We start from the raw sequence: 55,625 nt of genomic DNA, 5'->3' as shown, positions 1-55,625 counted from the left end.
AAATTGCTGCTATCCAGAAGGAAATCGAAGAGTCGACGGCTCTGGAACTGCCCATGCTGGAAAAGAACCTCGTTATCCTGTCGACCATCGCTTCGGTAGCTACCCTGATCGGTCTGCTCGGTACGGTATTCGGTATGATTAACGCCTTCTCGGCTCTTGCTAACGCCGGTGCTCCTGACGCAGTAGGTCTGGCCAACGGTATTTCGGAAGCTCTGATCAACACGGCTCTGGGTATCTTGACCTCGGCTCTGGCCATCATTGCCTACAACTTCTTCACCAGCAAGATTGACGAGCTGACCTACAGCATCGACGAAGCTGGTTTCAGCATTATCCAGACGTTTGCTTCGCAGCACGGCGAAAAAGAAACTTATACTGCTTAGTCTGCGGTTTACGCACTAAAGCAGCGTTTCTAAACGTTTCTGAATAAAGCTCTCTAACCACGCTCGCAATGCCAAAAGTAAAACCGCATAGAACGTCCCCGTCGTTGGATATGACTCCGATGGTGGACTTGGCATTCCTGCTGGTGACCTTCTTCATGCTCACCACCAAGTTTGCTCCTGAGGAAGCTGTAGTGGTGGATACGCCTTCATCTACTTCCGAAATTCGCCTACCCGAAAGCCACGTTATTACCATTTCGGTGGACAAGGACAAGCGGGTATTTTTCGGGATGGATGATGCCAAACCCAAGCTGGACCTGTTGACCCGGGTAGGTGCTAAGTACGGAGTAAGCTTTTCGGCTGCTCAGGCAAAGACCTTCTCCAACCTGTCGAGCTTTGGCGTACCGGTACAACAGCTTCCCGACTTCCTGAGCCGCGACAACGAGCAGCGCAAAGCCATTAGGCAGCCCGGCATTCCTGCCGACTCCCTGAACAACCAGTTTATCGACTGGGTGGTAGAAGCGCAGGCCGCTAGCCGCAAGGAGTTCGGTAAGCCTGCTTACATCGCTATCAAAGGCGACGGTAACGCAGACGTACCAACCGTGAAGAAAGTCATCCAACTGCTGCAGGATAAGAACATCAACCGTTTCAACCTGATTACTGACTTGGAGTCCAAGCCGGTAGCCGGGAAATAACCGACGCAGAGAAATGGCAGAAATACAACAACAAGCCGACTCCGGTAAAGGAGGTAAGAAGCGGGCTAAGAAAATGTCGACCAAAATCGACATGACACCGATGGTGGACTTAGCCTTCCTGCTCCTCACCTTCTTCATGCTGACGACGACCTTCAGCAAGCCGACCGTGATGCAGCTCAACATGCCCGTGAAGCCGAAGGACAATGATGATCCATCTGTGATCAAAGCTTCGAATGCTTTTACGGTCCTGTTGGGTGAGAACAACAAGATCTATTATTATGATGGCTTGTTGGATGGCACCGTGAAGCCTGAGCTGGTAGCTTCGAGCTACGACGCCAACGGTATCCGCAAAACCTTGCTGCAGCGCCGTCAGGCCAACCCAGAAGTAGTTGTGCTGATCAAGCCCGTTGACAAGTCCAATTACAAGAACATGGTTGACATCCTCGACGAGATGAACATTACCGACCAGAAGAAATACGCTCTGGTTGACATCTCGAAGGCCGACGAAGACCTGATTAAAACTTCTGGACTATGATGGATAACACGCAATTGGCTCAAGCGTCTTTCAACGACATCGTCTTTGAGGGCCGTAATAAAGCCTACGGAGCTTACGTGCTCCGGCGGTTGTACAACAAGCACGTTACCCGAGCTCTTCTCATTGCCGTTGCCCTCTTGGCTCTGATGGTAAGCTTCCCGCTCATTGCGCGGATGTTTGCCAAAGACGAGGTGGTAAAGGACGACAAGATGCTCAAGGTAAATGAGCTGATGGAGGCCCCCCCTTGGATGACACCAAGCCGCCGCCACCGCCACCACCACCCGAGGCACCACCACCACCCCCACCTAAGCTTTCTACCATTAAGTTCACTCCCCCGTTGTTAAAAAGGACGAGGAAGTAGTGAAGGAAGAAAAGATTCCAGATCAGGAAGAACTGGAAGACAAGGTAATTGCTACCGAAACGGTAAAGGGTAACACCGACAACCCCGCTGACCTTACTGGTCTGGGTGAGGAAACCAACAAGGTAGTAGAAGAGGTAGTAGAGAATAAGGTCTACACATATGTAGAACAGATGCCTACTCCTCCCGGTGGTATGGAAGGTTTGCTCTCTTACCTAGGCAAAACCATTAAGTACCCTGCTTTGGCCCTACGCAACCAGGTTGAAGGCAAAGTGTTCATCAGCTTCGTGGTAGGCCCAACGGGTGGTATCACGGATGTGAAAGTAACCAAAGGCATCGGTGCCGGCTGCGACGAAGAAGCAGTTCGCGTTATCAAGGCCATGCCTGCCTGGACGCCTGGTAAGCAGAACGGTCGTCCGGTAAGTGTTTCGTACACGGTTCCGGTAACCTTCGCTATCAAGTAGTACAACTCGTTTCAGCCTCGGCTGCAAACAACAAGAAAAGCCCGGATTGAGCAGCTGCTCAGTTCGGGCTTTTTCGTGTAAAAAGAATTCGGCTTACCGCATACTTTTCTGATACTATACTCCGTTTTACAATTGAAAGCCAGGAAGATGAAGAAAGCCCCGTGAGACAAATGGCTTGGGTAATGCGTGCCTGTGACTACCGTTTCACCTTAAGCCCATATGTCCCATGAACACCACCAACCTGCACACCGCCTCATTCGATGAAATCATCTTTGAGGGCCGCAACAAAGCGTATGGCGCCTTCGTCCTGCGTCAGCTTTACAGCCGTCACCTAGCCCGGGCTCTGGCCATCACTGTAAGTTTGACTTTGCTTCTGGTTAGCGTCACGCTGGTTATGGAGCGGCTTTTCCCTACGGTTTTACCCAAGGTTAACGTAGTGCCAGATAAGCTTACAATTCTCACCGATGTTGTACTTCCTCCTCAGCAGAAAACTATTGAAACACCCAAGCCGGTCATAGCCCGTCCCCAGCCCGTAGTGGTTACCCCCCCGCCGATGTGGCTCCCAAAGTGGTCAAGGACGAATTGCTTACTAAACCCATACCAACGACTGATCCTATTGTAGGTAATGACAACACCCTGACTGATACCAAACCCGGTGATGATATTGTTAGCACCGGCCCAGGCACGAGTGTACCTGGTACAGACTCGGGTACTACCACTGCTCCCCACCGGCTAAGCCCTTTGTGCACGTAGAAGTAATGCCGGAGTTTGCCGGAGGAATCAATGCTTTGCGGCAGTACATGCAGCGCAACCTGCGTTATCCTAAGCAGGCTTTGACTAATGCGGTTTCGGGCAAGGTGTTCGTCTCCTTCACCGTGCAGGCTGACGGCTCGATTTCTGATGTGCAGGTAATGAAAGGACTTGGCTACGGCACCGATGAAGAAGCAACTCGTGTAGTAAGCAGCATGCCAGCCTGGACGCCTGGACGGCAAAACAGCCGCCCGGTAGCAGTGCGCTACACGTTGCCAATCACCTTTCAGTACCAATAGAGAAATGCTAAAACCAGAACACCTTATGGCCTAATTGTCAAGGTGTTAGTCAACTCATCATTCTATATATAGCCAAAAATCAACCGGTATACGTTATACCGGTTGATTTTTGGCTTTTTTTGCAAACCGCTACCTTGCTTTACGAGGGAAGCTTGCGGGTTGAGCGAACGAGAGCGTGGTAGTTTTACGTTCTAAGCACAGAACCCCTTTTTTGACCATCTATGTTTGATCGTCCCACTACCGAAGAACGCCTCAACAGTAGCTCCTCCCGGGGCTGGTGCCGTACTTCACGCTGGTGATGGCCCTTGTGTATACCGGTCTCGGTATTATGATGTGGCTTCCCCAGGCCAATGTGTTTACGCTACCCACCACTACCCGCCGCATTCTGGGCGCGGTATTCATCTTTTACGGAATCATTAGATTTGTCCGCACCTACCGCCAGCATTTCCAAAGCAACAGAAACCACAATGCGCGCTAAATCACATTCAGCCGGCTTCTCCCTACTGCTGAGCGGCCTTTTATTGGCTGGCTGTAATCAGTACCAGGGCCCGACGGAGGATACTTCCGATACGCCAACCAGCGGTGCTTTAAGCATCAGCGTCGACGAAACGTTTGCGCCCATTCTGCAGTCCCAGGTTGACACGTTTCAGAAACTATATCCGGCAGCAAGGATTACGGCTTCTTACAAGCCCGAGGCTGAGGCCATGCAGGATCTGATGAACAACAAAGTGCGCGTGGCCGTTGTCACCCGTCAGCTGAATGCCGAGGAACAGGCCGAATTTGAGCGCCTCAAAATTGTACCGCGTATTGCCCGCCTGGCTACCGATGGCCTTGCCATTGTGGTGCACCCCAGCAATGCCGACTCGCTGCTGACGGTGGCCAAGCTACAGGAGATTTTCACTGGTAAGCTGCAGCAGTGGTCCCAGGTGAGTGGCAGGAAAGGTCTGGGTGAAATCAACGTGGTGTTTGATACTAACCACTCCAGCACTACGCGCTTTGTGCAGGATTCCTTGATTAAGGGTGCTCCGCTCACCAAGCGGGTTTTTGCTGCCAAATCGAACCCGGCCCTGCTAGATTACGTTGCTAGTCATCCCAATGCTATTGGGATAATTGGTGTTAACTGGATCAGTGACCGGGATGACGCATCGGTACAGGGCTTTTTGAAGAAAGTGCGGATTGTGGGCGTAAGTGCCAAACCCAGCCCACAAAGTATCGATGACTACCAGCAGCCTTACCAGGCGTATCTGGCTTTAAAAACGTATCCACTGCGCCGGGAGGTGTATTTGATTAGCCGGGAAGCCCGCGCTGGGCTTGGCACCGGTTTTGCATCCTTTGCCGCAGGCAACAAAGGTCAGTTGATTGTCCTCAAATCGGGGCTGGTACCAGCAACGGGCCAGATGCGTATCATTGATACCAACAAACGCTAGCCTTCCTCTTTTGTCTTTCCATTAAAAACGCTTTCCACCAAATCTTTTGCTCATGAACTTCAAGCCCTGGAAGCTCTCGCTCCTCGCTGCCTTGTCTGTTTCCGGCTCCGCCGCCTTTGCCCAAACGACTCCCCAGAAATCGATTGAACTCGGCCGTTACAACGAAGCCCGTGCGGCTTTGCTCCGGCAGGGTGCCTCGAATGAAACCTCTTTTGAGCTGGGTCGTCTGTACCAGATGCGCGACATGCCCGACTCGGCTGCCTATTACTTCAACCGCATTTCGCTGAACCCCAAAGATGCTACGACCATGGTAGCTGCTGGCCGGGCAGCTTTGGCTCAAGGCAAGGCTGCTGAAGCTCAGATTCAGTTTGATAACGCAGTGAAGGCTACCAAAGGCAAAGATGCCAAGGTCCTCACCATGATTGCTCAGGCGTATGCTGAGTCTGACGTAAAAGACGTGTCGAAAGGCTTGTCGTACGTGGAGGCAGCTCACAAAGCCAACAAGCTCAAGGATGAGCCAGCGCTGATGATTGCGCGTGGCGACATTTACCTGAAGCAGGAAAACGGTGGTGGCGAAGCTATGAACAGCTACGACCGTGCTGTGATGGCCGATGCTAACAACGTACTGGCTTATTATCGCAAAGGTCAGTTGAACGTTCGTTCGCGCAACTACAACGAAGCCCGTGACGCGTTCCAGAAGGCCATTGCCCTGGATGCTAACTACGCTCCTGCTTACAACGCCCTGGCTGAAACCTACTTCTACGCTGGCAAGTACGACGAGGCTTTGTCGAACTTCCAGAAGTACACTAGCCTGGCTGAAAAGTCTTCCGACACGGATGCCAAGTATGCTTCGTTCCTGTTCCTGACCAAGAAGTACCCAGAAGCACTGGTTGAAATCCAGAAAGTACTGGCCCGGGAGCCCAACAACGTGACCATGAATCGTCTGCAGGCTTATTCGTTGTACGAAGTAGGCAAAAATGACGAGGCTATTGCGGCCATGGACAAGTACATGAAAATTACCCCTGCTGAGAAAATCATTAAGGAGGACAACGTGTACTATGCCAAGATGCTGGCCAAAGGTGGCAAAGGTGAGCAGGGCATTGCCATGCTGCAGAAAGCCATTGCTGCTGATCCTACCAACACGGATCTGCAAAATGACTTAGCCACCGCTTATCTGGGTGCTAAGAACTACCCAATGGCCATTTCGACCTATAAGGCCAAAATGAAGGGCCAGGGTGGTCTGACGGATCAGGTACTGCTGGCTCGGGCCTACAGCCTGAACAAGCAGTACGCACAAGCTGACAGCCTATACGGCCTAGTACTGACGGCTCGTCCAACGTACGCTCCCGGCTACTTGATGCGTGCCCAGGCCAACTACGGCATGGACCCGGATTCCAAGCAAGGCTTGGCTAAGCCCTACTATGAGAAATATGTAGAAGTGGCCAAAGCTGACCCAGCCAAGTACAAGGACGGCTTGGTAGAGGCAAACAGCTACCTGGGCTACTACTACTACCAGAAAGGCGACAAGACTGCTGCTCTGCCCTATTACCAGCAGGTACTGGCTCTGGACCCCAGCAACCAGAATGCTAAGTCTGTAGTTGACAGCATGACGCGCCCTAAGACGGCCACGAAAGCGCCCGTTAAGAAAAAGTAAGCACTAAGCTTATTACTAAAAAAGCCTGCCTCGTATATGAGGCAGGCTTTTTTTATGGTTAAGTATTGCCTTATGCGTGCTGGGCAGCATACTGCTCCCACTTTTCCAAAGCAGCTACAAAATCAGCGGGCAGCTCAGCCTCAAACTGCATAGTGTCGCCGGTAACTGGGTGCACAAAGCCTAGAGACTTTGCGTGAAGTGCCTGCCGGGGCATTACGGCAAATGTCGACTCAACAAAAGACTTGTAAGAACCAGTGCGCTGCCCGTACAGCACTTTGTCGCCGCCGTAGGTAGCATCCGAGAACAAGGGGTGGCCGATATGCTTCATATGAGCCCGAATCTGATGCGTACGGCCGGTTTCTAGGTTGCACTGCAGCAAAGCCACGTGGCGAAACGTCTTAAGCACTTTATAGTGCGTTACAGCGTGCTTTCCCTGGTCACCCTCGGGATATACTGCCTGCACCTTCCGGTCCTTTAGGCTGCGCCCAATATGGCCTGTAATCGTGCCTTGCGCTTCTTTAGGAATGCCCCACACCAGCGCCAAATAAGTGCGCTCAATGGTATGGTGAAAAAACTGCTGGGACAAGTGCGTCATAGCCCACTCCGTTTTGCCGATAACCAGTAGTCCAGAAGTGTCTTTATCGATGCGGTGAACCAGACCGGGCCGAATTTCACCGTTACGCCCAGTCGGCAGGTTGCTGAGGTGGTAGGCCAAGCCGTTGACCAGTGTTCCATTCCAGTTGCCAAAGGCAGGATGTACAACTAAGCCTGCCGGCTTATTCACAAGAAGCAAGGACTCATCCTCGTAGCGGATGTCGAGGTCCATGGGCTCGGGCACCACTTTTACATCACGCGGCGGCTCGGGCAGCGTGATGGTAATCACATCGAGCGGCTTAATCCGGTAGTTGGACTTAACTACCTTGTCATTCACTTGCACGGCTTCGGCCCGAATGGCGTTCTGAATCTTGGTGCGCGACGCATTCGAGAGGCGGTTCATCAGGAACTTGTCGAGGCGCAGCAGTTCTTGCCCCGGTCGACGCGAATTCGGTGGTGTTCGTAAAGCTCATCTCCTTCCTCGTTCTCGTCATCAGGCAAGTCGGGGTCGGGCAATAAAGAGTCGGACAGGGCAGTCATGTGGGGCTCTTAAGAAATAATGGAAACAAGAAAGCCGGAGCGCAACGCTCCGGCTTTCGGCTTCGAAAAAGCGAGTGACCTTACTTCTTCGATTTAGTTTTGGTTTTGGTAGGCGTGCTAACCGGTGTGGCGGCTGGCGTAGTAGCCGGAGCAGCTTTGGCAGCGGGGGCAGCACCGGGCGTAACACCCATTTTCTTCAGTACGAGGTCCGAAATGTCACCTTCCTTAGGGCCGTGCAGCAACACTGGGCTGGCACCATCGGAGTTCAGCACGTAAGTATAGCCATTCTCGTCAGCGACGGCGTCAATGGTCTTTTGCAGCTTGTCCAGGGCAGGCTTCAGTAGGGTCTGCTGCTTCTGCTGCAGGCTCTGGTCGGCGCTGCGCTGAAACTCCTGGATGGAGTTCTGCAGGCCAGTCAACTCTTTCTCTTTATCGGCACGAACTACTTCAGTCATCGTTGAAGCACCCTTCTGGTAAGCTTCAGCCTTGGCCTGGTAGTCGGCGTACTTGCTTTTCAGCTGGGCTTCGAGCTGGGAGCTGTAAGCTTTCAAATCTGATTCAATCTGCCGGCTCTCCGGCATCTGGCTCAGAACGTATTCTACGCTGGTATAACCAATTTTCAGAGGGCTTGCGCCAGGGCCGAGGTGGCCGTGCTGAACGTGAGAACGGCTACAGCTAGGGCAAGACGGATTTTGTTCATGATGTTCATTAAGGGGAAACTTTCAGAAAGTTAGGTTGCAAGGGCAAAGTTAATTTTTTCGGCTAGCCGGCCGCGTATTTGTTGCCTTGGTAGGCTGGCGGGTCTTGGTGGCGGGGGCTGCACCGGCATCTGTGTCGGTGGCAGTTTCGTCGCCAGCGGGTGTTTTCGGAGTCGTCACAGTGCGGACGGCACCTTTTTGGCCCGGCTGGTTCCGGTCTTCAGATGCTAAACCCAATTCTTCCATCACAAATTCCGTGTAGTCATGCGTTGGGTTGGTATACAGCATCGTCAGGTCGCCGGCTTTGTCGAAAATGATGGCCAGCTGCTTTTTCTTGGCTACTTTCTCAATGGCTTCGAACACCTGATCCTGCACGGGCTTGGTGAGCTCCTGGCGTTTTTTGAACAGTTGACCCTCGTACCCGAAAATCTTGTTCTGGTAGGCCTTTACATCCTGCTCCTTCTTCAGAATCTCGTCCTGACGCTTCTTCTTCATGGGCTCGGTCAGGAGCACTTCTTCCGCTTGGTAGTTGCGGTACAATTTATCCAGGTCCTTCTTCTGGCTCTCGATATCCTTCTGCCAGTTGGCCGATAATGTATTCAGTTCCTGCTGCGCCTGGGAATAGGCCGGCATCTTGCCCATAATGAACTCAGAGTCAACGTAGCCAAATTTCTGGGCCAGTGCGGCCGGAGCCGTCAGTAGCAGAAGGGCGCCCAACAGCAGGGAATGGAGCTTTTTCATGTCAAGTAGATAGTTGTGTAGCGGCGGGGCAGACCGCCAAACAATTAGCGAATCTGCTGACCAATGATGAAGTGGAAATGGCCTTTGTCCTGAAGCGCCTGCCCGGAGGAGTACCGGGGAACCGCGTCGAAACCATAGCCGTAGTCGAAACCAAGCAAACCAAATGCCGACATGAAAATCCGGGCGCCAACGCCAACCGAGCGGTAAAGCTTGTAGGGGTTGTAGTCCTTGTAGGCTTCGAAGGCATTACCAGCCTCGGCGAAGCTGAGAATGTACACCGTAGCCGCCGGGTTCAGCGACACTGGATAACGCATTTCCAGTACGTATTTATTGTAAGCAACACCGCCGCTGGAGTTAGGGTTCTGAATAGCGTTGGCGTCGTTCGGGTCATCATACCCGCGCAGGCCTACGTATTCGGTACCCACCAGGAAATTGGACGAGCCACCATAACCCAGGCCCGAACCGCCCAGCTTGAACCGCTCGAAGGGACCAATTGGCCGGCTGGAGTTGTAAGTACCGATAAAGCCAAAGTGGGCCCGGGTATTCAGTACCAGCTTGCCGACGATGGGCGTAAACCACGAGGCATCGAACATCCACTTGTGGAATTCAACCCACTCGTTCACACTCGGGTGCGAACCTTTAAAAATAGAATATGGTGGGGTCAGGTTTACGCTCAGCGCCAGCGACGAGCCCCGACGCGTATAAGTCGGGTTGTCGATGCTGTTGCGCGACAAGGTCGTGTTGAAAGTAATGTTGGTAGCGTTGCCGGTACCGTTAGCAAATCCCTGGATATAGGGGTAGTTCTTCAGCTTGTACTGGCTTACCGACAGCGAATTGCTCAACGTGAAGTAGTCATCCGGCACGCGCAGACGACGGCCCAGGCCCAGCGAGGCGCTGTTCACCTTAATGGACTGGTCATTATTGGCATCCAGGCTGGTGCCCACGCGCTGAATACTCTTGTTCAGGCTAAAGGACAGCGAGTTTGGCTTGCGGCCACCCAGCCAAGGCTCGGTGAAGGAGAACGAATAGGCCTGGTACTGCAAACCGTTGGCCTGCACGTTCAGAGCCAGGCGCTGGCCGTCGCCGGCCGGAACTGGCGTCCAGTTGCGTAGGCTGCTGGCTTTGCGCAACGAGAAGTTGTTGAACACAAGGCCTACGGTACCAATGAAGCCGGCGTAACCGCCCCAGCCGCCCGAGAGGGTAATCTGGTCGGATGGCTTCTCCACCACGGTGTAGTTGATGTCCACGGTGCCTTCGGCCTGGTTGGGCACGGGGTTCAGACCAATCTTTTCCGGGTCGAAGTAACCCAGGGTAGCAATCTGGCGCTGGGAGCGAATCAGCAGTTCCCGGTTAAACTTGTCGCCGGGCAGGGTCTGCAGTTCCCGGCGCAGTACATGGTCACTGGTTTTAGTGTTGCCGGCAATATTAACCTCCTTGATTCGGGCCTGCACACCTTCGCTGATGCGCATTTCAATATCGATAGAGTCGCCTTCCACCTTGGTTTCGACAGGCTCAATCTGGAAGAACAGATAGCCGTCGTTCATATAAAGCGAGGTGATGTCCTGGCCCGTCGGGTTATAGTTCAGGCGCTTGTCCAGCGTTTCTTTACTGTACACGCTTCCCTCCTTGATACCCAGAACTGAGGCCAGTGTCTTGTTATCGTAGAGGTAGTTGCCGCTCCAAGTGATGTTGCGGAAGTAGTACTTCGGCCCTTCATCCATCTTGATGCGCAGCGCGAGGCCTTCCTCGGTGCGTATCAGCGTGTCCGATACAATGGCGGCATCACGGTAGCCCTGGGAGTTATAGAACTCCAACAGCTTTTCCTTGTCGGCATCGTACTCGGACTTCTGAAACTTGCCAGAAGTCAGAAACTTATAGGACTTGCGCTCCTTGGTCTTCTTCAGCTTGCCTTTGAGCTTCTTGTCCGAAAAAGCTTCGTTGCCTTCGAAAGCAATATCCTTGATGCGAATCTTGCTGCCCTTGTCCACACTGATATTCAGCACCACGCTATTCGACAGGCTCGAATCGGGCGTCTGTGTGATAGTGGCCTTAGCATCCAGGAAGCCCTTGTTGGTGTAGAACTTCCGCACCTGGGACTTAGTATTGTTGAGCAAGGCGTCCGTGACTACTTTGCCTCGGATCAGCTTGATCTTGTTTTTCAGATCATCAGCCTGGCCCTTGCTGATACCGGTAAACTCAAACTTTGACAAGCGGGGCCGCTCCTTCAAGTTGAAGTCCAAGTAAATCTTGTTGCCCTCGATGCGCGCAATTGAAACGCTTACATCACCCAGAATGCCCTGGTCCCAAAGGCGGCGGATGGCTTTGCCTATTTCTTCGCCGGGCACCGTCACCGGGTCACCGATTTTCAAACCCGTTAGGCCAATAAGCGTATTGGTATCTAGATAAGAAGCCCCACTGACGGTAATTCCGCCGAGTTCGTAGCGTTGGGGCTCCCCGCTAACGGCCGTAGAGACTTGGGCCCACGCCTCGGGCGCGGAAGCCGCTCCATTCAGAGCCAGCACCGTTAGCAGCAGTAAAAATTTATTCTGGAAAGAAATCATTCGAAAAACTTACGAAACGGTTAGCTGCTCACTGGTTTTGCCAAAGCGCCGCTCCCGGCGCTGGTAGGCTTGGATGGCGTCGTAGAGGTGTTCGCGCCGAAAATCCGGCCACAGTACCTCCGTAATGTAGAGTTCGGTGTAGGCGAGCTGCCACAACAGGAAATTACTGATGCGTTGCTCCCCACTGGTCCGGATCAACAGCTCCGGGTCGGGCATGCCCGCCGTGGCGAGGTAGCCGGTTATGGTCTGCTCGGTTATTTGTTCGGGCTGCACTGCACCCCGGACCACATCCGCCGCCAACTGCTTGGCTGCCTGGGTCAGGTCCCAGCGGCCACTGTAGCTCAGCGCCAACACCAGCGTCATGCGGGTTCCGCCTTTGGTAAGTTCCTTCGACTCGCGCAGTTCCCGCTGACAGGACTCGGGCAAGCTAGAAACGTCTCCAATTGACTCAAGCCGGATGCTGTTCTTGAGAAGCGTAGGCGTTTCCTGCCGAATGGTGTGAACCAGCAGCTGCATCAGGGCCATTACCTCATGCTTAGGTCGGGCCCAGTTTTCGGTAGAAAAGGCATAGAGCGTCAGGTACTGAACACCTAATTCAGCGGCACCTTCAACCGTTTCCCGAACCGCCGTAATAGCGCTTTGGTGCCCGAAAATGCGGAGCCCACCTTTTTTTTTGGCCCAACGGCCGTTGCCGTCCATGATGACAGCAACGTGGGCAGGAATATTCTGAGTGTCTAGTTCGGACCGGGCGGCCATCAGTACTTTTTGCGTAAAGAGGCTGCAAGTTACGCAAATGGTTGCATTAAGCCCCCGCCCATCCGACTTCTAGCGCAGCAACTTAGGATTCGCCTTGTAGGAATCGGGGCAATTAATTTTATAGAAGGTATAAGAAATGCTCAAGCCGTTATAGAAATACCAGTCTTGGTCGTGCGTATTCACCAGCAAAGGGTTTTGCGTACCCAGGTGGTCCAGTTCGTCGGTGAAGGCTTTGCGAGCACCGGCTTCTAAGCCCAGGTTCCAGCGCGGCGACAAGGCCAACTTGAAGCCAATGCCTGCGGGAATGGCTACGCCCAGCGTGCCCCCTCTTTTTCCAGCTGCTCCAGACCAGCATTGCTGATTGTCCGGGTGCGGGCCAGAAAACCTGCTACGCCCACAAAAACATAGGGCGTGAAGTGTATTTTCTCCTTGCGGTTACGGTAATCGAAAAAGTTGTATTCCACGGCCGCCGCTGCTTCCAGAATATTCCCTTTTACGTTGGTTTGCCGGTAAGCGGGTAGCGGAGCCACGTTGCCATTAACGCCCTGCACGTTGGCATCATCGGCCCGCACCAAGCCCCAAAGAAAGCTACCGCGCAGCGTGATTGGCGCTGATATATCCTTGCGGTAGAAAATATTGGCGGCCGGGCGGTTGTTATTAAACTTATAAGCCGGGGCAAGCTCCCCTTGTACACCATGCCCCGATGCCAATACCAAGTTCACTCGTATTCTGAGCAGCGGCGGAGAAAGCAAAAAAAACACTCCCTGCTTGCACAAAGCAAACAAGGAGTGTTTTGAAGGGATTCGAATGCGTCATTAGACTAGCTGTGAGTTTGAATCGACAGCCAGCCTAAGCAGGCTATCGGAATTTGGGGCTTTTAACGCGCGGGGCGAGAATGTAGTTTACGTTAAGACCCGTAACGATGTACCAGTCTTTTTCATTGCCCTTACCGCGCATTTCGCCGGGAGCATTGAAGTTCGTGTAAGGCGTGTTAGCCGTGATGTCGTCCGTGCGGGTGATGCCGCCACCGAAGTACTTGGCTTCAGCGCTGCCCAGCGTGTTCTGATCCACATAGTTGCCGCTTACATCGTCCAAGTAGTCGGTGAAGGTCTTGCGCCAGCCGATTTCGAGGCCAATATCAAAGCTTTTGTTGACTTTGTAACGAACACCACCACCAAAAGGAATCGAAAGGCCGGTCAGACTGTAGTCAACACCTTCCGTGCGCAGGGGCTGCAGGTTCACATACGAGCCTTCCGAAACACCAGCGGTGTTACCGCCGCGCACCAGACCTTTGGGGTTGTGGTGGAACACACCGATACCAGCGAATACGTAGGGAACGAAGTCCGGACGCTTGATATAGTTGTTACGGTTGGCAATCAGGTCGAACACACCCACAGCCGACAGTTCGAGGATGTCGTTGCGGAAGTTCATGTTGCGGTGGTAGCGGAAACGAGCGTCCGGATCAGTCTTGTCGGCAGCTTTCTCGTCATCGCCGGTGATACGGCCGTAGGCGAAGGCAACCCGCGCCGAAATCCGGGGGGCAAAGCGGTGCGTGAAGTTTACGCCGATGTTAGGGCGAGTTGCAGCAAAACGCAAGCTAGGAATGCTGGCTTTCGGCACGATGTCACCGAAGTAGTTCATCGCATTGATGCTTACGCCGACAGAGTTGTACTGCTTCCGCTTACTAAACTGTTGCGCACTCGCCTCTGTGGCGACCAGCGAAACCACTAGCAGCAGAGCCAAGATGTTGGTGAAGAGTTGCTTCATATTGAGCGAGATTAAGGATATGCGAAGAAGGTGAGCGTCGTTAAATCCGTATGGACACGAGTTCAGTTGATGACAAAAGTAGAGGTTGCCGGGAACTTAAAAAAGAAATACAAGAAAAAGTCAATGTATTAGAGCAAGATACCGGCCGGGTTCCGCTTGTCCAGACCCCAGTTCAACTTACTGCGCAACGTAGTCAGAAAGTTAACATGGTTGAGCTTGACAAGACGGACCGCAAAGTTTTCGCGACGGACCGCAATCTGAATACCCGCGTCGACGGCTACCGAGCGCGAATCGAGGGACAGCAGAAAGTTATTGCTGCGACCCTCAATCTCGAAGGAAATCACGCTACGGTCGGAGACGATGAGCGGACGGACATTCAGATTGTGCGGACATACGGGAGCAATGATAAAATTGTTGGTCTGAGGCAACATTACTGGTCCGCCGCAACTCAGGGAGTAGCCGGTGGAGCCGGTGGGCGTAGCAACAATCAGGCCGTCGGCCCAATACGAGTTCAGATACTCGCCGTCGATATACGTGTGCACCACAATCATGGAGGACGTATCGCGCTTCAGAATCGAAAACTCGTTGAGGCCGAAGTTAATACCATCAAAAACTTCCGGATCAGTTTCCACCCGAATCAGGCTGCGTTCCTCCACCACAAAGTGGCCTTTGAACAGAGCATCGATGGCCTGGGCGATGCGCTCTACGGTGATGGTGGCCAAAAAGCCCAGCCGGCCGGTGTTGATACCTAAAATTGGAATCTGCAGGGCGCCCACGTAGGTTACCGTATCCAATAGAGTACCATCGCCGCCGATGCTGAAAACAAATTGCACGTCGCGCAGGGAGTCGCCGCGCCGGAACGTGCCGATGCTTTCCGGCAGGCGCAGGCGGTTATCGAGGTAGGTACGGAAGGACTCCACGATGATTACTTCAGTGCCCCGCGCAACGAGGTCGTCGAGCAGAGCCTGCAGAAACGGCACCGTCTCCTCATCGAAGGGTTTGCCGAGAATCGCGATTTTCATAACAGAAACTTAACCGGCGGCCGGCGGCCAGCCAGGGCTAGATGGGAAATTCGGTACGCAGAAAAAACCCGCCTTGCCCGAGGGCATTGCGGGTATACTCCAGGGTTATAACCCGGTCGTAATACGTGACCAGGTGCAAACCGATGCCTACGGCCGCCTGCAGCCGGTTGGGCAGCCGGCTGCCACGCTCGGCACCCCGGCTGGCCACGTAACCGGCGTCGGCAAATGTATTTAAATATAGCACCAGGGGAATGCTGTTGATTTTGGGGTTATTGATGCCGCCTAGTTTAAGGCGCCCCGCATCCAGGAGCCGGTACGAAATGCCCTGCTGCACCAAGCCGTAGTGTCGCCCGTCGACGACGTACTGATCGTAGCCGCGCACCAACTCCGAATAGCCTAAGGCCCGATTGTCGACGTAGGCAATTCGCTCCCCAACCCGCACCTGCCCTTGCAGGCCAATATTGTAGTAGAAATCATGACCTAGGTCCACATATTTGGCTACCTGAGCCCGGAGCGTGGTGATGGGCGGGGCAGAGGTAACAAACAGGCGCTGAATCAGGCTGAGCTGCAGATAGTGACCAGTGAGCGGGTAGGCAAAGGTGTTGCGGTAGTTGAAAATACCCGTCAGGGCAATGTCCACAAAGTCACGGCGGCTTCCGGTGAGGTAGTAATCCGGGTTGAGGCGCACTACGGAGTCAGAAATTGTTTCGCGGTGGTAGGATACGTCCAGCAGGGCGCGGCGCTGCACCGAGTGGCGCCAGCGCAGGCCGGCCGTTACGTAGCGCCGCTCGATGGGAAAGCCGGTATCGTCGCGAAAGTTTTGCAGGCGGTCTTCGACGGTAGCATAATCCAGGGAGTGGCTCCGGTAATAAGAGCCCCCTACCCCAAATCCCAGGCGACGCAGCTTGCCATAGCCGGGCGTATCGTAGAAGAGCTCATACTTGCGGTTGAAGCCCAGCTGCAGATTACCCCGAATTTCTTCGTTGCGCCCCGAAAGTTTTTCCGCTCCACATGCAGGCCGTAATCCACGCGGCGCCAACGGTCGGGCCGGTCGAGCCAGGACCGGAAGTTGCGGTCAGCCAGAGACAAAATGGGAACCGGGAAGGTGTACCAGCGCTCCTGCACGCTAAAAAGCACCGTCAATTCTCCATTGCGGCACACTACCTGGGTCAGGACGTGGTGAAACAGCTGCAGGTTGAAGACCCGGAGGCGGTTGGCTTCGAGGCGGTGGGTCAGGGTTGGAGCCGAAACAGTGTCGCCTTCCCGAAAATCCAGCTCGGCCCGCAGAATCCGCTCCTTGGTAACCTCATTGCCCACAAAGAGAATGGAGGCCACGCGCAAAACCGGATACCCAGGGCACTGAGCCCGCACTAGGCTGTCGAGCGGGGCGCGGCGGACGGAATCGGGCGGCACGGGGGTAGCCGCGGCGGGCAGGTAGCCCAGCAGCAGTATGAGCAGGCCAGCAAAGACTGGCAGAATCTTGCGGGTTAGCTGGTGAATGCTGAACTGCCGTTTCGGTTGGAATGAAGAGGCACAGGGGCAATGGGGCGAAGCCGCCGGTTCAGGATTCAACACTCGAAATGTAAAAGTCTACCTACAGGCTCAAGTATTTGAGTAAGCCGTCGAAACGCTCCTGCTCGTCCTCACTTACTTCGCCGGCCCCGCTAAACTGGGCGGTAATAACGTAGCCAAACCGCTCCAGGGTGGCCGTAATGCGGGCCATGTTGGGCGTGTTGAGCTTCAGAGTCAGCCGGATCTTGTAAGGGTCGTGCTCGTCCTGGGCTACGTGGGCACTGAGAACTTTGGCGTTGTTTTCCTCCACGTAGCGGCTGATCTGGGTCAGGGAGTAGTCGCGCTCCTCCATCGACAGCACCAGGATACCGCCCTGGCCCGCGGCAATGGGCAATTGACCAAAAGCGGCCAGCGTGTCGCCCACGGTTACCACGCCCAGGTACTCCTGCTTATCGTCGAGCACCGGCACGAGCTGCAACTTATTTTGGATAGCCAGCTCCATGATGCTGTAAAAATGCTGGTCGCGCTGCACGTGCACGTCGGCGAAGCCAAACGACACGTTGGTCAGCGGCTCATCGGGGTGCTCGTGGTCGAGCAGGTCGGCTTCGGTAATCAGGCCGCGGTAAAGGCGGTTGTCGAGCACGGGCAGCTGGCCAACGTGGAATTCTTCCAGCCACTTGGCCGCCTTCCCGGCTGAGTCCGACACCTTGAGCGGCGGAATCATTTGGTTGAGCAAGTCTTCAGCAATCATCGAATGCATGGGCGGAAAGAACTGAAAGCCAGAATTAAACTTAAGCGGTGGGGCGCCAATAAGCACCCAAGGGGCATTTTGTTTGGAGTACTTACGACAGAGCGGGCTCCAGGGCCGTACGACGCAAAAACTGCCGCAATAACAGGTTGAAATCCTGCGGCCGCTCCATCATGGGCACGTGGCAGCAGTGGTCCAGAAAATGCAGCTCACTGTTGGGCAGCAGCCGCTCAAACTCGTGGGCCACTACCGGGGGCGTAATGGTGTCGTTCAGGCCCCAGACCAGCAGCGTGGGTACGGTAATCTTGGTCAGCTCCTTGCCCAGGTTATGGCGCTGAGCCGAGCGGGCAATGTTGATAATGCGCAACACCTTGGTATTGGAGTTGGTGACGTTGAACACCTCATCCACCAAGTCCTTGGTAGCAATGCGGGGGTCGTAAAAGGTGTAGGCCACGCGCTCCTGCACAAAGTCGTAGTTGCCACGCTTCGGGAAAGAGCCGCCCATGGAATCTTCGAACAAGCCGCTGCTGCCGGTCAGCACCAGGCGCTGCACCATCTTGGGGTTGCGCAGGGTATAGACCAGGGCAATATGGCCGCCGAGGGAGTTGCCGAGCACCGTCATGGGCTCTTCCAGGCGCATTTCGCGCAGAAATTCTTCCACATAATTGACCAGCCCGGGCACCCCGGCCTGGGTCAGGGCATGTCGTAGATGGGCAGCAGCGGGATAATTACCCGGTAGTCGGAGCCGAATTCCTGAATGACGTCCTGCCAATTGCTCAGGGCGCCAAACAGGCCGTGCAAGAGCAGCAGCACCTCGCCGGAGCCTTCTTCTACATACTGAAAACCGTTCTGTTCCTTAATCTGCAATTCCATCTTCTGGGGAGATTTCGAAGCCGGCTAGGGCTGAGTGACCATCCTTTGCAATGATACAACACTTGACCCAATTGCTGAGTAAGGCCAGCCCGTGGGAAGTGAGCAGCGCTTCGGGATGAAACTGGACGCCGTACGAAGGGTAGGTACGGTGGCGGAATCCCATCAGTTCGTGCGCCGCATCGGTGGTATAAGCCAGTGGCTTTAAATCAGGGGTAATAGATTGACAATCAATGAATGGTAGCGCGTGACGGAAAACTGCGGCGGTAACCCGGCAAACAGCGGGTCGGGCGCGGCCACGGCTACTTCCGACACCTTGCCGTGCATGGGCCGGGCTGCCCGCTGGAGCTGGGCTCCGAAGAACTCACCCAGGGCCTGATGACCCAGGCACACGCCCAGCATGGGCACGCGCTGGTGGTATTCCTCGATGACCTGCATCAGGCAGCCCGCCTTGCCGGGTGTGCCTGGCCCCGGCGACAGAACGATGGCGTCGAAGTCGTATTGTCTGATTTCGGCTAGCGGCACGTCGTTGCGCACTACCTGCACCTGGGCCCCAAGCTGCTGAAAGTAATCCAGCAGGTTGAAAGTGAATGAGTCGAAGTTGTCGAGCAGCAGCAGGCGCATGGTAGCGTACGGAGCAATTTTCCGGCTCGGAGGTTGGCAGCGGCCGGAGTATTTTCACCACCGTGGCCAGAATACACTTTAACCGTCAAGGGCCCCGGATGGTTAAAACACCCCGCGCAGCTGCTCCAGCAGCGTGGTGGCAAAGGGCATGGCAAAGCCCACTATTTCGAGAGCAAAGGGCGTGGCTTGCTGCACCACGGGTAGCACCTGCGAATCGGCGACGACCGTGGGTGAAAGCAGCTTCAGACCGGCAAAGCCTACGCCGTGCAGCAGCAGGCTGATGCCCAGCACCCATTTTAGCGCCCCGGCGGCCCCGCCCAGCAGGTTGTCGAGCATGCCCAGGGGCGTCAGGTGCACGGCCGTTTTGACGAAGCTGCCGGCCAGATGTACGCCCCAGGTAATGAGCACAAACACCAGCAGGAACGCCACGATGGGCAGCAGCCCGAAGGCCTCGCCCACGTAATTGCGCACCAGCGGAATAGCGTCGTTGAGCAAGGCCAGCCCACCGATAATGCCCAGCACGAAGGCCAGCAGGGAAGCCGCCTCCAGCACCAGTCCGCGCCGGAAGCCCTTTACGGCACCCACACCCAGCGGAATCAGCAGCAGAATATCGAAGCCGGACATACGGTGAGGTGGTGAAATTGTGAAATGGTGAGTTAATGTTCTGGTGACGCGAATTGCGCGGAATTGCGCGGATGGAACGACAAACTCACCATTTCACCATCTCACAAGTTCACCGTTTAGACATTCGTGTTGTTGAGCAGGTTGCTGACCACCTGGGAAATCATGCGGCCATCGGCCTGCCCAGACAGCTCCCGGGCAGCCACGCCCATTACCTTGCCCAGGTCGGAAGGGCCGGTAGCGCCCACGCGCTGAATGATTTCCACGAGCTTTTCTACAACGTCGGCTTCGGAAAGCTGCTGGGGTAGGTACTCTTCGATGATGGCCAGCTCGGCCAACTCGATTTCCTCCAGGTCGGAGCGGAACTGCTTCTGGTACGTCTCGGCGGCTTCGCGACGCTGCTTGGCGGCTTTGTTGAGCAGCTTGAGCTCGGCATCGGAAGTCAGGGCCGCGCCGTGGGCGCCTTCGGCCGTTTCGGCCAGCATGATCTGCGACTTGATGCTGCGCAGGGCCTGGAGCCGAACTTTGTCCTTGGCCAGCATAGCCTTTTTGATATCCGCGTCGATGGTTTCCTTCAGAGCCATAAGTTTGTAGTAGTAAATGTCTGGAACCCGTAGATTCCGACTGGCCGCGTATTAATGACCCACGCTGGCCGTTTTGGAGTCAGATTTTCGCCTTCTCTCATGACGAAACTTAGCGTAAACATAAATAAAATAGCCACGTTGCGGAATGCCCGTGGCCACAACCGCCCCGACGTACTCCAGGTAGCCCGTGACTGTGAGCGGTTTGGGGCCCAGGGCATCACGGTGCACCCCCGGCCCGATGAGCGCCATATCCGCTACCAGGACGTGCGCGACCTGCGCCAGATCGTGACCACCGAGCTGAATGTGGAGGGCAACCCTACCCCGGATTTCATGGATTTGGTGCGCGAGGTGCGGCCCGAGCAGGTGACGCTGGTACCCGACGCGCCCGACGCCATTACCTCCAACGCCGGCTGGGACACCATCACTCACCAGATTTATCTGATTGGCGTAGTTACCGAGCTTAAATCTATCGGCTGCCGGGTTTCTATTTTCCTGGACCCCGACCTGGCCATGGTAAAAGCTGCCGTAGCTACCGGCACCGACCGGATTGAACTCTACACCGAGGATTACGCCCGCCAGTACCCGCAGGACCCCGCCAAGGCCATTGCGCCCTACACGGTAGCCGCCACGCTGGCCCAGCAGTTGGGCCTGGGTTTGAACGCCGGCCACGACCTGGACCTGGAGAACCTGGCCTACCTGCACCAGAACTTACCGGGCCTGGCTGAGGTTAGCATCGGGCACGCCCTGGTGTGCGACGCGCTGTACTACGGCCTGGAAAACACCATCCAGCTTTACCGCCGGCAGTTGCAGTAAGGTGGTGAAATCGTGAGTTGGTGAGTTTGCCGCTCTTTTGGCGCAGTCAAGCGCAGCCTGAAATTTAACTCGCCATTTCACCACCTCACCGTCTTACAATTCTACCACCTCACCCCTCCCACCTTGCCCCGTATTCCGCTTTCCGAGTTTCTCACTGGTCCGGCCGATGCCCCCATCCTGGACGTGCGTGCGCCCATTGAGTACGCCCAGGGCCATATTCCCGGGCCCTGAGCCTGCCGCTGTTTTCGGATGAGGAGCGGGCCCGCATCGGCACGGCCTATAAGCAGGTCAGCCAGGACCGCGCCATCCACATCGGCCTCGACTTTTTCGGGCCCAAGATGAGCCGCATGGTGAAGCACGCCCAGAAGCTGGCTCCCAACAAGGAAGTGCGCCTGCACTGCTGGCGCGGGGGTATGCGCAGCGGAGCTGTGCACTGGCTGCTGGAACTGGCCGGCTTCAAGGTACACCTGCTCGATAAAGGCTATAAGGACTACCGCCGCTGGGCCTTGGCGCAATTCACCGAGCCCCGACCCATGCTTATTCTGGGCGGACTTACGGGCTCGGGCAAAACCGACGTGCTGCACGAGCTGGCCCGGCGCGGCCAAACCATCGTGGACCTGGAAGGGCTGGCAAATCATAAGGGCTCTTCTTTCGGCGCCATCGGCTTGCCGCCCCAGCCCACACCCGAGCAGTTCGAGAACAACCTGGCCCTGGTCTTAAACCAGCTGCCAACGACCGTGACGCCCTGGCTGGAGGATGAAAGCCTGACTATCGGCCGCCTGACTATTCCCAAACCGCTGTTTGAGCAGATGCGCGCGGCTCCCCTGCTGGTGCTCAATATTCCGAGGGAAATACGCACCCGCAAGCTGGCCGCCGAGTACGGCAAGGAAGACCCACTGCAGCTGGCCGAAGCCATTCAACGCATCAGCAAGCGGCTGGGCGGCCTGGCGACCAAGGAAGCGTTGGCCGCCATTGAAACCGGCGACATGGAGAAGATGGTCGACATTGCCCTCTCTTACTACGACAAAACCTACGGCTTCGGGCTCGACAACAAAACCAACAGCCAGGTAATCCGGATTCCGTCCGACACCTGCGACCCGCGGGTGAATGCCGACCTGGTACTGGCTGCTACGCAGCACGCCGGATTGCTTGACTTAACCCAAACGTCCCGGTTGCATGCTGATTCCTAAGCTGCGCGTGGCCCGCCCCACCGACAACCTGGCGGCTGTAGTGCGCTTCTACCGCGACGGGCTGGGCCTTACGGAGCTAGCCTATTTTACGGCACACAACGGCTTCGACGGCGTGATGCTCGGGCTGCCGGAGGCCCCCTACCACCTGGAGTTTACGCACCAGCCCGGCCATACCGTGGGCCGGGCTCCTACGGCCGATAACCTGCTGGTATTTTACCTGCCCGATGCGGCTCAGTGGCAGGCGGCGGTGCAGCGCCTGCAAGACCACGGCTACCCGCCCGTGCCGTCTTACAATGTGTACTGGGACCAACAGGGCTGCACTTTTGAAGACCCAGACGGCTACCGCGTGGTGCTGCAACAGGCTGAGTGGAAGCTGTAGCGGCTGCCCCTGCTTTCGCCCTAGTAGAAACTAGTTTTACCCAATGCCCTCCAGTGCCGACAACCCGCAGACCTGACCCGGGTAAAAGGGCGACGACTTGCGGCCGGCGCCCACCTCTTTAGTAGGATGACGTACGTATTCTGCACCTGGGTGTGGTAGCCTACTTCGTACCGCTACTAGCTGCCTTACATCCTAAGCCTATTTTTCCGGGAGCTTTGCTTCTTCTACCGGTTATCTTCGCCAACCCTGACTTTCCTGCCTCATGTCTTCTGAACTGACCACTGCTACCGAGCAAATTCGCCTGACCCAGTACAGCCACGGCGCGGGCTGCGGCTGCAAAATTGCGCCCAAGGTGCTCGACCAGATTCTGCACACCAGCATCGTGCAGCCCGAGCACGACAAGCTGCTGGTCGGTAACAGCAGCCGCGACGACGCGGCCGTGTACGACATCGGCGGCGGGCAGGCCATTATCAGCACCACCGACTTCTTCATGCCCATCGTGGACGACGCCTACGACTTTGGCCGCATTGCCTCGGCCAACGCCATCAGCGACGTCTACGCCATGGGCGGGCGGCCCGTCATGGCCATTGCCGTGCTGGGTTGGCCCATCGACAAGCTGGCGCCCGAAGTGGCCCGCCGCGTGATTGAAGGCAGCCGCAGCATCTGCGCCGAGGCCGGCATCCCGCTGGCCGGTGGCCACAGCATCGACTCACCTGAGCCCATTTTTGGCCTGGCTGTAACCGGTATGCTCGACATCAAGAATTTGAAGCAGAACGACACGGCTACGGCCGGCTGCGAGCTGTATTTGACCAAGCCCCTAGGCGTGGGCATGCTCACTACGGCCCAGAAACGGGGCATTCTGCTGCCCGAACACGAGCAGATTGCTCCGCAAAGCATGATGCAGCTCAACAAAATTGGCTACGATCTGGGCCAGCTTTCGGCCGTGCGCGCCATGACCGACGTGACGGGCTTTGGTCTGCTGGGCCACTTGGCTGAGGTGTGCGAGGGCAGCAACCTGACCGCCGAAGTAGACTTTAGCAAAGTGCCCCTGCTGCCCGAAGCCGAGCAGTACCGCCAGCAAAAAGCCGTGCCCGGCGGCACCGTGCGCAACTGGGACAGCTATGGCCACAAAATCGGGCAGGTAACCGACGAGCAGCGCCAGTGGCTCTGCGACCCCCAGACCTCGGGCGGCTTGCTGGTATGCGTAGAGCCCGGCGGGCAGGCCGCGGTCCAGGCCGTGTTTGAGCAGTATGGCCTGCAACTGGAATCGTTTGGTACCCTGCGTCCACACGTAGCCGGGGAGCCCTGGATTGAGGTGAAGTAAGCAGTGAAGCTGTTTCCGTTTCTGCGGCCTTTGCTTGAATTCACGCTGGCCGTGTGCGCCATCGTGTTTGGGCTGCGCTTTATTACCGGCTTTTTCACCAAAGCCAGCCGGATCTACCGGCCTACGTTCCTGCGGCAGTTCTATCTGCTGTTCTGGCCGCTGCTGTGCATGAGCGTGGGCCTGCCCTTCCTGATTTCGTTTCTGTACCTGGGCACGCTTACGGCCTATGAACTAGTGCTGCTCACGGCACTGGCAGCCGTTATTCTAGGTTTCTCGGTGCCGGCTCTGATTCTGCACGCCCAGTACTACGCCCACAACCTGCATACTACCCTGGTCTTCGACCCCAAGCAAAACCGGCTGGAAGTCTACGAGAACAAAGAACTGTTGTCCTTCGCCCAGCGGGACTTGGTGCGGGTCGAGTACGTGACCTGTCGCTCGCCCCGCCTATTCTGGAGCAACTACAACTTCCTGCGGCTGCATCTGGCCTCGGGTCAGGTAATCGTGTTAACCTCTCTGCTAACGAATCTGGCCCCGGTCGCCGAGTTTCTGCGCAACTCTCATCTAGAGACCCGGCAGCGCTGGTTCTGCTTTGTATAGCCCAGCTGCCAGGGGTAGCTATAGCGGAGCTTTTCACGTAAAAGTACTATCTTCAACACGCATAGTAAGGTAAGAAGCACTACTTTTACGCCCTCTCTTCTATTCCTCGATTTGATGCGGCGTTTTTTACCGTGCTTGCTGCTGCTGTTGGTTGCCAGTCAGTCACTTTGGGCCCAGCGGCCAGCGGGCAGCACAAGCCGGGAACAGCTTTTAGCCCGTCTGCCAAACTCGCCGCGCCGGGTGCGGGTGCTCGACTCGCTTAGCTACGCCCTCCACGATATTGTGCCCGATACGGCCCGGAGCTACGGTGAGCAGGCCGTGGCGTTGGCCCGCCGCCTCAACGACCAGCGCGGCCTGATGCACAGCCTGGCCACGCTGGGCAGTTGCTACGCCGTGCTTTCCGATGGGGCTCATGCATTAGAGCTCTACGCCGAGTCGCAGGCCCTGGCCCGCCGCCTCAACGACACTGACGGACTGGTGCGCGCTTACGCAAACATGGCTGCCGTGCACCACGAGCGCGCCGATACGGCCAGCGCCGGGCGGCACTACCGCCAAGCCCTGCGCCTAGCAGGCCGACCGGGCGTGCTGCCCTCGACCCAGTTGCTGCTGTATGGCAACTTATCCAGCTTCTACTTTTTTCTGGACCAGTTTCCCAAGGCACTGCGCTATACCGACCAAGCCTTGGCGTTGGCCCGGCGCAATGGCAACCGCATCCACGAGTCCATTTACCTGGCCAACCTGAGTACCTACCACTTCGGCGCGAAGCGCTACAACCAGGCCGAGCAGCTGATCCGGCAGGCGCTGACCATTACCCAAGAAGCCCGCCAGCCCCGCTTTGAGGCCGGTAACCTGGAGCTGTGGAGCCTGATGCAACTGGAGCGTGGGCGGGTACCGCAGGCAGCAACTTTGGCCCGGGAAGCCCTGCGCCAGGCCCGGCTGGGTAAAAATAAAGAGCGGATCCTGGATGCCTACAGTTTGCTGGCGGAGGTGGCAACCCATCAGAATCAGTACAAGGAAGCCTATCAGTGGAAGGAGCGCTACGTGGCCCTGAACGACTCGCTCAATAACGGCCGCCGCCTGTCTACGCTCACGGCCCTGCAAAGCCGCTACGACAGTGAGGACCGCGAGCAGCAGATTCAGTTGTTGACTCAGCAGACCGAACTGCAGAAGATGCGCAACCAGGTGCTCTGGGGCGCTATTGCCGCCCTGGTGCTAGGCCTGCTAGGCTTCGGCTTCCTGTACTGGCAGCTGCGGCGCAGCCGAGCCGCCCTGGCGGCCAACAACGTGGTGCTGCAGGAAACCACCGCCGAGCTGCGGCAGATGGCCGCCTCCAAAGACCGGCTTTACGCCATTGTGGCCCACGACCTGCGCGGCCCGGTTACCTCGTTTGTGGGCGTCACGGAGCTGATTGGCTTCTACCTCAAGCGCAAGGACGAGGACGGCCTGCAGCGGCTGCCGGCCCTGGTGCGGCAGTCGGCCCAAAGCCTGAATAACCTACTCGACAACCTGCTCAACTGGGCGGTAAGTCAGACCGGAGAGTTGGCCTACCGGCCCGAAAAGCTGGACGTGGCCGACTTGTTTGCCGAAAACCAGCAGCTCTACCAGACCACGGCCGAGGCCAAGCAGATTACGCTCGAAGCCCTGCACCCGCCCGGCCTTACGCTTTGGGCTGACCAGAACATGACCCGCACTATTCTGCGCAATCTGGTCGGTAATGCCCTGAAGTTTACCCCGTCCGGCGGCACGGTGCAGTTTTCGGCCGCGGCCATGCCCGAGTCTGAATCGGTGCTGCTGACCGTTACGGACTCGGGCCGCGGCATGCCAGCCAACCTTGTGGCGGAAGTACTCAGCAACAGTGCCGTAACCACGCCCAGCAGCCCCATCGGGCCGCGCACGGGCACGGGACTGGGCCTGCTGCTGTGCAAGGCCTTCGTGCAGCGCCACGGCGGCACCCTCGACATCCGGAGCGTCCCGGGCGGCGGCACCAGCGTGCTGGTGGAGCTGCCGCTGGGCGTGCAGTAGCGTTAAAATTGACCCGCCCGGCGGCTTTCGAAGTGGCCGGCCCGGTTAGTTTCCCCGCTTCTTCCGACCTTTGCCTTACTATGCAGCTACACTTTCGCGAACTGGGCGCGGGCAATCCGCTCGTTATCCTGCACGGCCTCTTCGGCACTTCCGACAACTGGCAAACCCTGGCCAAGCGCTGGGCCGAAACTCATCGGGTAATTGTGGTGGACCTGCGCAACCACGGCCGCTCGCCCCAAACGGCCGAGCACAGCTACGAGCTGATGAGCCAGGACGTGCTGGAGCTGTTCGACCAGCTGCAGCTGGAACACGTGACTTTGATGGGCCACAGTATGGGCGGTAAAGTAGCCATGCGCTTTGCCCTGGATTACCCTACCCGCCTCGATAAGCTTATCGTACTCGATATTGCCCCGCGCCTGTCGGATATGCGCCACCAGGACGATATTCTGGCCGGCCTGCACGCCGTAGACCTGGCTACGATTGAGTCGCGGCAGCAGGCGGATGAGGCCCTGGCCCGGCACATTCCGCAAATGGGCGTGCGGCAGTTTTTGCTTAAGAATCTGTACCGCCGCGAAGACAACTCCTTTGCCTGGCGGCCCAACCTAGCGGCTCTCACGCACAACATGCCGGCCATTGGCGCCGAAATCACCAGCCCGACGCCCTTCCTGAAGCCGGCCCTGTTTGTGCGCGGCGGCAAGTCGGACTATGTGAGTACCGAGGATAAGCTTTACGCCATTCCGGCCCTGTTTCCTAACAGTCAGGTCGAAACCGTAGTGGACGCCGGTCACTGGCTGCATGCCGAAAAGCCCGACGAAATCTACGCCCTGGTTGAGGCCTTTGCGAAAAGCTAGTTGTCCTTTATTGGTTGTTGGTTTTCCGTGAAAAAGGGAAATTGAACAACCTCCTACCGGACAATTCAATAACTGACAACGAACATGAAGGGTACTCTCTACCTTATTCCTACCGTGCTGGCCGATGACACGGCCGCTCAGGTGCTGCCGGCCCAGGTGGCGACGCAGGTAGCGGCCCTGTCGTACTTTCTGGTGGAAAACGCCCGCACGGCCCGGCGTTTTATCAAAAGCGTGGCCCCCGCCCAGGTAATTGAGAGTCTGCGCATCAGTGTCATCGACAAAGACTCGACCGAGGCCCAGATTCAGGAGGCGCTAAAGGCCGTGGTGGCGGGCCAGGATGCCGGCGTAATTTCGGAAGCTGGCTGCCCGGGCGTAGCCGACCCCGGCGCCGAAGTGGCCCGCCTGGCCCACAAGCTCGGCATTCGGGTGGTGCCGCTGGTGGGGCCGTCCTCCTTGCTACTGGCGCTGATGGGCTCGGGTATGAACGGACAGAGCTTTGCCTTTCACGGCTATTTGCCAATCGAGCGGGCCCAGCGCATTGCGGCCATCAAGACGCTGGAAAAGCAGGCTTTAAGCCAGCACCAGACCCAGTTGTTCATCGAGACGCCCTACCGCAACATGCAGATGCTGGAGGATTTGCTTTCCCAGCTTCAGCCCTCCACCCGCCTGTGCATTGCCGCCAACCTCACCGCCCCCGACGAGCTGGTCCGCACCGATACGGTGGCCAACTGGAAAGGCAAGCTGCCTCAGATTCACAAGCAGCCCGCGGTGTTTCTGATTGGCCGGTAAATCCGCGGGGCTTCTGCACCCTGGTGCTCCTACTTTCCTGAGCTAGACAGCGATTTTGTCTGTTACTTGCAAATTCTTGTAGCTTAGGGCGTTGCCAACGTCAAAGTTGGCCCGCTCATCAGGAAAAGCATGAAGTACAGCTGGCTGATTTTCCTTCTGATGGTTACCACCGAGTGCTCCGGTCAGGAACGAGTGTCTCAGAAGAGCTTTCCGGAAATGACCTTAGTCAACCGAATTGACTTTACCGACCCGCAGTTCAACCAGCCCCGGTTCAGTTGCGGCTTTCTGCTGCAGCATCAGGGCGACACGTTTGCCGTCACGGCCAAGCACTTGCTGAAGGTTATCAAAACGGGCGAAATGGGTTCGGTTTCCTTTGGCACTAGTATCAAGTCCTGGTCCTTGTTTCCCCTGAACCGCCCGGAAAATCGGGTGGTGACCAAAAAGCTGCTCAACGAGAACACCAAGGAGGCCCTGGACGACAAGGCCACATACGACGACGACTGGCTGGTCTTTTCGCTCGGCTCCAATACCTCGGGCGTCAAGCCCCTGAAAGTCCGGACGACACCGCTGCAAGCCGGGGAAAAGCTCTACGTGGTGGGCTGGACGCGCCGGATAGAATCCGGCCCCCAGCGGGTCTACGAGTTCGAATATTACAAAACCATCGACCACCGGATTCTGCTCAAAGAGGTTCTAGTGCCCGAGCAGTTCGGGGGCCTGAGTGGGGCGCCGCTGGTCGATGAGCAGGGGTTAGTGGTTGGGGTTGTGTCCAACGGCACCGTGGACCCGGCCACTAAAAAGAAGTTTTTCTCACCCTGCGCACTGGACGGCCTGCTGGCTTTCCTGGCAACCAACTCTGGAAAGTAAGCCGCTTTATGGCCTGAGTAACTTAATGCCCACACTGCTTCAAAACAGAAAAGCCCTTTCCATAATAGTGGAAAGGGCTTTTTAGCTCAAAACGCTGACTACACTTCAGTGCATGAAGGGTTAGCCTTTACTTAAACAGCTGGTACACAAGCAGCGAGGATACATAGGCCAGGCCCGTCATGTAGAACAGCTGCAACAGGGGCCACTTCCAGCCCTTGGTTTCACGGTATACTACGGCCAGGGTACTCATGCACTGCATGGCAAACACATAGAATACCAACAAGGAAAACGCCCGGGCCGGGGTGAAAAAGGGCTGGCCGTTTTCGTCTTTCTCGGCGGCCAGCTTCTGCTGCACAGTGCGCATGTCGGCGTCCTGGCCCACGCTGTAGATGGTAGAAATAGTGCCCACAAACACTTCCCGGGCGGCAAACGAAGTAATCAGAGCAATACCGATTTTCCAGTCGAAGCCCAAGGGGCGAATGGCCGGTTCCAGGGTGCGGCCAAACAGGCCGGCGTAGGAGTTTTCCAGCTTTTCGGAAGCAATGCGAATATCGGTTTCCTCGGCCGAGAGCTGCTGCTGGGCGGCCGTGGCCCGCACCCGGGTTTCGGCCTGCTCCAGGGCGTTGCCCGGCCCGTAGGAAGCCAGCACCCACAGAATCACGGAAATGGCCACAATCACCTTACCGGCCTGAAACACAAAGGCTTTCACCTTCTCCACGATGGTAATACCCACATTTTTCCAGCGCGGCCAGCGGTACACCGGAAACTCCATGATGAAGTAGCTTTTGTTCTGGGTGCGCAGAATAAGCTTCAGCAGCCAGGCCGAGAAAATAGCCGCGAAAAAGCCCAGCAGGTACAGCCCCATCAGGGCAATTCCCTGCAAGTTGAAGATGCCCAGTACTTTCTGCGGGGGCACCACCAGGGCAATGAGCACCGTATAGACCGGAATCCGGGCCGAGCAGCTCATCAGTGGGGTCACGAAGATAGTGATAATCCGGTCCTTCCAGTTTTCAATGGTGCGGGCACTCATAATGGCCGGTACGGCACAGGCCACGCCCGAAATCAGGGGCACGATGCTTTTGCCATTGAGGCCAAACTTGCGCATGATGCGGTCCATCATAAACGTCACCCGGGCCATGTAGCCGGTTTCCTCCAGCACCGCAATAAAGGCGAAGAGCAGGGCAATCTGCGGGATGAAGATTAATACGCCACCCAGGCCGGCCAGTACGCCTTCTGTGAGCAGGTTCACCAGTGGGCCGTCAAAGTTGGTTTGCACCAGCTGGTTTATCCACGTCACGCCCTCGTCGATGAGCTCCATGGGGTAGCTGGCCCAGGCAAACACGGCCTGGAACATTAGAAACAAAATGCCGAAGAATATCATGTAGCCCCACACCTTATGGGTCAGCACCTTGTCGAGCTTGTTGCTGTAGGGCTCGTTCTTTTCGGTGCGCACCACCGTCACGGTGTTTAGCAGGATGTCGTTGATGCGGGCGTACCGGTCAATAGTTTCCTGAGCCTGCCGGGGCGTAGGCTTAAAGTCGTACTTCTCTACCAGCTCGGCAATGTAAGCCTTATCGTCGGCCGTCAGAAAGCTGATCTGCCGGAACTGGTGGGCGTAGTGCAGCGCCAGGTAGTCGTTGTGCAGGTTGAAGTAGTACCGAATCTGCCGGATCATGGGCAGCAAGTCCTCACTGGGCTCGAAAAAGCTCACCGTAGGCGCGCCCAGCTGCCGCGACATCACAATCTTGAGGGCCGCAATTCCTACGCCCTTGCGGGCATTCATGGGAATGATGGGCACGCCCAGCTCCTGCTGCAAGGCCATGATGTCAATCTGCACGCCGTGCTGCTCGGCCACGTCCATCATGTTCAGGGCCAGCACCGCGGGCAAGCCTAGGTCGGCCAGCTGGGTGAACAGCAGCAGGTTGCGCCGCAAATTCGAGGCGTCGACGGTAATAACGACGAAGTCCGGGTACTGGTCCGAAACTTTGTCGTAGAGCAGGTCGGTAATTACTTTCTCGTCGAGGCTCTTCGGATACAGCGAGTAAGTACCGGGCAGGTCAATGATTTCGGCCCGGTGCTGGGACGTGAGCTGACTGATGCCGGTTTTGCGGTCTACCGTGACGCCGGGGAAGTTGCCAACTTTCTGGTTGAGGCCCGTGAGCTGGTTGAATAACGACGATTTGCCCGAGTTAGGATTACCAATCAAAGCAATGCGCGTCAGCTCGCGGTGACTGCGCGGGGGCACGTCGCGCAGGGCTTCCAGCGTCAGCGCCGAGGCGGCCGCACCGGTGGGGTCGGATATGAGGGTTGCGCGGGCCATACGGCAGCGGCTAGTCTTTCAGGAGAATCGTGGCCGCTTCACTGACCCGCAACGAGAGCGTATAGTCCTCGTCGCCCACGACCAGCGTGATGGGGCAGCCCAGCGGGGCCCGGCTGTTCAGTCGAACCTGGGTGCCGGGGATACAGCCCATTTCCAGCAGCTTAAGGGCCATTTCGGGGTCCTCAAGGCAGCAGATCGTGCCGCTTTCACCCAGACGCAGGTCTTTTACGCTGCGGGGCGTAGGGGTCTTGGCTTGGGCGGAACGGCTGGACACGGGCGGTGGGTGTTATTTAGATTCTGTTCAAACAAAGGTACTACCCATTTAGGTTTCAGCCAAAACTCAGAAATCGGTATAGTTGAGCTCGAACAAATGCCTTAAGTCTCTGATTTAGAATTATTCCGAAATGCAATTGCATATTTATAAATATTCAGGGAGGTATTGCGTTTCTTCGCCCTTTTCATTGTAGTTTTGACATATAATTAAGAATCTGCCTACCTATGCTCCAACGCTTACTTACTCTTTTCGCCTTCGTTCTGCTGTTTCCAGCACTAGGCTTCGCCCAGGAGAATAAAATCTCGGGCCGCATTGTAGACCAAAAGACTAAAGAGCCGATTCCTTTTGCCTCCATAGGCCTGAAGGAAGAACAAAGCGGCGCTTTGACCAACGAGTACGGCTTCTTCCAGATGGCCATGCCCGACAAAGCCCAGGACTCCCTGGTAGTCTTGGCTCTGGGTTACTTCCGCAAAGCCATTCTGGTAAAGAAAGGCGCTAACCTGCAGGACCTTATCATCGAGGTACCCAAGCGCGTTATTGAGCTGAAGGAAGTTACCGTAAAGGGTGGCAAGGTGAAAGACCTGTCTCTGGGCTCGAAGGGCAGCACGCCCGGCGAGGGCATGATTCAGGGCTTGCCCGGCCAGCAGTATGCTTTCTTCGTGAAAAACGAGAAAGGCAAAAAGCTCGGCAACGTCCGCTCGGTGTCGTTCTACATCGGTGAAAACGGCTTCCCCCGCGAACCGTTCCGCGTGCGTCTCTACAAGGCCGACGGTAACTACAACTCGCCCAACACCGACATCCTGACCGACAACGTCGTGGTTTCGGCTCCGAAAGGCGGCGAGTGGTACACCATCGATCTGAACTCCTACAACATCCCAGCTCCTGAGGAAGGCTTCTTCGTGGCCATGGAGTGGATTGTGAGCGGTGACAAGTTCTACACCACCAACTTCATGGACTCCTACACGCCTTACGGTCAGATCATGCGTCCTACCTTCGAATTCAAGGAAAGCCGTACCTGGACTTACTCCATCGGCAAAGGCTGGAGCCTGATTACCCTAGCCAACAACGGCATGCGCTACAACGCCATGATCAAGGCCGAGGTTGACATGATCAAAGACTAGTGTTTTAATGTGCTAATGTGAGAAATGTGCTGATGTGCTAATCGGCAGGTTTCTCACATTAGCCAGCTAAATAAAAGAGGCTGCTTCCGGATGGAGGCAGCCTCTTTTATTTCTAGGTGGGTCACCAGTACTAATGAGTCATTTTCACATTTCCCACCTTAGCTCATAAGCACCTTATTTCGTGCGAACCGCAATTTCGACGCGGCGGTTCTGCTGACGGCCTTCGGCGGTAGCGTTGGAAGCTACGGGCTGACTCTCGCCCATGGGCTCGATGCTCACGCGCGAGGCGTCAATTTTGCCGTTCTGGCTCAGCCAGGTTTTCACAGCATTGGCGCGCTTCTCACTCAGCTCCCGGTTGTAGCTTTTGTCGCCGCGCGAGTCGGCGAAGCCCATGATGTATACCGGGCCGGTAGCGTAGCGCTGGCCAATAGAAGCGGAAATCTGCTCCAGGGCCTTACCGGCACCGGCTTTGATTTCGGCCTTATCCGTGTCAAACAGAACGGTTTCTTCCACGCCGTAAACGCTGTACTCGTCGTTGCCGCGCACGGTCACGTCGGGCAGGTTTACTTCCGGGTATTTCACGTCGGCCAGCTTGGCTTTGGCCATATCCCAGCCGCTGCCTACGGCATCGGTAGCACCAGCGGCGGCGCCTTCTACGGCATCACCGGCGGTCTGACCGTCGCGGTAAACTACGGCGGTATCCTGGGTAGCTTCCTGGGGCTGGTCTTTGGTTTCGGGATTTTTCAGGTTGTCGCAAGCCGTCAGCAGAGCAATCAGGGCTACGACGGAGAGAAGATGCTTTTTCATGTGGTTGTGGAATCAGGGTAGAAATAGAAAGTGGGGAGGCTTACGCAGAAATACGGCTCAGGTTGACTAAACCGCTTTTTCTCCCCCGGGCCTACTCCGCAAAAAACACCCGCTTCACCCGCTCACTCACGTTGGTGAGCAGCTCGTACGGAATGGTGCCGATGCGCGCCGATGCTTCCCGCAGTGGCATTTCTTCCCCGAAAACCACGGCTGAGTCGCCAGCCTGGGCGGCGGCAATGTGAGTCACGTCGACCATGCACATATCCATGCACACATTGCCCACCAGTGGGGCCCGCTGCCCCGAATCACGACCTCACCCACCCCGTTGCCGAAGCGCCGGTCGTAGCCGTCGGCGTAGCCAATAGCCAGGGTGGCAATGCGCCGCTCGTAGTCTACGGCCTCGCCCCGCCGGCCGTAGCCCACCGTCTGGCCCGGAGCCAGGGTTTTGATCTGGGAAATAGTAGTGCGCAGGCTGCTGACCGGCCGCAGGGCATCGGGCTCCTGCCCGCTGGCTTCCACCCCGTAGAGGCCAATACCCAGGCGCACCATGTCGTAGTGGGCGTCGGGAAAGCGCACGATGCCGGCCGAGTTCAGGGCGTGCTTGATAACCGAATGCCCCAGGGCCGCCTCCACCCGCTGCGCCATGCGCTGAAAGGCCGCCAGCTGCTGACGGGAGAAGTCGTTGTGCTGGGCTTCGTCGGCCCCGGCCAGGTGGGTCAACACGCTGGCTACGCGCAGGTGAGCGGTGTGCTCCTGGAGGAGGGCGCAGAGCTCGGGCAAGTCTTCCTCGGCAAAGCCCAGGCGGCGCATTCCGGTATCGAGCTTGAGGTGAATGGCGGGCATGGCCTGCTCCCGGGCGGCGCGCAAATATTCCTGCAACCGCTCAAACGAGTAGATTTCGGGCTCCAGGTGGTACTGCCGCAACTTCTGAAACGAGTCGGGCGAGGGGTTCATCACCATCAGGGGCAAACTGATGCCGTTCTGCCGCAGCTCCACGCCTTCGTCGGCGTAGGCTACGGCCAGGTAATCGGCCCGGTGAAACTGCAGCAGGTTGGCCACCTCGTAGGAGCCGCTGCCGTAGGCAAAAGCCTTGACCATAACCATCAGCCGAGTGCCGGGCTGCAGTCGGGCGCGGTAGAAGTTCAGGTTATGCACCAGCGCGTCGAGGTTGACTTCGAGCACCGTGCCGTGAATCTTCTGCTGGAAGGCGGCTACTATCCGCTCGAACTCGAAGCGCCGGGCGCCTTTCACCAGAATGGTTTCCTGGTGAAACTGCTCGGGCCGGAAGGCACTCAGAAACGCTTCCGTGGTGGGGTAAAACTCCTTGCCCTCCAACCCAAATGCAGCCGCGTGGGCGCTGATTTCGGGCCCAATGCCCACCAGCCGCTCCACGCCGTGGGTGGGCAGCAGGGCCGCTACGTGGGCGTAGAGCTCGGCGGCCGGCAAGCCCGATTCGAGCACGTCGGACAAAATCAGGGTGCGGCGGCCGCGGCGGGGCTGCCGGGCCAGCGCGTCGAGGGCCAGGCGCAGACCAGCCAGGTCGTTATTATAGGTGTCGTCCAGCACGTAGCAGTCGTTCAGGGCCTGCTTCATTTCCAGGCGCATGGCCACGGGCTGCAGCCGGTCGAGGCGGCGCTGAATTTCCGGGGCGGGCACCTGCCGCCACAACAGCATCGTCAGGCCGTGCAGGGCGTTTTCCACCGAGGGCTCATCGGCAAAGGGCAGCGTGAAGGTGTGCTCCTGCAGCATGGGCCGCTCCAGCGTGAGGCGCACCACCGTGCGCTGGGCCGAGGCTTCGAGCACCTGCACGGCCACGTGGGTGTCGTAGGCGTGGTGCCGGCTCCAGGTAAAGGTGCGCCCCGCCCCCAGCCGGGCCTGGGCCGCGGCGTGGATGGCCTCATGGTCGCGGCAGTAAAACAAGGTATCCACCTGGTCGAAGAGCTGCATCTTCTCGGCCACCTTCTCGGTCGGCGAGGCAAAGCCCGCGTCGTGGGCCGTGCCCAGGTTGGTAAACACGCCCAGCGTGGGCTGAATCACCCGGGCCAGGCGGGCCATTTCGCCGGTTTCGGAGATGCCCGCCTCGAAGATGCCCAGCGTATGGGTGGCATTCAGCTCCCACACGCTCAGGGGCACGCCCACCTGGGAGTTGTAGCTGCGCGGACTCTTGCAAATCAGCTCATCGGGGCTTATCAGCTGGGCCAGCCACTCCTTGACGATGGTTTTGCCGTTGGAGCCCGTAATACCCACGACCGGGATGCGGAACTGCCGGCGGTGGTGGGCCGCAATAGTCTGCAAGGCGGCCAGCGTGTCGGGCACGGTCAGGAAACCGGCTTCCGGATACGCCTCCATCCCGCCGGGCACGGCCGCGGGCTGGTCGATGATGAACAGGCGCACGCCCTGCTGGTAGAGGTCGGGTAGGTAGCGGTGCCCGTCGTGCTGGGCCCCGCGGATGGCGAAAAACAGGGAGCCAGCGGGCTGGCCCACCCGGCGGCTGTCGAGCAGCAGGTGCTGAATACGGGCCACCGCAACGGGCGTCCGGAGCGGGGTGCCACCGGTCAGGGCCGGCAGGTCGGAGAATAGCAGCATAACGAAAAGGAAACCACGGCAAAGGTAGCAGGGTTTTGGGCCCTGGACCCGGCGCGGGTGGGCCGTAAATACCCGGACCCATACCCGTTGGCGGGCCGGAGCGGCGTACCTTTGCGGCCCTTTTACCCTGCATTCATTCCGTTGAAACTCTCCTCCCATCACCTGGCGGCCATTACGGCCTTCATTATTTGGGGCTTTTTCCCCCTTCCCCTGCGCATGATGACCGGCTACAGCAGCGGGCAGATTCTATTTTTCCGCGTGCTGCTGTCCCTAGCCCTGCTGCTGATTATCAACCTGACGGCCCGCCGGGACACGGTGCGCGCTACCGGCCGGCAGTGGCAGCAGGCCGGCACGGCCGAGCGGCGGCGGGTGGCCTTCAGCACCATCGTGGGCGGCGTGCTGCTGACTAGCAACTGGCTGCTCTTTATCTACGTCGTCAATCAGGTGAGCGTGCAGGCCGGCTCGTTTGCCTACCTTATCTGCCCCATCCTGACGGCCCTGCTGGGCTTTGTGGTGCTGGGCGAAAAGCTGCGGATCAATCAGTGGGTAGCCATCGGCCTGAGCGCCATCAGCTGCGCCCTGCTCGGGGCCGGGGCCTGGCAAAGCGTGCTCATGAGCCTGGTGGTAGCCATTACCTACGCCTCCTACCTCATCACCCAGCGCCAGCTCCAGGGCTACGACCGGCTGGTACTGCTCACGGTGCAACTGCTGCTGGCGGCCCTCGTGATTCTGCCCGCCGCCCGCTTGCTCGGCGCCGACCCGGTGGCCGGATTCCAGGACGGCCGCCTGCTGTTGCTGGCCGGTGTGCTGAGCGTGGGCTTCACGGTTATTCCGCTGTTTCTGAATCTGTTTGCCCTCAACGCTCTGCCCTCGGGCACGGTGGGCATCATCATGTACCTGAACCCCATCATCAGCTTCGTACTGGCCTTTCTCTACTTCGGCGAGCAGGCCACGCTCAAGGAAGGCCTGGCCTACGGCGTCATCCTGCTCTCGGTGGTGCTCTACAACACGAAGCGCACTTTTGGCACCCCGACTCCCGGCCAGGCTTAACCGGCAGCGCCTGCGTTTTGTGCAGTTTCCTCGGCTCGATAAATCGCCAAAACCGGCCGGCTAGTTGGGACCTTCTAGCCATCTCCCCGCCATCTACCCCCAGCGACCCACCTTGGGAATATTCTATTCGGCTATTGCCACCGCCCGTTGCGTTGGGTAACTCCCGCCGGCCTCCAGCCGCGGCGCCGGGCAGTACCGCTGGAGCGGCTAGCTACTCAGTTGGGCGGGTTATACTTGGCCCCTGAGCCCTGGTTGCCGGCCACGAATCTGCCCGCAGGGCGTTCCTCAAATAAAATAAACGGGCTACCTTCGGGCTACCTGACTGCTAGCTGCGGCAGGTGAGCCATTTTCCGACTCTTTTTTCGTCTGATGACTACTGTTTCTTCTCCGGCCGTGCCGCTTTGGCGCCGGCTGCTGCCCCACCTGCTGGCCGTGGTGTTCTTCCTGGTGCTGGCGGCGGTGTACTTCTCCCCCATCCTGTTTGATGGCAAAACCCTGGCCCAGCACGATGTGGTCCAGTTCAACGGCGGGGCCCACGAGGCCCAGCTTTACCGCGAAGCCACCGGCAAAGAGGCCCTCTGGACCAACTCGATGTTCAGCGGGATGCCGACTTACCTGATCAGCACCCGCTTCCCCGGCGACCTGTCGATTTACCTGCACAGCATCTTCACGCTGCATCTGCCGGCGGTGGTGGCCAACCTGTTCCTGGCCCTGGTTTGCGGCTACGTACTGTTCATTGCGCTGGGCGTGCGTCCCCTGCTGGCGGCCGTGGGTGCTATTGCCCTGGGCTTTACCAGCTACAACCTCATTATTCTGGCCGCCGGCCACAACACCAAGTCGCTGGCCCTGGCCTACGCGCCCCTGGTGCTGGGCGGCCTGCTGGTCACGTTTCGGCGCAACCGGTGGCTGGGCGCGGCCCTGTTTGCCCTGGGCCTGACGATGAACGTGCGTTCCAACCACCTGCAGATTACCTATTACCTGCTGCTCCTGGTGCTGGTGTTCGGCATCGTGGAGCTGATTGCCGCCCTGCGCGAAAAGCGCCTGGCCGACTTCCTGGGCCGCACGGCCCTGCTGGGCGCTGCGGCCGTGCTGGCCGTGGGCGTAAGCTTCGGCCGTCTCTACGTCACGGCCGAGTATGGCAAGTACTCTATCCGGGTAAGTCGGAGCTGACCACGCCCCCTCCCACGGCGCCGGGCACCCCGGCCCAGGCCGCGGGTGAAGACGGCGTGGGCAACGGCCTCGACCGGGACTACGCCTTCGGCTGGAGCTACGGCGTGGGCGAAACTATTACCCTGCTGATTCCCAACTACTATGGCGGCGCCAGCACTGGCCCCCTGAGCGAGAACTCGGCCACCGGCAAAGCCATGGCCGGCATGGGAGTACCGCCCGTGCAGCTGCGCGACTACCTGCAGCAAATGCCCCTGTACTGGGGCACCCAGCCCATTACCAGCGGCCCGGTCTACATCGGGGCCGTGGTGTGCTTCCTGTTCGTGCTAGGCTTGTTCGTGGCCGACCGTCGCACCCGCACCTGGCTGTTGGTGGGCACCATCCTGTCCATCGTGCTGGCCTGGGGCAAGAACTTCGAGACCTTCAACTACCTGATGTTCGACTACTTCCCGGGTACAACAAGTTCCGCTCGGTGAGTATGGCCCTCGTTATTGCCCAGCTGGCTATGCCGCTGCTGGCTATTCTGGCCCTGGCCCGCATCCTGCGCCCCCAGCCGGTAGCAAGTCCGGTAGCCGGCACCAGCACCCACCCCAGCTTAGCGGCCCTGAGTGGCACCTCGGCCGCCTCACCCGAGCAGGCTGAGCTGAAGCGCAAGCTGCTCTACGCCGTGGGTATCACGGCCGGTATCTGCGTGCTGGCCTTCCTGGCTGGCCTGGGCGCCGACTTTGCCGCTCCCATCGATGCGCAGCTGCAGCAGCAGGGCTTTCCGCTGGATGCTTTGCGCGCCGACCGGGCCAGCGTGATGCGCTCCGACGTGTTCCGCTCCATCATCTTTATCGTGCTGACCGGCGGGGTACTTTACTTCTACCTGCAGCGTAAGCTTTCCGTCACGTCGGCCGCCTTGCTGGTGGGGGCCCTCACCCTGGTCGACCTGTGGGCCGTGGATAAGCGCTACCTCAACGACAACAACTTCCAGCGCGAAACCATTGCCCAGCAGTTTGTGCCCACGCCCGCCGACGAGGCCATTCTGCAGGACAAAGACCTGAGCTACCGGGTGCTCAACACCCAAAACCCCTTCAACGAAGCCAATACGTCGTATTTCCACAAGAGCGTGGGCGGCTACCACGGGGCCAAGCTGCGGCGCTACCAGGACCTGGTGGATTACTACGGCAGGCAAGTGCAGGACCCGCAGACCGGTGTGGTCCAGACCATTCTGCAGCCCACGCTGATGAGCATGCTCAACACCCGCTACCTGATCAGCAACGACCCCAAACAGCCCGTGCAGCGTAATCCCGGCGCCCTGGGCAATGCCTGGTTTGTGAGCGAGGTGCAGAAAGTGCAGAACCCCGACCAGGAAATTGCAGCCCTGGCCACCCTCAACGTGGCTTCGGTAGCCGTTGTCGACGCCTCGAAATTTCCGCTAGCCAAGACCACCTACAACGCGGCCGGCTCCACTATTGCCCTGACCAGCTACTCGCCCGACGAACTCAAGTACCGCGCTACCGCCGTGCAGGACGGCTTCGTAGTCTTTTCCGAAATCTATTACCAGGATGGCTGGAATGCCTACCTCGACGGCAAGCTGGTGCCCCACCTGCGGGCCAACTACGTGCTGCGGGCCCTGCCCGTACCAGCCGGTACCCACACCATCGAGTTCAAGTTTGAGCCCAAGGAATATGCCGTGGGCAACACCGTGTCCCTGGTTTCCTCGGTCCTGCTGATTCTGGCGTTGCTGGGCACCATCGTTTACGCCCTGAAGCGCAAGCCCACCGGGCCGGTTGAGGAAGTACGCCTGGCGGCGTAATGAACCTGGAAGAACAGACGTTTTTTCTTCTGTCATCCTGAGCAAAGCGAAGGACCTGCCTCCATGTTCAGCTAAACGCTTTTCACTGTAGAAAGCCCTTTATCGTTGCTACGGTAAAGGGCTTTCTACATTTAATTATCCTTGTCACTCAGGTGAGGCAGGTCCTTCGCGGGGCTCAGGATGACAGCCAGATTGTGATTACTTCCCATGCTTATTCAGGAACTTCAGGAGCCGGTAGCAACCCAGCACGGCGTGCGGCTGCTGCTGGTGCGCGACGACCTGACGCACCCAGAGCTGCCCGGTAACAAGTGGCGTAAGCTCAAGTACAACCTGCAGGCTGCCCGGAAGCAGGGCCACGATACGCTCCTAACTTTTGGCGGAGCGTTTTCCAACCACATTGCTGCCGTGGCCGCCGCTGGCCAGCTGCAAAGCTTCCGCACCATCGGCCTGATTCGCGGGGAAGAAACCCTGCCGTTAAACCCCACCCTGGCCCGGGCCGCGGCCGACGGAATGCACCTGCGCTACCTCGACCGGGAAACCTACCGCCGCAAGCACGAGCCGGCGGTGCTGGCCGAACTGCTGGCCCAGACCGGCCCGGCCTACGTGCTGCCCGAGGGAGGCACCAACACCCTGGCCCTGCCGGGCTGCGCCGAGCTGGTTTCGGAGCTGGCCGCCCACACCAGCTTCGACACGCTCTGCGTGGCCTGCGGTACGGGCGGCACCCTGGCCGGCCTGCTCACGGGCCTGAACGGGCAGCACCAGGCTATGGGAGTGGCCGTTCTCAAGAACGGAAGCTTCCTGCAAGACGAAATCAACGCGCTGACCCAGGCAACTGCAGGCCGGCAGTATGCTAACTGGGAGCTGCGCACCGACTACCACTTCGGCGGCTATGCCCACTTCTCGGCCGAGCTGCTGGGCTTTATCCAGGAGTTTCAGGCCCGGCACGGCGTGTTGCTCGACCCGGTCTATACCGGCAAGCTGCTCTACGCCGTGCTGGATTTGATTCGGCAGGGACATTTTGCGGCCGGCAGCACGGTGGCGGCGGTGCACACCGGGGGGCTACAGGGCTGGCAGGGCTTCCGGCAGCGGTTTGGGTCACGCAGCGCCTGGTGGCCGACGGCCCGCTAACTTGGGCAGCCAAAAGACAACCTCAGCCGTACTGTTTTCCAACTACCCGTTCCGCCCTTTTCTGCCTATGCCGCCTCTCGTTCGTTTGCTTCGCTGCCTCGTACCTCTGTTGTTTCTGGTGGCTTTGGGGTGGTTTCTGTGGAAGAAAGTTCAGCCCAGCCTGTTCGATTTCGGCAACCCGCTGACGCCCGAGCCCCGCATTACGGTTACTCACAACACGGTTCTGACCAAGATTGAGGCCCTGGGCCGCCTGGAGCTGGTGCGCTACCAGTTTAAGGATGTGGTGGAGTACCGCAAGAGCACCTACCGGTTTCTGCCCGACTCGAAAGTAGCCCTGATTGTAGCCGGCAACGCCATCGGCTGCCTGGACTTGCGCAAGGTGAAGCCCCAGGACGTGGTATTCGAGGGCGACTCGGTGGTGCGCGTGGCCCTGCCCGCGGCTGAGCTCTGCACCTGGCAGGTCGACCACAGCCAGAGCCGGGTGTACAGTACCCAGAACTCGTTTTTCAACGACGCCGAGCTGGTCGATGAAGGCTACAAGTACGCCGAGAAAAACGTGCAGCGGGCGGCCCTGCAGTCAGGCATCCTGGCCCAGACGACGCAGAACGCCGAGCAGATTCTGCGGCCCATGCTCGAAACCATGACCGGCCGCCGCGTGGTGCTGACCCAGCAAACGGCCCCGCCAGCAGTGCCGCAGCGGCGGTAGATAATCAAACCATCTGTAACCCTATTGTATGTCGACTGCCACGGAACTTGCAGAATTGGCAGCCTGGGAAAACCGGGTACAGGTGGAAGTTGGAAAACTCTCAGGCAGTATCGAGGACAAAAGCTTCGCTTTGAATAATAGTCCTTTGGCAGAACAGTATTTACTTATTCACGCTGCCTATACCCGCTTGGCGAGTCATAGTCAGGAGGCGTTGAAAAGGGCTATTTTTATCCAATGGTACTGGACGGCCGAACCTAGTATTTACTCTGGTATTCATGACCTTAGTGATTCCGCGGTAGACCAGGCGCTGCTGTTGCTGGAGCAGCGTTTACAAACCAATGACCTGGACCAGGAATGGGACTGGATGCTTCCCTGGTGCTACAGCATCTTGGAATTCATGTTCGAGCGGGTAGAAAACCAGCCACGGTTTCAGCAAATTCTCGCAGCCTATTCCGTCAACGACTGGCAGGCGGAGCCGGTACTACAGCCGCTGGAGCAACGAGGCATCATGGGAGAATACTGGCTTAGCATGATGGACTAGTCGGGGTTAGCTGGCCTTCAATCCTCCTGTTCTGCCTCCTTGCCCAGATCATCCAGGGCCATTTTGATCAGGTCGTTTTCGTAGCCTTTCACGGTCAGGAACATGGTGAGCTTCTGGCGGCGCAGGCGCTGGTTGCCTTCCTTTTCCACACGGTTGCGCTTTTCTAGCGTGTCGACCAGGTTCTGGTAGTACACGTCACCGTCAATTTCCTTCAGGCCAGCCTTGATGCAGTAATCGGACAAGCCTTTCTGCTTGAGCTCCTGCGTAATGCGGCGGCGGCCCCACTTCTTGATGCCGACCTTACCCCGCACGAAGGATTTGGCGAACCGCTCTTCGTCGAGCAGCTTTTCCCGGCTCAGGCGAATAACGATTTCGCCGGCCTCGTCCTCGTTCAAACCGTACTCGCGCAGCTTGGCTTCCACCTCCTTGGTAGTACGCTCCTGGTAGGCGCAGTAGGCCGCAATTTTGGGTAGCGCCTCGCCGGGCGTGTAAAACTTCTTCTTGGGTTGCTCTTGATACATACTCGGGGGCGGCGCGGGGTACCAACGGCCGGGTTAGTAACAACGCACGCGGGTTGTTTGTCGTTCGGCTGCAAGCTACCGTTTCCCAACTTTGCCGCGTGAAAGAAAACCGTCGGGCCCTGCGCTTTTTGTTTACGGCCAACGCCATTTCCGGCTTTGCCCAGGGCATTTCCATGCTGGCCGTACCCTGGTACTTTGCCCGGCAAGGCGCTTCCACCACCTTCAACCTGGTGTACGCCTTGGTCACGTTTGCCTCCCTGTTCTGGGGCATGTACGCCGGCGCCCTGGTCGACCGGTTCGACCGGAAGCGGGTGTTTCTGGTGACCAACATTGTGGAAGGCCTGATTCTGCTGAGCGTGGCGGCCTACGGCTTTGCCACGGGCGCAGTACCCATGCTGGGTATTCTGCTGGCCTTTACCACCACCGTGTTTGGTTACGGCATTCACTACCCCAACCTCTACGCCTTTGCCCAGGAAATCAGCCGGCCCGAAGACTACGGCCGCATCACGTCCACCATCGAAATTGTGGGGCAGGCTACGTCCGTGGTCAGCGGGGCCCTGGCAGCGCTGCTCATCGAGGGCCTGCCGCTGGGCGGCACTTACCAACTGCTAGGCGCCTCGGTTACGCTGCCGTTTGCCGTGCAGGCCTGGCCCCTGCACCAGATTTTCCTGCTCGACGGGCTGACCTACGTGGTGGCCGTGGCCCTGATTGCCAGCATCCATCACCGGCCGGTGCAGCTGACGCAGGTAGAGCTGGGCACGCTCTGGAAGCGGCTGCGCACGGGCATTACCTACCTACAGGAGCACCGCACTATCTGGGTATTCGGACTATTTTCCTTTTCAGTATTTGTGGGCCTGCTCGTGGAGCTCAACGCCCTGATGCCGATGTACATTCACAACCACCTGCGGGCTGGGGCCGGCGCCTTCGGGGCGGCGGAGGTGGCCTACGCCCTGGGTGCGTTGAGTGCGGGTGTGTTTGTGCACCGGCTGTTCCGCAACCAGCCGCCGGTGCGTTCCATCATCCTGCTGATGCTGCTGGCTGGCCTGGGCTTTGGGGCGGCAGCGGCTACCCGCTCGGTAAGCTTGTTTCTGGCCTTTTCTCTGGTACTGGGCGTCACCAACGCCGGCACGCGCATTCTGCGGGTCAGCTACCTGTTTGCCCACGTACCCAATGAAGTCAGCGGGCGGGTCAACAGCATTTTCAACGTGGTGAACGTGCTGCTGCGCACGGCTTTCATCTTGCTCTTCACCCTGCCCTTTTTTGCCCGGGGCTCCAACGTGGTGTGGGGCTACGCCGCGTTGGGGCCTTTATTGTGGCCTCGGCCCTGGTGCTGGTAGCCCGCTACCGGGAACTGACGGCCCCGCCTGCCAGCTAAGCCAACCGGCCCGGTCCGCTGTTATCCTCCCAAATTCTTCCGCCCTGTCCTTCTTCCCACCCTGTTGCTCTTCGTATGTCGTTGACTTCCGGCGCCCGCTACATGCTGCTTTCCACGCTGCTCTTTGCTTTGATGAACGTGTGCGTGAAGCTGCTGAGTCACCTGCCGCCCCTGGAAATCATCTTGTTCCGCTCGGTATTATCGGTTATTCTGAGCTACCTGATGCTGCGGGCCTTGCGCATCCGACCCTGGGCTCCAACCACTTCTACCTTATTGCCCGAGGCACTACCGGCGTTTTGTCGCTGATTCTGTACTACTTCACCTTGCAGAAGATGCCGCTGGCCACGGCCGTTACCATTCAGTACCTGGCTCCGATTTTCACGGCCGTGCTGGGCATATTCATCGTGCGCGAAACCGTGCAGCCCTGGCAGTGGCTGTTCTTCCTGATTTCCTTTCTGGGTGTGCTGGTGGTTGAAGGCGTGGATACACGCGTCGACCCATTTTACCTGGGCCTGGGAGTGGCCTCGGCTGTATTTGCCGGGTTTTCCTACAACTCCATCCGTAAGCTCAAGGGTAAGGAAGACCCGCTGGTGGTGGTCTTCTACCTGCCGATGGTGGCCCTGCCCGTAGCAGCCGTCTACTGCCTCTTCGACTGGGTGCAGCCCCAGGGCTGGGACTGGTTCTGGCTGCTGCTCACGGGTCTATTTACCCAGGGAGCCCAGCTTTGCATGACCAAAGCTTACCAGGCTGAGCGGCTCTCGAGCGTGGCCAACCTGAACTACATCGGTATTCTGTACGCCGTCGGCCTGGGCTTGCTGTTCTTCAACGAGACGTTCCCGGTGGTTTCATACGGGGGCATGGCCTTGGTGCTATTAGGCGTTGGGCTCAATACCTGGTATACCAGCCGAAAGGCAGTAGCCATGCCGGTGGCGCCCACTGAGGAAGTCGTAGCCTAGGCCGGAAGGCTACCGGGTACGTAATTTATCCGGAGCCTGGATTTGCTATAAACCCGTAATTGCATTTAAGAACTTAACGCAAAGCAAGTGGATGGCATACGTATTTTGGTGGGTCAAATACGTATTTTAACCCCAAAAATGACCAGTCCGCTTTAGGAAAGGCGTAGTACCCAAGCAGTGACTCACGCCAAATTCCTAAATAGCTATGACTAAACAAATCCATTCTGTTCCGACAGAAGACCAGGCCCTATCCGGCTTGCAAGGTGCTCTACCCCGCCGCGACTTCCTGCGCTACACCGGGGCCGGCCTGGCTTTGACCGGCCTGATCCTCACGGGCTGCGACGACGATGACGACGATGTAGACGCCAACTCCGGCGAAGTAAACGTGGGCAGCTCTGACATTGGCGTCCTCAACTACGCTTATGCTCTAGAGCAGCTCGAAGCTGCTTTCTACAACCAGGTGGTTACCGGCGCGGCCGGCTCTTACTTTGCCAGCCTGGGTGCCAACAGCGCCGAGCGCCAGATCCTAACCGACCTGGCCTTGCACGAAAAAGCCCACCGCGACTTTTTCAAAAACGCGATTCCCGCTACCAGCATTATCAAGGAGCTGACTCCGGACTTCTCGGCCATCGACTTTAACGTAGGTAAGCGGACTTCCTCTACGGCCAAGATGGGCGTGCTCGACGCAGCCATGGCCTTTGAAGACCTGGGCGTAGCGGCTTACAATGGTGCCGGCCGCTTTATTACCAACCCGGTATATCTGACTCTGGCCGGCAAAATCGTATCGGTAGAAGCCCGTCACGCAGCGCTGATCCGGGACATGATGAACTACAACACCTTCGTAGACGCCGACGTAGTTGACCTATTTACGCCCACGGCCAACTCGGCACCGGGTGTGGGTGTGGGTACGGGCAAGGAGAAATCCAAGCGGCCTTCCGAAGTGGTAACCGTCGCCAACCAGTTTTTGCAGGCGGGTTCTAAGCTCAACGTGAGCGGCCTAGTGTAGTCTGTAGTCGTTTTCCCGCCTAAAAAATCAGTCTTTCAGTTATGGATCTGTTCCAAATAATCAAGGAAATTGAAAAAGTAGACCCCGAGGTTTACGACCGGTTTGACTCGCGTCGCCGGGTGTTCAAGCACCTCACCGGCATGGGCAAAAAGCTAACCGCTGCTGCTATTCCCGGCTTTGTGGGCGCTTTGTTCAATAAGGCCTATGGCCAAACCGCTGGCCCGTCGGTAAACGACGTGCTGAACCTGGCCCTGAGCCTGGAGTATCTGGAGTACTACTTTTACGACACGGGCCTGAACGTACAGGGCCTAATTCCCAACGCCGACCGTCCTGCCATCGAGAAGATCCGCAACGACGAGGGTGGCCACATCAAGGTGCTGCGCGAGGCCTTGGGCGCCGCTGCTATTCCGGACCCCGGCCGCGCCGCTTTCGACTACAGCGGTGGTAAAGGCAGCCGAACCGGACCATTTGCCCCAGCTCTGCTGCCTGGTGGCACGGCCCTATACTTCGGCGTAGCTCAGTCTTTTGTCGATACCGGTGTTCGGGCTTATAAAGGTGGGGCTCCCTTCCTGATGAGCAACAAGGACATTCTGGAAGCTGCTCTGAACATCCACTCCGTGGAAGCTCGGCACAGCTCCCACATCCGCACCATCCGTCGCGGCCTGGCCGCTGGGGTTTCGGGAGCCGCCGCGGCTACCACCCCCGCCGGTGCCGACCCCAAACTCTCGCCCAAAAGCTGGATTTCGGGTACTGACCAGGGCGGTCCTTCGCCAAACACAAATCCTTCGACGGCCGACGTGTACGGTCCTGGCACCAATCCGGTTCCTGCCGGCGTACCCACTGGCATCACTTTTCCCGCGGAAGACAACGTGGTGCAGGCCGGCCGCACTATTACGACCGACAGCTCGATTTCAACTGCTGCCGCTTCGGAGGCTTTCGACGAGCCTTTGGACTACGTGAAAGTAAAAGCCATTGCCCGCAACTTCGTGGACAACAAAACCACGCTGTTTGTGTAGCAAGCCAGCTTTTGAATAGTACAGAAAGGACGACTCTCGGGTCGTCCTTTTTTGTGTCCGGCAGTTTTGAATAAGGCAGTATCTTACTGAAGAGTTAGATGAAACATAGCTTAAGCCTGATGTAAGCAACCATTGCCCAGGGTATTTCATCTACCTTCACGGTTCCTATGACCTATCCTGCCATGCTGCGTTATCTGCTCTTCTTTAGTTTATTGCTTGGTACTACAGCCACCTGGGCGGGCATTGTGCGCGGCAAAATCACCGACCCCAAGGGCGAGCCGCTGGCGTTTGCCAACGTGGCCGTGCGGGGCTCGGCTACCAGCTCAGCCTCCAACGAGCAGGGCAACTACCAGCTGCGCCTGGAGGCAGGCGCCTACGAAATTGTCTACCAGTATGTGGGCTTCAAGCCCCGGGTGGAAAAGCTGACCGTAGCGGGCGGCGACACCGCCACGGTGCTCAACGTGACGCTGACGCCTGAAAACTACAACCTGGGCGAAGTCCTCATCCGAGCTTCCGACCGGGACCCGGCCTACGCCATAGTGCAGCACGCCATCGACTGGCGCAAGTACCACCGGGCCGAAGTGGCCGCCTTCACGGCCCGCATGTATATCAAGTCCATTATCCGCCTCACCGACGTGCCAGGCAAGATTATGGGCCTGGTGAAAGTAGGGCCCGACATCAAGCCGGGCGTGGTGTATTTGTCGGAGTCGTTGTCGGACATGAGCTTCCGGCAGCCGGGCAAGATTCAGGAGCGCATGATTTCGTCGCGGGTGAGCGGCAGCAGCAAGGGCTTCAGCTTCAACCGGGCTTCCAAGAGCTTTAATTTTTACGACAACTTGCTGCAGTCAGGCTTTTCCGAGCGGGGATTCGTGTCGCCGGTGGCGCAGAACGCCATGCAGTTTTACCGCTACGAGTTGGTGGGTACCTCGGTGCAGAACGGCATCACCATCAATAAAATCCGCGTCACGCCCCGACACCGGATTGACCCTGCGTTTTCAGGCTTTATCTACATTGCCGAAGACGGAACCTGGCGCCTGCACAGCCTCGATTTGAGCCTGGACTCCAACTCGGGCATCGAGTACGTGGACAAGCTGCGGGTTGAAATCCTGTATGCTCCGGCCCCAGCCACCCGCAGGCCTGGATTATTCAGTCGCAGAAAGTAAGCCTGAGCGCCCAGGGAATGGGTTTCAAGGGCAACGGCAGCATCAACGCGTCCTTGTCGAACTACCGCGTGACCCCCACCTACCCCGACAAGCCTGTAGTAGCGCCTACCCCCGCGCCCAGCAACGAGCCAGTACACCGCGAAACCGTGGCCGAGGCCAAGCAGGAGCGGCCTCAGCTACGGGGCCTTACCCGCACCATTCGCCGCGACGCCAAGACTAAAGCCAAGCAGGAAGTTCCCTTGCCCGAGGGTGGCATTGCTCTGGCTCCCTTGCCCAAAGGGCAGGTCATGCTGATTGAAAAAGGAGCCAATGAGCGGACCGAGGCCTATTGGGACTCTATCCGGCCTATTCCCCTGAGCGAGGAGGAAATCAAGGACTACCACGTGAAAGACAGCGTGGAAGTTATCCAGAAGTCGAAGCCCTACCAAGATTCCATGGACCGGATTCGCAACAAGCCCAGCTTTTTCGGCTTGCTCGTGGGCGGCTACACCTACAGCAACACCTTCGAGCGGCGCTTTATTTCGGTGGAGTCGCCGACCGACAAGATGGTGTACAACACGGTGGAAGGCCTGGTACTCAACCTTAACGCCACCTACACCCAGCGCTACGAGGACCGGCGTACCTATTCGCTGGAGCCCGCGCTGCGCTACGGCTTTTCGAGCAAGCAGTTCAGCCCCAGCCTGCGCGGCGGCTACACGTTCCGGCCCGAGTCGTTCAGCCGCATCGGCTTTGCCGTGGGCCGCACCATCCTCGACTTCGACCCCTACAACAACCAGCCCCACACGCCCTTCAATTCCCCGGTGCTCAACACGACCTACACGCTGCTAGCCAACCGCAACTACAACAAGTACTACCAGCGCGACGGACTGGAAATCAACTACCGCACCGAGGCAGCCAACGGCTTCTTCGTGAACTTGGCCGCCAGCTACGCCGACCGCAAAGAACTCTACAATACCACCGTGGAGCTGCTGCGGGATGTGCCGGGCCGGGCCTTCACGCCCAACCGCCCCGAATCGGCGGAGCGGCCCGAGGGCACGGGCTTCGGCCGCAGCCAGGCCGTAACGCTGGACTTGGGCCTGACCTGGCAGCCCGGTCAGCAGTACGTGACCCGCCCCGACGGCAAGTTCAACCTCTACAATGCCCGCTACCCGCGCCTGTCGCTGGGGCTGCGGCAGGCCTTTCGCGGGGTGCTGGGTTCCGACGTGCGCTTTACCCGCCTGGAGCTGGGCGCCCAGAAAGAGTTGGGCTTTGGCTTGTTTGGCGAAACCCGCCTCAGCGGCACGGCCGGCACCTACCTGGGCAGTTCCGACCTGACCTTTGTAGATTACCGTCACTTCGCCGGCAACCGTACCATCTTTGCCATCGACTTTGAGCGGCAGTTTCAGCTGCTCGACTACTACCGCTACAGCACCGCGGAGCGGTACTTAATAGGGCGGGCCAGCCACCACTTCAACGGGTTTTTCTTTAACAAGCTCCCGGCTTTCCGCCAGCTCAAGTGGCAGGAAGTAGCCACCATCAATTATCTCTACACGCCCACGGCCGGGCATTATGCCGAGCTGGGCCTTGGCGTGGAGCATATCTTCAAAGCCCTGCGCGTCGACTTCTTCACTTCGCTGCAGTCCAAGGAAAAGGCCGGGTCAGGCATCCGCATCGGCATCGGCTTTTAAGCGTCAGCTTCCACAAAAAAGGCCCGCGGTAGCAGTACCGCGGGCCTTTTTTGTAAGCAGTAATTTCTATTTTACTTCCTCGAAATCAACGTATTCTCCCCCTTTGAAATCCTGGGGTTTGGGCTGAGCCTGTTTGGGCGGTACAAAGTCGACACGCACATTCCCCCACCGGGCGGCGGGCTGTTGGGAGCGGGCCGGCTGCCAAAAGCCCCGTCGAAGGGCATAGCGCCGCCAAACTGCTGACCGTAGCGCCGAGCCTGCTTTTGCACAAACCGCCCAACGAGCAGCCGCAGAATAACCGGTAGTATAAACCGGACAACAAAGGAAACGATGAGGAGAATGAGCAGGAACTTGGCCATCAGGAAGCTGCTGGGGAGACAGGGTTGGTGGGTTGAAAGTAAAAGTCGGCCGTGACGGGGCTAGTGAGTTGGTCGGGCGGACAAGGTACCAGTTCCAAACGCTCGGACAGCACAAATGGTTTATAGCCCAGCTGAGCCAGCAAGTTGACTACCGTCTGGCGGTTTTCCAAGCCGTTGAGCTCGGTCTGAATCAGGGGCCGGAAGCGGCGCAACGTAGCCTGCATGTTGCGGAATACCTCCGACTCGAAGCCTTCCACGTCGCACTTCACAAAGTCGAGCCGGGGCAAATCGGCCAGCAGCTCGTCCGGGATGCGCATAGGCACTTCGTAGGTGCGGGCATAGGTTTCGGCCGTGTTGCTGGCCGCCACTTTGGTCATGCCGTGGTGCAGCAGGCCGTTGCGCTCGGGCGTGCCCATGCGCACGGTCATGTTCTCTCCGCCCAGGGCATACGGCAGCAGCGTTAGGTTGTCGTGGCCGCTGAGGCGCACGTTTTCGCGCCAGATTTCCTGAAACAGCGGAATAGGCTCCACAGCCAGCACCTTGCCCGTGGGCCCGCTCAGGCGCGACAGGGCCACAGAGTAGTAGCCCAGGTTAGCGCCAATGTCGAGGCACACGAAGCCGGGCTTGATGAGCTTTTCCAGAAAAAACAGCTCTGGGTACTTCTCCTTCCCCCACCCGGCCGCCACCATGCGCAGGTACACGCGACTCACTAGGCGGATATAACGCTCGAAGCCCAAGGCCCGAACCAGCAGTTTGCGGAGTTCTTTCATCAGGTTGCAAAGATGCTCGAAAGCGAGGAATCTGCGCGACTTCGACTTGCAGCGGATATTTTCTATTTAACCAATAGTATATAAGAATAAAGAACTGGGGCGTTCTTTGGGCCTAGGCTTCTGCTGCCGTTTTACTACCGTTCACTTTTCCACTTTTTATGCCCCGCTTATTTCTCTGTCTGCCTATTATCCTGTTGTATTCCCTGCAAACTGCTGCCCAATCATCTGGGGGCAGTAACGCCTCCGTTGCTCCAGCAGCACCCAGCGACGAGGTCACCAGCTTCCGGACTGGAAAACGCTCGTCGGATGGCCCATCGGTGCCGCAGTATCAGTGGGATGTCAGTGTCGATGCCTCGTTTATTTTGCCCCGTTTTACTTCGCCCATTCTTTACTCACCCTCCACCTACGCTTCGCCTCTTAACGCCTATTCACCCTATGACCTAGGTCGCTCGACCACGTTCATGCTTCGCAAAAATGAGATAGTGAGGAATGCCACCAACATTCCCGTGCGCCGGGGCGCCTATCGTTTGAATCTGAACTGGGCTATCGACCTGGGTAAAATCAGCGAAGACTCTATAAGAGTCAACTACGTCAGCAGTACGGGCCAAATCGTGGAGAAGAAAGCCAACTACGCGGCCGTTGGTGTGGCGGCCGGCTATGAATGGCAGAAGCCCCTGGGCCGCTTCCAGATTTTCTATGGCTACGACGTATTTGCGGGCTACGCTACTGACAGCCGGACCGGCGTCCTGTTCTTCGAAGCGACTGACCCTATCACCAACCAGCGGCTAAAGCAGCAGAAGGACGTCAAGCTCGTTTATCGCCGTACCGATTTGGGTATCAGCCCTTGGTGGGGGCAAAATACTTTCTTACGCCCCGGCTTTCCTTCTCTATTGAAAGCAAGATGTATGTACGCTATAACTGGAATACTCAGCAGGAAGATTATTCCACTTTATCGGTGCAGCGCACCAGCAAAAGCCAAGGCTTTGCTTCGAGCCTGATTCCGCTGGCGGCCTTCAATCTGACATTTCACTTCGGGCAGATTAATATTTAGGTTTTCGGGCTTGGCTCCACAAGCGCGAAGCACCCGCGGCGGCCAGCCCCCGAGCAGGTACCAGGCTACGGTCATAAGCTGGGTTTGGCGGGTTCGGTTGCTGGGTGCTTCGCCCAGGCCCAGCGGTCCGGGCAGCAGCACCCCACCCACGCCGGCAGCCAAGCCCAGCAGTGCCCCGCGCCGCCACGCTTTTTTACCCCGACCCACCATGCTGTAATAGAGCCCATTGGACAGAATATCACCGGCCATGGTCATGGTAAACAGCGTGTCGTGGTCGGGCTGGGGCGCATCGGCTTTGGCCAGAATTTTCCGCAGGCCGCGCATTCCCAGCACATCCATCCGGGGCGCGTCGGGGTTGAGGTGGCGGGCCGTTTCGTGGATGACAGTAAGCACCAGGGCTCCGGCTAAGCCGCTACCCAGGGCCTGGGGCAGCCGGGCTGATTTCTTCTTTTTCATAGTAAAGGGGCAGAAACCGGCAGCTAAAGGCCGCCGGATGAGGCTGTTTCCTAGCCCAAACGGCAATTGTCGCTACCGGGTTATAAGCCCAAATTGGTGTTTCGCAGAATTTTTTCTCACTTCTGCTTGCGCCTTGTTCTCCGAGCTGCCTATCTTTGCCACCCCAAGCCGAAAGGTTCACTGGGAAATGCCTCTTTAGCTCAGTTGGTAGAGCAGCTCATTCGTAATGAGCAGGTCGTTGGTTCGAGTCCAATAAGAGGCTCACAAAAAAAGCCCGCACAGTCGTTCTGACCGTGCGGGCTTTTTTATTGCCCTGACTTTACTGGCTGACTGAGTAGGATAAACTTCGTTTAGCGTGGCTGCCAACGCACGCACAAGCCCGTACCGCCGGGCAGCCACAGCGGGGCCAGCTGCCACTGGCCGGAGGCGTCGACCGGCTTGTGCCCCCACCGGTTGCGGTGGCTTAGGTAGGCCAGGTGCGCCGAGAGTATTCCGAAGCCGGCCCCAGCCAGTACATCCGATTCCCAGTGCTTGTTGTTGAGCATGCGCAACGTACCCACACCGGCCGCAAGGCTATAGGCCCCGACACCGTACCACTGGCTTTTATTCCGCAGTTCCTCGTGCACAATGCTGGCCGCCAGAAATGCCTGGGCGGTGTGGCCGGAAGGAAAAGAGTTGTGAGCCGAAGCATCGGGGCGCAGCATGTGGGTGCTGTACTTCACGGCCGTTACCGTCGCGCTCATCAGCAGCTCCGACTTGGCAATCAGCAGCAGCGTGTTCAGCCGGTCATCGTGCGACTGGATGCCAAAGAGCGTTGCCGTGCCCAGTTCCAGGTAGGGCATGTACTGCAGATAATTGTCGGCGGTGGTGTGAAAGCCCGGAAAGTGCGCTTGAATCTGGGTGCGCAGCGCGTTGTTGCCCATGCCCGAATGATTATCCAGACAGGCAATGCCCGCGCTAATGAGTACCAAGGGCACGGCGCTGGCGCGTACCAGCTTCTTTTGGTACCAGGCTCCGGCAGGCCGCTCACCAGTGCCGGATGGCTCCTCGTACTTATGAAGCGTATCGGCCTGACTGGAAAATGGAATCTGCGCCTCGCCAGGCGCCGACGATGCCAGCACTACTAGCAGCGCTAATAGCAAACGAAGGTGAAAGAACAGCATGAACTACAGAAACGCTCAGAAATCCGGGGCTACCAAAGGAGGAAGTAACCAGTCGTTTCTGGGTAAATTCTGAAGCTGCCCGCAGTAAGGCTTATGTAGTGGTTCTGGCTGTCATTCAGTGGCTTTTCAGAGTCAGTAAGGGGCATAAAAAAAGCCGGAGGCAGTGGCCCCCGGCTTTCTTCTGTAGCTAACTCCTGTGATTTACAGGTTGCCGCTATAATCATCATCGCCTAGGCTCGACGAAGCGCTGGTATTAGCGCTGCCGCTGCGGTAGCCCTGGCCCGAGTCTTTGCTCGAAGAAGAACGGTAATCAGAGTTGGAGCCCGATGCCGAGCCGAAGCCCGAAGTAGCATCTGAACCGTAGCTCGAATCGGAGCCATAGCGGCCCGAGCGGCTGGAGGCGCTGGTGCGGTTGCCGGAGCCGTAGTTGGCTAGGTAGTCTTTCTCACCCGAGTTGTACGACTTGCCCGAGCTATAGTCGGAGTCCGGCTTGGAGCGGTAGCTGCCGCGGCTAGAAGAAGACTTGCCGCCTGAGCGCATCGAGAGCCAGCCGATGCCGCCCAGCAGCAGGGCACCGCCTACTACTTTCTGGGTGGTGCTGAGCTTGTTTACTTGGTCGAGGGCTTTAGTACCAAAGTCTTTTACCGACTGCGGAATTTCTTTGCTGCCATCGAGCCACGAAGTGATGTTCGTCCACGACTGAGCACCTTGCTGGTTGCCCTGGCTGCGGTTCTGGTCTTTGTTCTGGTCTTGGTTTTCCGACTGGTTAGAGGCCGATTCCGAAGTAGTAGTACGGGAGTTGGGCGAGCTGCCTGCCGATGAGCTGGAGGTAGAAGCAGCAGTATTTTGAGAGTCGGCGGCACCTTGGGCATTGGCGCTGCTAGACTGCGGAGAAGAGGCGTTGGCAGATTTGCTGGTACCGGTAGCGTTGGCACCCGAGGTGGGTTGATTCTGCTTGTTTTCCATGACAAATACGTGGGTTAGTACGGCAAAAAATTCGCTTAGCCGTCCGGCTAAGTGTGTCTCTATTCGTAAACCCCGGCCCTGAGGTTTCATAAAAAACCTCTTTTTATTCCTAATCAGCCGATGCCGGAAGCTGCGACTGTCCAGTACGGCAGCGCTTGGCCGTTGCTGAGCCTAGCCCCAGATTGTCAGCCTTTTTACTCGTTTCCCAATTGTTCAAGTTCGTTGGCAGCTGGCCGGAGCCGGTTGCTAAGGCTCAGCTTTGGCACGTAGCACAACCAAATGCCGGGGTGACCGTCTTTGCAAGAGCGGCCTACCGCAATTCATTCGTATCAGCCTAACTACAAATCATTCGATGGAAAAGCGTTTTCAGGATAAAGTATGCTTTGTAACCGGCGGCACCTCCGGCATTGGCCGCGCTACCGTTATGCAGTTGGCCCGGGAAGGCGGGAAGGTAGTAGTGCTGGGGCGCAATGCCGAAGAAGGCCGGGAGGTGGTGCGCGACATCAAAGCCGAGCAGGGAGAGGCCATTTTCATTCGGACCGACGTGGGCAAGGACGCCCAACTGCGGCGGGCCGTGGAGCGCACCCTGGCCACCTGGCATCGCATCGACGTCCTGATCAACGACGCGG

At 57.9% G+C, this 55,625-nt stretch carries 58 protein-coding genes, 1 tRNA gene and 4 pseudogenes (2 of these 63 cut by a window edge); 37 read left to right on the top strand and 26 right to left on the bottom strand.

Annotation, left to right across the window (positions count from 1 at the left end):
- The 9 genes and pseudogenes from MUN79_RS07700 to MUN79_RS07660 form a co-directional block, all read left to right on the top strand.
- Positions 1-380, top strand: a pseudogene (locus tag MUN79_RS07700) (MotA/TolQ/ExbB proton channel family protein) (it extends 474 nt beyond the left edge of the window).
- Between the two features lie 68 nt (positions 381-448).
- Complete coding sequence (locus tag MUN79_RS07695; protein ID WP_262923008.1) at positions 449-1,072, top strand: ExbD/TolR family protein; 624 nt, start codon at positions 449-451, stop codon at positions 1,070-1,072.
- Positions 1,073-1,085: 13 nt separating this feature from the next.
- Positions 1,086-1,607 (top strand): ExbD/TolR family protein, encoded by a 522-nt coding sequence (locus MUN79_RS07690; protein ID WP_244677137.1) that lies wholly within the window; start codon positions 1,086-1,088, stop codon positions 1,605-1,607.
- Positions 1,604-1,951 (top strand): hypothetical protein, encoded by a 348-nt coding sequence (locus MUN79_RS07685; protein WP_244677136.1) that lies wholly within the window; start codon positions 1,604-1,606, stop codon positions 1,949-1,951. Before MUN79_RS07690 ends, MUN79_RS07685 begins: the two co-directional genes overlap by 4 nt.
- A 16-nt stretch (positions 1,952-1,967) precedes the next feature.
- Positions 1,968-2,429: an energy transducer TonB gene (locus tag MUN79_RS07680; RefSeq protein WP_244677135.1), complete on the top strand. Its 462-nt coding sequence runs from the start codon at positions 1,968-1,970 to the stop codon at positions 2,427-2,429.
- A 226-nt stretch (positions 2,430-2,655) separates the two neighbouring features.
- The gene (locus tag MUN79_RS07675) at positions 2,656-3,051 is read left to right on the top strand and encodes a hypothetical protein (RefSeq protein ID WP_244677134.1); all 396 of its coding nucleotides are present in this window, start codon (positions 2,656-2,658) and stop codon (positions 3,049-3,051) included.
- Positions 3,052-3,172: 121 nt separating this feature from the next.
- A complete protein-coding gene (locus MUN79_RS07670) occupies positions 3,173-3,478 on the top strand; it encodes an energy transducer TonB (protein WP_244677133.1) in 306 nt (101 codons plus the stop codon).
- 467 nt (positions 3,479-3,945) lie between these two features.
- Positions 3,946-4,905, top strand: coding sequence for a PstS family phosphate ABC transporter substrate-binding protein (locus MUN79_RS07665; RefSeq protein WP_244677132.1), 960 nt, complete (start codon positions 3,946-3,948; stop codon positions 4,903-4,905).
- Between the two features lie 52 nt (positions 4,906-4,957).
- On the top strand, positions 4,958-6,559 hold the full coding sequence (locus MUN79_RS07660) for a tetratricopeptide repeat protein (RefSeq protein WP_244677131.1): 1,602 nt from the start codon (positions 4,958-4,960) through the stop codon (positions 6,557-6,559).
- Positions 6,560-6,629: 70 nt separating this feature from the next.
- Here MUN79_RS07660 and MUN79_RS07655 read toward each other — a convergent pair.
- From MUN79_RS07655 to MUN79_RS07585, 16 genes and pseudogenes are all read right to left on the bottom strand, one after another.
- Positions 6,630-7,693 (bottom strand): annotated as a pseudogene (locus MUN79_RS07655) (RluA family pseudouridine synthase).
- 80 nt (positions 7,694-7,773) lie between these two features.
- A complete protein-coding gene (locus tag MUN79_RS07650; RefSeq protein ID WP_244677130.1) occupies positions 7,774-8,274 on the bottom strand; it encodes an OmpH/Skp family outer membrane protein in 501 nt (166 codons plus the stop codon).
- A gap of 168 nt (positions 8,275-8,442) precedes the next feature.
- A complete protein-coding gene (locus tag MUN79_RS07645) occupies positions 8,443-9,132 on the bottom strand; it encodes an OmpH/Skp family outer membrane protein (RefSeq protein WP_244677129.1) in 690 nt (229 codons plus the stop codon).
- Positions 9,133-9,176: 44 nt separating this feature from the next.
- Entirely contained in the window at positions 9,177-11,693 is a 2,517-nt protein-coding gene (gene bamA, locus MUN79_RS07640) for an outer membrane protein assembly factor BamA (RefSeq protein WP_244677128.1), read from the bottom strand.
- Positions 11,694-11,702: 9 nt separating this feature from the next.
- The gene (uppS, locus tag MUN79_RS07635; protein ID WP_375378213.1) at positions 11,703-12,392 is read right to left on the bottom strand and encodes an undecaprenyl pyrophosphate synthase; all 690 of its coding nucleotides are present in this window, start codon (positions 12,390-12,392) and stop codon (positions 11,703-11,705) included.
- Between the two features lie 126 nt (positions 12,393-12,518).
- Positions 12,519-12,725: a DUF6089 family protein gene (locus MUN79_RS29915; protein WP_262923007.1), complete on the bottom strand. Its 207-nt coding sequence runs from the start codon at positions 12,723-12,725 to the stop codon at positions 12,519-12,521.
- A 32-nt stretch (positions 12,726-12,757) separates the two neighbouring features.
- Entirely contained in the window at positions 12,758-13,171 is a 414-nt protein-coding gene (locus tag MUN79_RS29910) for a DUF6089 family protein (RefSeq protein ID WP_262923006.1), read from the bottom strand.
- A 136-nt stretch (positions 13,172-13,307) separates the two neighbouring features.
- Positions 13,308-14,216, bottom strand: coding sequence for a DUF6089 family protein (locus tag MUN79_RS07625; RefSeq protein WP_244677126.1), 909 nt, complete (start codon positions 14,214-14,216; stop codon positions 13,308-13,310).
- Positions 14,217-14,344: 128 nt separating this feature from the next.
- Positions 14,345-15,238, bottom strand: a complete 894-nt coding sequence (locus MUN79_RS07620; RefSeq protein WP_244677125.1) for an NAD kinase — start codon at positions 15,236-15,238, stop codon at positions 14,345-14,347.
- 879 nt (positions 15,239-16,117) lie between these two features.
- On the bottom strand, positions 16,118-16,813 hold the full coding sequence (locus tag MUN79_RS07615) for a POTRA domain-containing protein (protein ID WP_244677124.1): 696 nt from the start codon (positions 16,811-16,813) through the stop codon (positions 16,118-16,120).
- 19 nt (positions 16,814-16,832) lie between these two features.
- On the bottom strand, positions 16,833-17,501 hold the full coding sequence (locus tag MUN79_RS07610; protein WP_244677123.1) for a CBS domain-containing protein: 669 nt from the start codon (positions 17,499-17,501) through the stop codon (positions 16,833-16,835).
- 91 nt (positions 17,502-17,592) lie between these two features.
- Positions 17,593-18,270, bottom strand: coding sequence for an alpha/beta fold hydrolase (locus MUN79_RS07605; RefSeq protein WP_244677122.1), 678 nt, complete (start codon positions 18,268-18,270; stop codon positions 17,593-17,595).
- A complete protein-coding gene (locus tag MUN79_RS07600) occupies positions 18,192-18,371 on the bottom strand; it encodes an alpha/beta fold hydrolase (RefSeq protein ID WP_244677121.1) in 180 nt (59 codons plus the stop codon). Before MUN79_RS07600 ends, MUN79_RS07605 begins: the two co-directional genes overlap by 79 nt.
- Positions 18,355-18,992 (bottom strand): annotated as a pseudogene (locus tag MUN79_RS07595) (anthranilate synthase component II). The gene MUN79_RS07600 and the pseudogene MUN79_RS07595 overlap by 17 nt, the downstream one beginning before the upstream one ends.
- A 102-nt stretch (positions 18,993-19,094) precedes the next feature.
- The gene (locus MUN79_RS07590; protein ID WP_244677120.1) at positions 19,095-19,616 is read right to left on the bottom strand and encodes a CvpA family protein; all 522 of its coding nucleotides are present in this window, start codon (positions 19,614-19,616) and stop codon (positions 19,095-19,097) included.
- Between the two features lie 116 nt (positions 19,617-19,732).
- The gene (locus MUN79_RS07585) at positions 19,733-20,197 is read right to left on the bottom strand and encodes a GatB/YqeY domain-containing protein (RefSeq protein ID WP_244677119.1); all 465 of its coding nucleotides are present in this window, start codon (positions 20,195-20,197) and stop codon (positions 19,733-19,735) included.
- Between the two features lie 99 nt (positions 20,198-20,296).
- On the opposite strand from MUN79_RS07585, the gene MUN79_RS07580 reads away from it, so the two are divergent.
- The 10 genes from MUN79_RS07580 (at position 20,297) to MUN79_RS07540 (ending at position 29,026) form a co-directional block, all read left to right on the top strand.
- A complete protein-coding gene (locus MUN79_RS07580) occupies positions 20,297-21,010 on the top strand; it encodes a pyridoxine 5'-phosphate synthase (RefSeq protein ID WP_244677118.1) in 714 nt (237 codons plus the stop codon).
- A 123-nt stretch (positions 21,011-21,133) separates the two neighbouring features.
- A complete protein-coding gene (locus MUN79_RS29905) occupies positions 21,134-21,241 on the top strand; it encodes a rhodanese-like domain-containing protein (RefSeq protein ID WP_262923005.1) in 108 nt (35 codons plus the stop codon).
- Positions 21,238-22,200 carry a tRNA 2-selenouridine(34) synthase MnmH gene (gene mnmH / locus MUN79_RS07575; RefSeq protein WP_311136760.1) on the top strand — a complete coding sequence of 321 codons (963 nt, stop codon included), beginning with the start codon at positions 21,238-21,240 and terminating at the stop codon, positions 22,198-22,200. The genes MUN79_RS29905 and mnmH overlap by 4 nt, the downstream gene beginning before the upstream one ends.
- Complete coding sequence (locus MUN79_RS07570; protein ID WP_244677117.1) at positions 22,187-22,579, top strand: VOC family protein; 393 nt, start codon at positions 22,187-22,189, stop codon at positions 22,577-22,579. Before mnmH ends, MUN79_RS07570 begins: the two co-directional genes overlap by 14 nt.
- A gap of 262 nt (positions 22,580-22,841) precedes the next feature.
- Entirely contained in the window at positions 22,842-23,903 is a 1,062-nt protein-coding gene (gene selD, locus MUN79_RS07565) for a selenide, water dikinase SelD (RefSeq protein ID WP_244677116.1), read from the top strand.
- 30 nt (positions 23,904-23,933) lie between these two features.
- On the top strand, positions 23,934-24,500 hold the full coding sequence (locus MUN79_RS07560; RefSeq protein WP_244677115.1) for a PH domain-containing protein: 567 nt from the start codon (positions 23,934-23,936) through the stop codon (positions 24,498-24,500).
- A 114-nt stretch (positions 24,501-24,614) separates the two neighbouring features.
- The gene (locus MUN79_RS07555) at positions 24,615-26,522 is read left to right on the top strand and encodes an ATP-binding protein (RefSeq protein WP_244677114.1); all 1,908 of its coding nucleotides are present in this window, start codon (positions 24,615-24,617) and stop codon (positions 26,520-26,522) included.
- An 80-nt stretch (positions 26,523-26,602) separates the two neighbouring features.
- Entirely contained in the window at positions 26,603-27,373 is a 771-nt protein-coding gene (locus tag MUN79_RS07550) for an alpha/beta fold hydrolase (protein WP_244677113.1), read from the top strand.
- A gap of 84 nt (positions 27,374-27,457) precedes the next feature.
- A complete protein-coding gene (locus tag MUN79_RS07545) occupies positions 27,458-28,162 on the top strand; it encodes an SAM-dependent methyltransferase (protein ID WP_244677112.1) in 705 nt (234 codons plus the stop codon).
- A 216-nt stretch (positions 28,163-28,378) separates the two neighbouring features.
- The gene (locus MUN79_RS07540; RefSeq protein ID WP_244677111.1) at positions 28,379-29,026 is read left to right on the top strand and encodes a trypsin-like serine protease; all 648 of its coding nucleotides are present in this window, start codon (positions 28,379-28,381) and stop codon (positions 29,024-29,026) included.
- Positions 29,027-29,153: 127 nt separating this feature from the next.
- On the opposite strand, the gene feoB is transcribed toward MUN79_RS07540, so the two are convergent.
- Both feoB and MUN79_RS07530 read right to left on the bottom strand, forming a co-directional pair.
- Positions 29,154-31,346 carry a ferrous iron transport protein B gene (gene feoB / locus MUN79_RS07535; RefSeq protein WP_244677110.1) on the bottom strand — a complete coding sequence of 731 codons (2,193 nt, stop codon included), beginning with the start codon at positions 31,344-31,346 and terminating at the stop codon, positions 29,154-29,156.
- A 10-nt stretch (positions 31,347-31,356) separates the two neighbouring features.
- Positions 31,357-31,620, bottom strand: a complete 264-nt coding sequence (locus tag MUN79_RS07530) for a FeoA family protein (protein WP_244677109.1) — start codon at positions 31,618-31,620, stop codon at positions 31,357-31,359.
- A 224-nt stretch (positions 31,621-31,844) separates the two neighbouring features.
- Here MUN79_RS07530 and MUN79_RS07525 point away from each other — a divergent pair, with 224 nt between their 5' ends.
- Positions 31,845-32,741, top strand: a complete 897-nt coding sequence (locus MUN79_RS07525; protein ID WP_244677108.1) for a carboxypeptidase-like regulatory domain-containing protein — start codon at positions 31,845-31,847, stop codon at positions 32,739-32,741.
- Positions 32,742-32,915: 174 nt separating this feature from the next.
- On the opposite strand, the gene MUN79_RS07520 is transcribed toward MUN79_RS07525, so the two are convergent.
- Complete coding sequence (locus MUN79_RS07520) at positions 32,916-33,548, bottom strand: OmpA family protein (RefSeq protein WP_244677107.1); 633 nt, start codon at positions 33,546-33,548, stop codon at positions 32,916-32,918.
- Positions 33,549-33,639: 91 nt separating this feature from the next.
- Positions 33,640-36,134 (bottom strand): annotated as a pseudogene (locus MUN79_RS07515) (bifunctional UDP-N-acetylmuramoyl-tripeptide:D-alanyl-D-alanine ligase/alanine racemase).
- A 141-nt stretch (positions 36,135-36,275) separates the two neighbouring features.
- Here MUN79_RS07515 and MUN79_RS07510 point away from each other — a divergent pair.
- The 7 genes from MUN79_RS07510 to MUN79_RS07480 all read left to right on the top strand — a co-directional run bounded on the left by MUN79_RS07510 (position 36,276) and on the right by MUN79_RS07480 (position 42,527).
- Positions 36,276-37,184 carry an EamA family transporter gene (locus tag MUN79_RS07510; RefSeq protein ID WP_244677106.1) on the top strand — a complete coding sequence of 303 codons (909 nt, stop codon included), beginning with the start codon at positions 36,276-36,278 and terminating at the stop codon, positions 37,182-37,184.
- Positions 37,185-37,553: 369 nt separating this feature from the next.
- Entirely contained in the window at positions 37,554-38,354 is an 801-nt protein-coding gene (locus MUN79_RS07505) for a hypothetical protein (RefSeq protein ID WP_244677105.1), read from the top strand.
- 56 nt (positions 38,355-38,410) lie between these two features.
- Entirely contained in the window at positions 38,411-38,827 is a 417-nt protein-coding gene (locus tag MUN79_RS07500) for a hypothetical protein (RefSeq protein ID WP_244677104.1), read from the top strand.
- A 2-nt stretch (positions 38,828-38,829) separates the two neighbouring features.
- Positions 38,830-40,152 carry a YfhO family protein gene (locus MUN79_RS07495; RefSeq protein ID WP_244677103.1) on the top strand — a complete coding sequence of 441 codons (1,323 nt, stop codon included), beginning with the start codon at positions 38,830-38,832 and terminating at the stop codon, positions 40,150-40,152.
- A 207-nt stretch (positions 40,153-40,359) separates the two neighbouring features.
- Positions 40,360-41,280, top strand: a complete 921-nt coding sequence (locus MUN79_RS07490) for a 1-aminocyclopropane-1-carboxylate deaminase/D-cysteine desulfhydrase (protein WP_244677102.1) — start codon at positions 40,360-40,362, stop codon at positions 41,278-41,280.
- Between the two features lie 67 nt (positions 41,281-41,347).
- Positions 41,348-41,986 carry a DUF4230 domain-containing protein gene (locus MUN79_RS07485; RefSeq protein ID WP_244677101.1) on the top strand — a complete coding sequence of 213 codons (639 nt, stop codon included), beginning with the start codon at positions 41,348-41,350 and terminating at the stop codon, positions 41,984-41,986.
- A gap of 28 nt (positions 41,987-42,014) precedes the next feature.
- Positions 42,015-42,527 (top strand): hypothetical protein, encoded by a 513-nt coding sequence (locus tag MUN79_RS07480; protein ID WP_244677100.1) that lies wholly within the window; start codon positions 42,015-42,017, stop codon positions 42,525-42,527.
- A gap of 17 nt (positions 42,528-42,544) precedes the next feature.
- Here MUN79_RS07480 and MUN79_RS07475 read toward each other — a convergent pair whose 3' ends face one another.
- Positions 42,545-43,048, bottom strand: a complete 504-nt coding sequence (locus MUN79_RS07475; RefSeq protein ID WP_244677099.1) for a regulatory protein RecX — start codon at positions 43,046-43,048, stop codon at positions 42,545-42,547.
- A gap of 98 nt (positions 43,049-43,146) precedes the next feature.
- Here MUN79_RS07475 and MUN79_RS07470 point away from each other — a divergent pair, with 98 nt between their 5' ends.
- From MUN79_RS07470 to MUN79_RS07445, 7 genes are all read left to right on the top strand, one after another.
- Positions 43,147-44,385, top strand: a complete 1,239-nt coding sequence (locus tag MUN79_RS07470) for an MFS transporter (RefSeq protein ID WP_244677098.1) — start codon at positions 43,147-43,149, stop codon at positions 44,383-44,385.
- A gap of 113 nt (positions 44,386-44,498) precedes the next feature.
- A complete protein-coding gene (locus MUN79_RS30735) occupies positions 44,499-44,729 on the top strand; it encodes a hypothetical protein (protein WP_311136681.1) in 231 nt (76 codons plus the stop codon).
- On the top strand, positions 44,720-45,379 hold the full coding sequence (locus tag MUN79_RS07465) for a DMT family transporter (protein ID WP_311136680.1): 660 nt from the start codon (positions 44,720-44,722) through the stop codon (positions 45,377-45,379). The genes MUN79_RS30735 and MUN79_RS07465 overlap by 10 nt, the downstream gene beginning before the upstream one ends.
- 205 nt (positions 45,380-45,584) lie before the next feature.
- Entirely contained in the window at positions 45,585-46,385 is an 801-nt protein-coding gene (locus MUN79_RS07460; protein ID WP_244677097.1) for a ferritin-like domain-containing protein, read from the top strand.
- Positions 46,386-46,426: 41 nt separating this feature from the next.
- On the top strand, positions 46,427-47,401 hold the full coding sequence (locus MUN79_RS07455; protein ID WP_244677096.1) for a ferritin-like domain-containing protein: 975 nt from the start codon (positions 46,427-46,429) through the stop codon (positions 47,399-47,401).
- A 167-nt stretch (positions 47,402-47,568) separates the two neighbouring features.
- The gene (locus MUN79_RS07450) at positions 47,569-48,564 is read left to right on the top strand and encodes a DUF5686 and carboxypeptidase-like regulatory domain-containing protein (RefSeq protein WP_244677095.1); all 996 of its coding nucleotides are present in this window, start codon (positions 47,569-47,571) and stop codon (positions 48,562-48,564) included.
- Positions 48,565-48,581: 17 nt separating this feature from the next.
- Positions 48,582-50,231: a DUF5686 family C-terminal domain-containing protein gene (locus tag MUN79_RS07445; RefSeq protein ID WP_244677094.1), complete on the top strand. Its 1,650-nt coding sequence runs from the start codon at positions 48,582-48,584 to the stop codon at positions 50,229-50,231.
- A 71-nt stretch (positions 50,232-50,302) separates the two neighbouring features.
- On the opposite strand, the gene MUN79_RS07440 is transcribed toward MUN79_RS07445, so the two are convergent.
- Positions 50,303-50,590: a hypothetical protein gene (locus MUN79_RS07440; RefSeq protein WP_244677093.1), complete on the bottom strand. Its 288-nt coding sequence runs from the start codon at positions 50,588-50,590 to the stop codon at positions 50,303-50,305.
- Positions 50,590-51,360 (bottom strand): FkbM family methyltransferase, encoded by a 771-nt coding sequence (locus MUN79_RS07435; protein WP_244677092.1) that lies wholly within the window; start codon positions 51,358-51,360, stop codon positions 50,590-50,592. The genes MUN79_RS07440 and MUN79_RS07435 overlap by 1 nt, the downstream gene beginning before the upstream one ends.
- A 158-nt stretch (positions 51,361-51,518) precedes the next feature.
- Here MUN79_RS07435 and MUN79_RS07430 point away from each other — a divergent pair, with 158 nt between their 5' ends.
- Complete coding sequence (locus MUN79_RS07430) at positions 51,519-52,358, top strand: hypothetical protein (protein ID WP_244677091.1); 840 nt, start codon at positions 51,519-51,521, stop codon at positions 52,356-52,358.
- Here the strand turns inward: MUN79_RS07430 and MUN79_RS07425 are convergent.
- Positions 52,310-52,867 (bottom strand): hypothetical protein, encoded by a 558-nt coding sequence (locus MUN79_RS07425; protein WP_244677090.1) that lies wholly within the window; start codon positions 52,865-52,867, stop codon positions 52,310-52,312. The genes MUN79_RS07430 and MUN79_RS07425 overlap by 49 nt on opposite strands.
- A gap of 189 nt (positions 52,868-53,056) precedes the next feature.
- On the opposite strand from MUN79_RS07425, the gene MUN79_RS07420 reads away from it, so the two are divergent.
- Positions 53,057-53,129, top strand: a tRNA-Thr gene (locus MUN79_RS07420).
- 88 nt (positions 53,130-53,217) lie between these two features.
- Here the strand turns inward: MUN79_RS07420 and MUN79_RS07415 are convergent.
- Together MUN79_RS07415 and MUN79_RS07410 are read right to left on the bottom strand one after the other, a co-directional pair.
- On the bottom strand, positions 53,218-54,030 hold the full coding sequence (locus MUN79_RS07415) for a phosphatase PAP2 family protein (RefSeq protein WP_244677089.1): 813 nt from the start codon (positions 54,028-54,030) through the stop codon (positions 53,218-53,220).
- Positions 54,031-54,231: 201 nt separating this feature from the next.
- Positions 54,232-54,996: a hypothetical protein gene (locus tag MUN79_RS07410; protein WP_244677088.1), complete on the bottom strand. Its 765-nt coding sequence runs from the start codon at positions 54,994-54,996 to the stop codon at positions 54,232-54,234.
- A 352-nt stretch (positions 54,997-55,348) separates the two neighbouring features.
- On the opposite strand from MUN79_RS07410, the gene MUN79_RS07405 reads away from it, so the two are divergent.
- Positions 55,349-55,625 carry the beginning of an SDR family NAD(P)-dependent oxidoreductase gene (locus MUN79_RS07405; RefSeq protein ID WP_244677087.1) on the top strand. 458 nt of this gene lie beyond the right edge of the window, so only the first 277 of its 735 coding nucleotides appear in the window; the start codon lies at positions 55,349-55,351; the stop codon falls past the right edge of the window.

This window comes from Hymenobacter cellulosilyticus (assembly GCF_022919215.1).
GTDB classification, from domain to species: domain Bacteria; phylum Bacteroidota; class Bacteroidia; order Cytophagales; family Hymenobacteraceae; genus Hymenobacter; species Hymenobacter cellulosilyticus.
The sequence above is the reverse complement of the archived record's forward strand: the minus strand, read 5'-3'. Positions and strand labels throughout refer to the sequence as shown.

Excerpts from the sequence above, each read along its gene's own strand:
- MUN79_RS07570 (WP_244677117.1), top strand. The coding sequence starts at position 22,187 with ATGCTGATTCCTAAGCTGCGCGTGGCCCGCCCCACCGACAACCTGGCG.
- MUN79_RS07600 (WP_244677121.1), bottom strand. The coding sequence starts at position 18,371 with ATGGAATTGCAGATTAAGGAACAGAACGGTTTTCAGTATGTAGAAGAA.
- MUN79_RS07675 (WP_244677134.1), top strand. The coding sequence starts at position 2,656 with ATGAACACCACCAACCTGCACACCGCCTCATTCGATGAAATCATCTTT.
- MUN79_RS07555 (WP_244677114.1), top strand. The coding sequence starts at position 24,615 with ATGCGGCGTTTTTTACCGTGCTTGCTGCTGCTGTTGGTTGCCAGTCAG.
- MUN79_RS07455 (WP_244677096.1), top strand. The coding sequence starts at position 46,427 with ATGGATCTGTTCCAAATAATCAAGGAAATTGAAAAAGTAGACCCCGAG.
- MUN79_RS07620 (WP_244677125.1), bottom strand. The coding sequence starts at position 15,238 with ATGAAAATCGCGATTCTCGGCAAACCCTTCGATGAGGAGACGGTGCCG.
- MUN79_RS07490 (WP_244677102.1), top strand. The coding sequence starts at position 40,360 with ATGCTTATTCAGGAACTTCAGGAGCCGGTAGCAACCCAGCACGGCGTG.
- MUN79_RS07495 (WP_244677103.1), top strand. The coding sequence starts at position 38,830 with ATGGCCCTCGTTATTGCCCAGCTGGCTATGCCGCTGCTGGCTATTCTG.
- MUN79_RS07660 (WP_244677131.1), top strand. The coding sequence starts at position 4,958 with ATGAACTTCAAGCCCTGGAAGCTCTCGCTCCTCGCTGCCTTGTCTGTT.
- MUN79_RS07665 (WP_244677132.1), top strand. The coding sequence starts at position 3,946 with ATGCGCGCTAAATCACATTCAGCCGGCTTCTCCCTACTGCTGAGCGGC.
- MUN79_RS07625 (WP_244677126.1), bottom strand. The coding sequence starts at position 14,216 with ATGAAGCAACTCTTCACCAACATCTTGGCTCTGCTGCTAGTGGTTTCG.
- MUN79_RS07695 (WP_262923008.1), top strand. The coding sequence starts at position 449 with ATGCCAAAAGTAAAACCGCATAGAACGTCCCCGTCGTTGGATATGACT.
- MUN79_RS07460 (WP_244677097.1), top strand. The coding sequence starts at position 45,585 with ATGACTAAACAAATCCATTCTGTTCCGACAGAAGACCAGGCCCTATCC.
- uppS (WP_375378213.1), bottom strand. The coding sequence starts at position 12,392 with ATGGACGGCAACGGCCGTTGGGCCAAAAAAAAAGGTGGGCTCCGCATT.
- MUN79_RS07415 (WP_244677089.1), bottom strand. The coding sequence starts at position 54,030 with ATGCTGTTCTTTCACCTTCGTTTGCTATTAGCGCTGCTAGTAGTGCTG.
- MUN79_RS07505 (WP_244677105.1), top strand. The coding sequence starts at position 37,554 with ATGACTACTGTTTCTTCTCCGGCCGTGCCGCTTTGGCGCCGGCTGCTG.
- MUN79_RS07520 (WP_244677107.1), bottom strand. The coding sequence starts at position 33,548 with ATGAAAAAGCATCTTCTCTCCGTCGTAGCCCTGATTGCTCTGCTGACG.
- MUN79_RS07430 (WP_244677091.1), top strand. The coding sequence starts at position 51,519 with ATGCCCCGCTTATTTCTCTGTCTGCCTATTATCCTGTTGTATTCCCTG.
- MUN79_RS07425 (WP_244677090.1), bottom strand. The coding sequence starts at position 52,867 with ATGAAAAAGAAGAAATCAGCCCGGCTGCCCCAGGCCCTGGGTAGCGGC.
- MUN79_RS07580 (WP_244677118.1), top strand. The coding sequence starts at position 20,297 with ATGACGAAACTTAGCGTAAACATAAATAAAATAGCCACGTTGCGGAAT.
- MUN79_RS07440 (WP_244677093.1), bottom strand. The coding sequence starts at position 50,590 with ATGGCCAAGTTCCTGCTCATTCTCCTCATCGTTTCCTTTGTTGTCCGG.
- MUN79_RS07685 (WP_244677136.1), top strand. The coding sequence starts at position 1,604 with ATGATGGATAACACGCAATTGGCTCAAGCGTCTTTCAACGACATCGTC.
- MUN79_RS07650 (WP_244677130.1), bottom strand. The coding sequence starts at position 8,274 with ATGCCGGAGAGCCGGCAGATTGAATCAGATTTGAAAGCTTACAGCTCC.
- bamA (WP_244677128.1), bottom strand. The coding sequence starts at position 11,693 with ATGATTTCTTTCCAGAATAAATTTTTACTGCTGCTAACGGTGCTGGCT.
- MUN79_RS07450 (WP_244677095.1), top strand. The coding sequence starts at position 47,569 with ATGACCTATCCTGCCATGCTGCGTTATCTGCTCTTCTTTAGTTTATTG.
- MUN79_RS07410 (WP_244677088.1), bottom strand. The coding sequence starts at position 54,996 with ATGGAAAACAAGCAGAATCAACCCACCTCGGGTGCCAACGCTACCGGT.
- MUN79_RS07545 (WP_244677112.1), top strand. The coding sequence starts at position 27,458 with ATGAAGGGTACTCTCTACCTTATTCCTACCGTGCTGGCCGATGACACG.
- MUN79_RS07550 (WP_244677113.1), top strand. The coding sequence starts at position 26,603 with ATGCAGCTACACTTTCGCGAACTGGGCGCGGGCAATCCGCTCGTTATC.
- MUN79_RS07445 (WP_244677094.1), top strand. The coding sequence starts at position 48,582 with ATGGGTTTCAAGGGCAACGGCAGCATCAACGCGTCCTTGTCGAACTAC.
- MUN79_RS07645 (WP_244677129.1), bottom strand. The coding sequence starts at position 9,132 with ATGAAAAAGCTCCATTCCCTGCTGTTGGGCGCCCTTCTGCTACTGACG.
- MUN79_RS07525 (WP_244677108.1), top strand. The coding sequence starts at position 31,845 with ATGCTCCAACGCTTACTTACTCTTTTCGCCTTCGTTCTGCTGTTTCCA.
- MUN79_RS07590 (WP_244677120.1), bottom strand. The coding sequence starts at position 19,616 with ATGTCCGGCTTCGATATTCTGCTGCTGATTCCGCTGGGTGTGGGTGCC.
- feoB (WP_244677110.1), bottom strand. The coding sequence starts at position 31,346 with ATGGCCCGCGCAACCCTCATATCCGACCCCACCGGTGCGGCCGCCTCG.
- MUN79_RS07585 (WP_244677119.1), bottom strand. The coding sequence starts at position 20,197 with ATGGCTCTGAAGGAAACCATCGACGCGGATATCAAAAAGGCTATGCTG.
- MUN79_RS07485 (WP_244677101.1), top strand. The coding sequence starts at position 41,348 with ATGCCGCCTCTCGTTCGTTTGCTTCGCTGCCTCGTACCTCTGTTGTTT.
- MUN79_RS30735 (WP_311136681.1), top strand. The coding sequence starts at position 44,499 with ATGTCGTTGACTTCCGGCGCCCGCTACATGCTGCTTTCCACGCTGCTC.
- MUN79_RS07475 (WP_244677099.1), bottom strand. The coding sequence starts at position 43,048 with ATGTATCAAGAGCAACCCAAGAAGAAGTTTTACACGCCCGGCGAGGCG.
- MUN79_RS07435 (WP_244677092.1), bottom strand. The coding sequence starts at position 51,360 with ATGAAAGAACTCCGCAAACTGCTGGTTCGGGCCTTGGGCTTCGAGCGT.
- selD (WP_244677116.1), top strand. The coding sequence starts at position 22,842 with ATGTCTTCTGAACTGACCACTGCTACCGAGCAAATTCGCCTGACCCAG.
- MUN79_RS07480 (WP_244677100.1), top strand. The coding sequence starts at position 42,015 with ATGTCGACTGCCACGGAACTTGCAGAATTGGCAGCCTGGGAAAACCGG.
- MUN79_RS07540 (WP_244677111.1), top strand. The coding sequence starts at position 28,379 with ATGACCTTAGTCAACCGAATTGACTTTACCGACCCGCAGTTCAACCAG.
- MUN79_RS07690 (WP_244677137.1), top strand. The coding sequence starts at position 1,086 with ATGGCAGAAATACAACAACAAGCCGACTCCGGTAAAGGAGGTAAGAAG.
- MUN79_RS07610 (WP_244677123.1), bottom strand. The coding sequence starts at position 17,501 with ATGATTGCTGAAGACTTGCTCAACCAAATGATTCCGCCGCTCAAGGTG.